Genomic DNA, 55,462 nt, shown 5'->3' with positions numbered 1-55,462 from the left:
TACTTTCAATGATAAGACTTTTGTCATACCTTTTTTAATTTCGAATGATACTGGCTCTGTTAATTTTTTGTAGCCTGATAAGCTTTCTTTCTCTACTAATTTGTATTTTCCTACAGATAAATCTGCAACATTTGCTTTTCCTTCTTTGTCTGTTGTTACTGTCGTTACTACTTTTCCTTGCTCATCTTGTACTTCGAAGACTACGCCTGCTAATGCTTTTTGACTATCTTTATCTACTTTCGTAATTTCTACTGAGCCTTTGTCTAACTGTTCATTCTCTACTTTCAATGATAAGACTTTTGTCATACCTTTTTTAATTTCGAATGATACTGGCTCTGTTAATTTTTTGTAGCCTGGTAAATTCTCTACTTCTACTAGTTTGTAACTTCCTACAGATAGATCTGAAATTTTCGCTTTTCCTTCTTTATCTGTTTTTACTTTCGTTACTACTTTGCCTTGCTCATCTTGCACTTCGAATGTTACGCCTTCTAATAACGTGCCACTTTCTTTGTCCACTTTTGTAATTTCTACTGAACCTTTATCTACTAATTCGTTCTCTACTTTTAGTGATAAAACTTCTGTCATACCTTTTTTAATTTCAAACGATACTGGTTTCGCTAGTTTTTTATATCCTGGTAAGCTTTCTACCTCTACTAGCTTATATTTCCCTACTGATAGATCTGAAACGTTTGCTTTTCCTTCTTTATCTGTCGTTACTTTTGTTACTACTTTATCTTTTTCATCTTGCACTTCGAATATTACGCCCGCTAATACTGCGCCACTTTCTTTGTCCACTTTTGTAATCTCTACTGAACCTTTATCTAACAGTTCGTTCTCTACTTTCAATGATAAAACTTTCGTCATACCTTTTTTGATTTCAAACGATACTGGTTCTGTTAATTGTTTGTAACCTGGTAAGCTTTCTTTTTCTACTAATTTGTACTTTCCTACAGATAAGTCTGAGATTTTTGCTTTTCCTTCTTTATCTGTCGTTATTTCGGTTACTACTTTGCCTTGCTCATCTTGTACTTCGAAGACTACGCCTGCTAATGCTTTTTGACTGTCTTTATCTACTTTTGTAATTTCTACGTTACCCTTGTCTAACATTTCATTCTCTACTGTTAAAGCAAGAGATTTTGTCATGCCTTTTTCAATTTGGAAAATGATCGGATCTACTAATTGTTTATATCCCTTTGGTGCTTTTACTTCCACTAACTTGTATGTGCCAACTGATAAATTAGTAACTTGTGCTTGTCCTTTTTTATCTGTCGTTATTTTAGCGACTACTTGTCCTGCTTCATCTTGAATATCAAATACCGTATCAGCTAAAACATCTTTATTTTCTTTATCTACTTTTGTAATTTCTACATTTCCTGTATCCACTAATTCATTTTCGACAGTTAATTGTAGTGCTGTTATTCTACCCTTTTCAATTTCGAATGAAATTGGCTTTTCTAGTGGTTTATATCCTGCCGGTGTCTCTACTTCCATCAACTCATACTTCCCAATAGATAAATCTGAAACGTTTGCTTTTCCTTCTTTATCCGTCGTTACTTTTTTTACTACTTTTCCTTTTGAATCACGTACTTCAAATACAACATCTTTTAACGGTGCTTTACTATCTTTATCTATTTTTGTTATCTCTACATTCCCTGTATCCACCATTTCATTTTCTACTTTCAATGATAGAACCTCGGTCATGCCTTTTTTTATTTCAAATGATACTGGTTTTTCTAACTTTTTATAACCAGGTAAACTTTCTACCTCTACTAATTCATACTTTCCTACAGGTAAATCTGAAACATTTGCTTTTCCATCTTTATCTGTCGTTACTTTTTTAACTTCATTACCCTTTTCATCTTGGACGATGAATGTTACTCCCGCTAACGGTGCTTTATTATCTTTATCTACCTTTGTTATCTCTACATTTCCCGTATCTACCATTTCATTTTCTATTTTTAATGATAAAATCTCGGTCATGCCTTTTTTAATTTCAAACAATACTGAATCTGTTAGTTTCTTATAGCCTGGTAAACTTTCTTTCTCTACTAATTTGTACTTTCCTACTGATAGATCAGAGATTTTTGCTTTACCATCTTTATCTGTTTTTAATTCCTTCACTACTGTTCCAGCTTCATCTTGCACTTCAAAGACTACGCCTTTTAATACTTTCTGGCTGTCTTTATCTACTTTTGTAATTTCTACTGAACCTTTATCTAGCTGTTCATTCTCTACTTCCACTGATAGGACTTTCGTCATACCCTTTGTAATTTCAAATGATACTGGTTCTGTTAGTTTTTTGTAACCTGGTAAGCTTTCCGTTTCTACTAATTCGTATTTTCCGACTGATAGATCTGAAACTTTCGCTTTCCCTTCTTTATCTGTTGTTACTTTTTTCACTACTTTTCCTTTTGAATCACGTACCTCAAATACAACATCTTTTAATGGTGCTTTACTATCTTTATCTACTTTTGTAATTTCTACTGAGCCTTTGTCTAACTGCTCATTTTCTACTTTTATTGATAAAGCTTTTGTCATACCTTTTTTAATTTCAAATGGTACTGGTTCTGTTAGCTTTTTGTAACCTGGTAAGCTTTTCGTCTCTACTAATTTGTACTTTCCTACTGATAGATCTGAAACGTTTGCTTTTCCATCTTTATCGGTTACTACTTTTCTTACTACGCCATCTTTCTCATCTTGGACTTCAAATTCAACACCGGCTAATACTGCCCCGTTTTCTTTGTCTACTTTTGTAATTTCGATATTACCTTTGTCTACCATTGCATTTTCCACTTGTATTGGGAATATACCGGCCCCTGTTACATTTACTTCGAACTCAGTTTCTTTTAATTGATACCCTTCAGGCGCTTTCGTTTCTTTTAAAATATATTTTCCGGGTGCTAACGGTTTAGAGATTGCCTTACCATCTTGATCTGTAATAATATGTTCGACTACTACACTGTCTTTTACTATATCAAACTCTGCATTTGCTAATGGTTTTTCACCATTTTCCGGATCAATTTTCTTTACTTCAATTTGACCCTTTTGCATAGTGTTTTTAATTTCAATTGTTTTTGTTTCTCCAGCTTGAAGTGTAACCTCTACTGGGTTTGTTAATTTTTGATATCCTTCTGGCGCTACTGTTTCATAAACTTTATACGTCCCAGGAGCTAAAGTTTGAGGTACTGAAAAACCTTTTTCATCCGTTTTCAGTTTTGCAACAATTTCATTCGCACTATTCCGAACTTCAAATTCGGCACCTTTTAACCCTTTATTCGGATCCTCAGCATCTGTTTTATGAATCGATACTGTACCATCTTTTGGAGCTTCAGGCGGTGTAATGGTTACTTCTTTTGATGTTAATGTTTTATCATCAAAATGTAATTCCGCTTTATTAGGAATCTTCTTATCTACGTAAGAAGATAAGTCTGCATTATTTTTAATTTTCGCCTTGATACTGAGGTTAATTATCTGGTCTTCATATGACTTATAGTCAAAATTCTCACCAAATGTAAATGTTACTTCACTTCTTTGTTTATCTATATTTAACGTTCCTTTAGAAGTAATATCTTGGCCATTTTGATCATACACTTTTGCCTCTAATACTTCTAAAACATCTTCTAAATCATCACTAATTATCATTGACCTATAATTAGGCGGATCTTTCGGTATATGTGTACCAACTTGGTATTGAATAGCTTGATCCATTTGTGTTAACTGCTCATTCTCTACAAGCTTACCATTCTCATCAACTATATTTTTTTCAATGCTAGGTGGATTATCGTCACCTGAACCGGTTCCTCCCCCACCACTTACGAATACTTCTCCAACTTTTTCTTCAGTTACAATATTTTTACCTTCTAATTTCACAGTATTTTTATGAGGCTTTGCAGCAGGATTAGTAATCTTTGTTTTATATCTTAAAATATAACCTTTTGAACTGTCCGGAAATCCAATTGTAAATCCAGTTTTCGTTGCATTAATTTTAATTTTAGATAAATCTGCTGGCTTAATATTTGTTGCTGCATAGCCATCTTCAAAGACAGCCTCTTCTAATACTAAACTATCTGTAATTAATTCATGCCCAGGTCCCAATGTGTCTGTTAATTTAAGATCTTGCATTTCTGTTCCAGTTGCATTTACATATACCGTCCAGTCTGCAATTGAAGGGTCTTCCTGATTATAAGAACCCCATTTCAATAAATTCTCCGTATTGGGCTGCGGCTTCGGTCTCTCTGTCGTATTGTTTACACTTACTTCTTTATTTACGATTTGACCATCAACGTTAAATTCTAATGGAATTTTTTTAATACCATCATATGCTTCTAGACCAAAATAGAATTCTACGAATAAAGAACCTTTAATGTTATTCTTTCCTTCTACGTAATCACCCATAGTACATGTCAATACACCCTTTTTCATCTCACATGTACCAACTACTTTCCCTTCAGCATCTTTTAAAGGAAAAGTCATATTCATAAGATCTTTTCTAAATTCTTTTGGCATATCAATTGTGAATTGATCTCCACTTTTTATTTTTTCTTTAGCTGACCACTTCACTTCTACTTTCATGCCATCTGAGGCTTGATATGGTTCAGACGTTGTACCATCAGTACGGGAGATATTAATCTCATCCACTGGATTTTTTATCACAGCGGCTTGAATAACTGGAGCCCACACATTTAGCACTGAAAATAATACTAGAAAAACTAATGAAACCATTGAAATATGCCTTTTAGTACTTTTCATTTGCATAGTTCCCTCCTAAATTTTTATATTTATATAACAAAAAAGACCGTCCGGTTGCATCAAAAATGTGCAACCAGACGATCTTAGTAACCAATATGTATTACCGTAGACTCTAAGCTTTGCGGCCTATCCTTTCGAATAGTGTGCTAAAAATATCTTTTATTCTTTTTTTGTTTCATTTTCCTCTTAAACCAAATATTACTATACCGTCTGGACGGTTATAATTCAACACTTTGTATAATTGTTTTATTTTTCTAATAAAAAAAACAATTCACCACTACATTAAATAAGTAAGGTGAATTGTTTTTGCATTATATAGTTCGTATATTCTATTTATATGAATTACCAATAAGAGCTTGAATCACTTTTTCTCTTAACTCGGGGCTTAGTCTGCCAACCCCTAAATATTCCGAATACCATAATCCATCTGCTGCTAATCTAATAATTGTTGCACAAACTGAATCTATCTCATCGTTTTCTATATTCTTTTGCAGTTGCTGAAATGATTGTTGTAATGGCTCAAGTAATTCAGGTTTTAACATGAATGCTGCCATCATACTACTAGACAACTCTTCTGTTCTTCTCTCATTACTTAATCTTTCCTCTACAAAAGAGCGAACCCATCTCCCTTTCCTCTCTGAGTCTTCCGCTACTTTATTGTAAATAGCGCCCTCATAATCCTCTATCCCTCTGACTATCATACCTTCTATTAAAGCTTCTTTATTTGCAAAGTGATACAATAATCCACCTTTACTTACACCCGCCTCTTTTGCCACTGCTTCTAAGGTTAATTTAGCAACCCCTTTACATTGCACAATTTGAGAAGCGGCCGCCAAAATCTTTTGTCGCGTTATGCTGATACTCATTCCTTTTTAAAACCCCATTTCTACTAAATTTATATAAATACGAATCTTATTTTTAATATTGTTGATTACTACTAAGTATTTTCTTTATACAACAAAAGCTTCATTACCTTTGAATTTTTAGTTACTTATTCTATTAAAAATTTCCATATCATTCAATATGATAACATCAAATACACAACATTGACTATACATCTATACTTTTATATACATTGAAATTATATCCATAAACACGAAATATATAAACATTGATTATCCTTATATATCTAATCTATAATTTAAATAGATTGATATTTCCATAAAAATAAAGTGAATTTTTATAAGGATGATTCCATTGAAAAAATTTTCTATTAGTTATTTAATATGCTTACTGGTTTTTTCTATCATTGTGAATGTTTTACAGTATGCACGAGTTCCAAATTATGCGGATTCATGGGGACCGATTTGGGTATCTATTATTATGCTTTCAATTCTTGGAAGTATTCCTGTTCTTATCGGTTGTTTAATAGGTGAATTTTGTTATAGAAAAATAAAAGGAAGTCACGAATTAAAAATTGGTATTCCTTTATTTATATTGTTAGGTATTTCCTACAATCATTTCTTCTTTATGTGGTTTAACAACAGAGATTTTCTATCCTTTTATTTAGAAGCTTTTCTGGAAACCGGCCTTCCTATTACAGTATCATCTGTACTATTTTATCTTGTCAGACGGCGTTAATTCTTTATTCACTACATAAAAAAATAGCCCGCCTTCCGCAAAAGACGAGCCATTCTATTTAATTCTCACTTATTCTCTTCTTATACCAATCCTGCATTCTCTCCGCATCTTCTACTCTCGTATGCTCTAATTTATAATTCGATGATGCGTTAGAGAACTTATACGTACATAGATTTGCACGGCGCTGGAAATAGGATTGTGTCTTTTCCATTGATTGGACGTGTCTTCTTCTAACAAGTCCTGTATATTTGCCGACGCTGCGATATACAAGTGTAATTTGCTCTCCATCTACACTGTAACCATTTGTTTTAAATGTTGCGTATCCAAGTATAAAGATGAGGATCGCAAGTGGAATTAATGCCCACATGATGAAGTGCTTTTCAGAGTATATACTTATTCCAGTAAGCGGGATTGCTAGCATTGCGAAGAATATAAAACTATCAATAAGATAGCGGCGCAATGCTGCTTTTGGTAATGAAATAATGTTTGTATTCAGTTCGTATGGTAATTGTAAATGTGCGAGTAACTGTTGTACTCGATCTTTTCGAATGATAGGATGCAGTGTAACTTTCTCTTTTTCGTCATCCATTCCTTTACTTTGAATGACTTCTACTTGCACAGCGCAATAACCGAACGGCTGACGTAAAATACTTTCTTTTATCGTGATACCTTGAATACGATGCAATTTTAGTACGAGTTCTTTTTTCTCAAGTAATCCTTGTGAAATGCGGACCTCATCATTTCTTCGATTCACTGTGAAATCTCCATGTTTTAGCGCATAACCGATTGTCGATATAATCCATGAAAGGACGATCAAAATGGCTATCATGAAAATCAAGCCATATATATCGTGGTCCATTACATACGACTTTACGCCATTCTCTATCCATTTCGGAATGTACTCATCTACTTGATGATATACGAAAAAGATTAATGAGAATAATAGTCCAAACTGACCAGATGTAACAGAAGCTAATAAAATCTCTTTCCAAGTTAACTTGTATTCTGTCGATTGTTTTTCCTCTGTAACAATTTCTTTTTCTACTGCTTCGTCTAACGTTTCTTCTGCTTTCACTTCTGGAGTTGGCTCATTTAGCAAAGTAATAAGCTCTGTTGCTTCTTCTACTGTAATACCAGCTAAGCTAACTTCTGCATCGTCGCCCCCGCCAGCTGTTTCGATTTGAATTTTCTTTAACCCAAGCATTTGATATAACACGTTAGAACTTGTATTAATTGTTTGCACACGTTCTTTATTTAAGTAGCTCTCCTTCTTCACAAAGAGCCCTTGTTTCACATGTAATACGTTATTTTCAACCCAGTATGTTGTGTAATACCATTTTTCAAACGCTGAAAAAACGGTGAGTAAACCGAATCCAGCGGGAATTAAATACCAAAACGGGAACTTTCCATTTAAACTAAACATGAAAATAATGAGTGGTATAAAATCTGTTATTTTTAATTCTAATAACATCGTGATTGGATGCTGCCTCTTATACATCCTCATCACTCACTTTCGCCAATTCTGCGATTTTCGTTTTCAACATTTCTGCTTCATACATCGTTAAGCCTGGGATGCTGTGAGAAGTTGCCGCTGTTGAAATGTGTAATTCTGCTAAGCCATATTTTCTCATAATCGGCCCTTGTTCAATCGTCACGTGCTGTACACGAATCATCGGTACTAATACGCGCTTTACGACGAAAAGACCGTGCTGAATTTCAAGCTCTTCTTCATTTAATTGATAACTGTAATAACGTTGACGTAGTTTCGGGAATAAGAAGTACGAAAATGGTGCGAATGCAACTGTTAGCCCAATCATCACATACAAAATCCACGCCCACCAATCAAACTTTATCATGAGGAAAAGGTAAGCTAAAATAACGAGGATACCAATCCCTTCTTCAATGACAGCACGAATTTTCCACACCTTGACCATGTCAGGATGAATTTCATTTTTCAATGGATCCATGTAACCACTCCAAATCTAGTAATCTAATATATGAATACTCTCAAACTATATTTTACATAACTTTACAGAAAATTGTAATTTAATTATCTTTCTTCTCAGGGATAAAATATCCGAACCAAAGTAACCAAATGAAACCGATTAACTTCAGCCAACTTCCATCCGCTTGAAAAGCTTCAATCATACCTGGTATTTTATAAAGTGAAACTTTAATCAGTGGGGGGTTTTGTTCATCCCCCACTGATTATTAGTTGAACCAATCGGGCTTTTACGGGCAGTTGATCCCCACCTAACTTCTTTGCTTCCGCTGAATTTTGAGAGGTGGGGGTCTTACTGCCCGTTAATGCGGGATAAATCCCAATGAATCCAAGAAAACCGAGCCACCAATTTTTTTGCATTTTCACTTTTATTCCTCCTTCATTACGTTTTTCACATTTCGAATCCAAATTTCTTTATACTTTAACTGGAATCCCATGAGCATGTAATTACTCATATTATCAATCACAAGCGCTAACGTATGAGCATTCTCTTCTGTTGCATGTTGTGACACAACGTCAAGTCGCGCGCCTTTCTTCAATAAATCGTGGAAACCATTTAAGAAATCTTCTTGTATTTCAAATAAACGTTTCTGATACTTTTCATTTCGCGATGCAGTTACGATAAATTCATTTATAACGCGTAATATTCCTTCTTGTCCTTCATACTCAGAGAGCATATGTAAACCATCTGCGATTAACTTTTCTTCAAAGTTTTCTTTCGTATATTGCTCTTGATCGAAGTAGCTTGCAAAATGATACCCAGAAAAAATTTCTTCAAATAAAAAATCAACTAACGCTTCTTTAGAAGAAAAATGATAATAAATAGCCGGTTTTGAAATACCTACCTCTTTCGCAATCATGGAAAGACTCATCTTCTCAATGCCGTGCTCTGCCATAAGTTTAAATGATGCCTCTACAATGTTTTGCGATGTTTGTAAATTCTTTGTCATACTATACCTCACTTATTTTTACTTACCGGTCGGTAAGTGAATTATAAAATGAAACGAAATGATTTGCAAGTTAGTTAACGCTACAGAAGGTATTTATTGGTAAATACAGAAATGTAAAGTAAAAGCAACATATAACAATAAGGAGGATATTCCTATGGGACTTGGCGGTAGTGGTGGCACTGGCGGCGGTGAAGCTGGACAAAATGGTAAGGGCGTTAGTAGCGGTTATATCGTACTCATCGTGCTCTTTATCATATTAATTGTAGCTGGAATCAGCTATAGTGGACTTGGTTTTTAACTTTCATCAGTAAGAAAAGCACTGGCTATATAAACGGCCCGTGCTTTCTATTTTCATTATTGATCATCCACAATAATATACGCTGTTCGGATTGGCCCATGTACACCTACGACAAGGTTCATTTCAATATCTGCGCTATTTGATGGACCAGAAACGAAATTTACACAAGCGGGTAGTTTTTTCCCTGATGTATTTTGATCATGGATCAGTTTTGTAGCTTGAGTTAATCTTGGTACGATCGTACTTTTAGGAACGATTGCAATGTACGACTCCGGAAGAAGGCTAACGTGTCTTCCTTTTAACCCGTCATTAAATAGTACAACGGTTCCTGATTCTGCCAGAGTCATATCACTGAACGTAATGCCAAGGTCAGCAGCTTTCGCAAATGCTATGTCCTCTTCTTTATGATCCGATCCCCACATACGAAAATGTGTTGCACCTTCATTTTTGAAAAGTGGCGTAAGACCGTATTCATGAAAACGCTCATCGTTCGCATACATAGCGGATGTAATATTCCATTCTTTTAGTAAGGACCCCAATGTTTCAACAAGATTTTCTTTCGTTGTTCGCTTTACTTCTGTATGAATGACTTCGCAGTGCTCTATTAGTTGTAATACAAGTTCTTCTTGCGCGAGTCCGTCAAAAACAGTCCACTGCGGGGCAAAAGACCATTTCGGTTTTTTCACTGCTTCAGGACGTTTTCTACCAAGCTTTTCTGATAATTGGAGTAAAAATTCTTCACGATTTTGGATGGCCATCATCGTTCTCCTTTACATGTTTTTCAAACCACTTTCGAAACGGTTGTTTTTTCGGAACTGGGAAATCTCTCGCATCCGTCCACGCTTTTAACGGCCCAATGCCGCGCTCGATTTTATCGCCTTTCGCAAGAGGTTTTAATGCATACGGAGCACTCTTCGCAGCAAAAGAAAATAAGCTAGGACTCTTCACTACTTTTTCGAAACCTTTCATAGCTGCGTTCCAAGCTACAGGTGATCGTTTTTCTTCTACAATGCGGCTACGATGTTTAATTAATAAGTCGTGTAACGGGATTTTTACCGGACACGCTTCTGTACAAGCACCACAAAGGCTAGATGCATACGGTAAATCTTTATATTCATCATATCCACCTAAAAGCGGTGTTAACACAGCTCCAATTGGTCCTGGATAAATAGATCCATATGCGTGTCCGCCTATATGCCTGTATACAGGACAAACATTAATGCATGCTGCGCAGCGAATACACTGCAGAACACTTTGAAATTCTGTTCCTACAATATCAGAACGGCCATTATCCACGATGACTAAATGAAATTCCTCAGGTCCATCTGTCCCGCCAGGCTCCGTTAATCCTGTAATATAACTCGTTAACTTTTGTCCTACAGAACTTCGGCATAGAAGTGTGACTAACACATCAAGCTCTTCCCATGTTGGAACAATACGCTCCATCCCCATAACTGTAATTAGCGTTTTCGGAAGTGTCGTAGTAAGCCTTGCATTTCCTTCGTTTGCTACGATGGAAATTGACCCAGACTCTGCAACCGCAAAGTTACATCCAGTCACTCCTATATCTGCCGCAAAGAAATCATCACGTAAATAGCTTCTTACAAACCTCGCCATTTCCGTAGGGTCAGATGTTCCCGTGTAATGTAACTTTGTTTTAAATATTTCACAAATATGTTCTTTATCTTTGTGAAGGCACGGAACAACAATATGTGACGGCGGATCGTGGTCGTTCACTTGTAGAATAAATTCAGCAAGATCTGTTTCTAACACTTCTGCTCCAGCTTCTTCAATTGCCTCATTTAAACTAATCTCTTCCGTTACCATCGATTTTGATTTCACAATTTTTTTCGCGTTTTTCTTTTTTACAATTTCTTTTACATATTCTCTTGCGTCTTCTGCCGTCTTTGCAAAATAAACAAATCCACCGTTTTTCTCAATATTTTCACTTAGCTCATATAAATAATAATCAAGATTTTCTAATGTATGCTTTCGAATTTCTTCTCCTAAAGCTCGCCATTCTTCCCAATTCCCAAGACTCTCAGTCGCTTTTAATTTCTTGCCCCTAAGACCATCTTGTGCTTTCCTAACAGCCTGTCGCATAAATTGATCACCAATGCCCGTTGCAGTACGCTTATGAAAGGGATCATTCCCAATTCTCATTCCCATCTGTATATCCCCCTCTTATTTTCGGTCCTCATTTAATACTTGAGCAATATGTTTTACATCAATTGGATAACCATTGCGTGTTAAACGTCCTTTTATATTCATTAAGCAGCTACAATCCATCCCAATTAATAAGTCCGCACCGGTTTCCATAATATGCTTTACTTTTTCATCGACCATTTGTTCAGAGATTTCTGGCATCTTCACTGAAAATGTCCCTCCAAATCCGCAGCAATCATAATTGTGCGGCAGCGAAACCACTTCCAGCCCCTTGACACATTTTAATAATTTTTGCGGTGGTTCTTTAATTCCCATTAATCGGCTCATATGACAAGATGTATGAACCGTTGCTTTTTTATGAAGCTCTGCACCTAAGTCTTCTTTCCCTAATACTTCAACGAGAAATTGTGTAAATTCATACGTTTTATTCGCAAGCTCATCCGCTTTTTTCTTCCACTCCACTTCACTGTCAGAAAATAAGGTAGAAAACTCGTGAACCATCATCGCGCACGAACCCGATGGTGCCACAACATATTCTGAACTAGCAAAGGTTTCAATCATATGTTTTGCAGCTGTTTTCGTTTCTTTCACGTACCCGCTATTATAAGCAGGTTGTCCGCAGCAAGTTTGACTTTTAGGAAAATCAACTTCACACCCTAAATCTTCAAGAATTTCGACGACATCTCTTCCGACCTCTGGATAAAAAACATCTGCCACACAAGTGATAAAAATTGATACTTTCATATTTGCACCCCTAAATACAGTAAAGTAAACGCAAGTGACTTTATAACCAAATCTTCCTTTGTTGTATATTATTGGTAACCACTAAAAAAATATGAATAAAAATATAAAAAAAGTGATTGAGAACTATCTTAATCACTAAATATTAAAGTCGGAAGAAGCCACACTCGTTACCATTCCGTCTAAACAGCGAGAGTTATTAGGCGATATAAATAGACTCGTGGACGAACCATCAGGTAAGGTCGTAGGAAGTTCGATGAGAAAATAGGAACGAAGAGGGGGAAAGCCCCTCTTCGTTTTTGCATCAAAAGCAACAACATCTACGAAAACAGCCAAAATAATAAATAGAAAAGCCTCCTACATTACACATGTAGGAGGCTTTCTTTTTTGATAAAACAAATCAATCTCTATTCAGCAATCGCATACGATAACAATTCATCGTCACTTCTCCGAGTCTTTGCAGTAATTGATAGTTCGCATATGCGCCAACTGGGGCACCGATTATTGGTACGAGCTGAAGCATTTTTGCTAAATCGATATAGTCTCGGTACTCTGTTTGGAACTTTTCCCAGTCCATATGAGTTTCTTCTTCTGTATCCCACGTTTCGATTGCTTTCCATATTTCTTTTCGGTGGTCGTCACTGGAAAAGGCAAGTTGGAAAACGTGGAGGATAAAAAGGCGCTCTTCTTTGTTGCTCGTATCAAATCCGTACAACGTTGCTGCATCGAATAAAAATTTAATTTTAATGCCGAGTAAAAGCGGAAAATCAGCAAGACCAAGGAGAATACCGCCAGCTCCCGTCCCTGCTCCTTCTGCCGCTGCTATTTTTTTGTACTCATCCATTTTTTTACGTACTTCGTCGTCTCGTCTTTGCAATGACCAGTTCGTCTCTTTTAATTTCGGCTTTATAAAGTTTGATCCGGCACTAATCGTTTGCACCATCATCCGAATCGTTTCTGTTAATACTTTTTGCACTTTCGCCGGAATAAGCTGTTGTACTTTCGTCTGCACTTTCTTAGAGAAGCGTGTCATCATAGAAGAATCTTTCATGAATGTAGCTTTCCACTGCTCCAATTCTTTTATAACCTTCTCTTCATATGTAATCATAGGTTCATTCCCTTCAATTTAAACGCTCAATACGTTTCGCCCCGTATTGATAAACGAAACCGATACTAAATACTATGCTTACGACTAATAAAATTCCCGTCATCATGAAATCTTTCGTCGCAAGGGCGAATATAACTGTAAATATCACGCTGCCGATAATAAGGATTGCATTTAATAAGACAAGAAAATCTTTCTTCTTCTCTTCTCCCCCGACCGGATACAAATCAAGCCAAATCTTCATGCGGTGATGCTTCCATAAAGTTAATAGCTGATAACCGATTAAGTATAGGAAGATAAAGCTTACGATAAATCGTCCGTATAAAAACGGAATGAAGTAAAGAATAACCCCGCCAAGAGCGAGCAGGCGCACATATAAGCCGAAATAGTTACCAGATCGTAAAAACGTTCTCGTATATAAGTATAAATATGTACGCTTTTCGCCAATCATCGAAAGAATGAAATCAAGCCATTTTCTACGTGCTACTCTTTCTTTTAATGCTGGTACATCAACGAACATGTTCGCGATGCGGTATAGTAGCATCATCTTCTTACCTTCTTCAGAAATTAAATACTCCCAGTTTAGCGGCTTTCCCTTCACCATTTGATGCATGATAGCGAGGTATAACGCCATGAGAAGGACGATTCCGCCAATAAACATAACGGAAGTACGCTCTACAAGGAAGTACACAAATAAACCGTTTAAAATAAAACGAATGAACCAATCAGCTCTTTGTATATTTTGGTCTGTTAAAAATGATTTTTCCCACGCGACGAATAAGTTCCACGCTTTTACTATGACAAACGCGAGTACAATCCATATGTAAGCTGCTCCTGTTTGCTTCATTTGCTGGAAGTATAACGGGGCAAGCGCTGCCGCTACGATTGCGATTATGTATAACTGGATCATAAACGTAAAGAGAAATGCCTTTGTAAAGTACGGTTTTAACTTTTCTTCAACTGGCAGCAAGTAAACGAGATCAGCTTCTTTTAATAACGTTTGAATGGATCCGGCCGTTAATACGAGTCCAATCAACACTGCCATAACGAGGGCCGCCTGAAACGAAGGTGTTAACGTTTGTAACCATTGCTGGTAATAATACGCTCCTGCGCCGATGATAAATACGAAAATAAATTTCAAATGATCATTAAATACGTATTTACTATATGTACGAACTTCTTTTAGAAAGTGACGAAATCGTTCTTTCCATAATGCTGTGCTATTCATAATCTTCTTCCTTCGTTAATGCAATATAAATATCATCTAGCGTTGCACCTGGCATATTAAAATCGGATTGCAGCTCAGATAATGTTCCCTTCGCTCTTACTTCGCCTTGATGCAGAATAATGAATGAGTCACAATAACGCTCTGCCGTCGCTAAAATATGTGTACTCATTAAGATTCCTGCACCACTCTTTTTCATTTGATCCATCATTTGAAGTAGGGATTGAATCGCTAACGGATCAAGCCCAACGAAAGGTTCATCCACAATGTACAGAGATGGTTCCACTAAAAATGCACTCATAATCATTACTTTTTGTTTCATCCCTTTTGAGAAATGAGATGGAAACCATTTTAAACGATTTTTCATGCGAAATTCTTGTAATAGTTGTCCTACACGTTCTTCATATTGTTTTTCATCAACACCGTACGCCATCGCTGTTAATTTCAAATGCTCTTCTAGCGTTAGCTCATCATATAATACTGGTGTTTCTGGGATGAACGAAAAACTAGAACGGTACGCTGTCATATCATCACGAATTGTTTTCCCATTAATTGTGACAGTTCCTTTTTTCGGTTCCATTAAACCGATAATATGTTTAATCGTCGTACTTTTACCCGCTCCATTTAAACCGATTAAGCCGACAAGTTCACCTTTATTCACAGAGAACGAAACATCTTTTAGTACAGGTCGTTTCGTATATCCTCCTGTAACATTTTCTACACGCAATAATTCGCTCATACGACACCACTTTCTTCATTAGTATTCATTCTATATTCATCTTACCAAAAATGGCGCTGTACTACATAGTATCGATGCCCTCAAAAAAAATTTAAATTTGTTAGCATATATTTTTACGAAAGCGGACATCATAATTAGTGAAGAAGGAACACATTGAAAAAGCAACCACCAATTGATGAGTAGAACAACATAGTGAAGTCATCATGAAATGGGGTGTCCATGTTGGACAAAGAAATTTACACATAACCAGATTATTTGTTTCATTTTAGAAACGGGGTGTCTCCGAAAGAGCATATACTGTTTTAAAAAATAAACAATTTCCTTTTATAAAGATTGCAATTCATTTCACTTGAAAATGGGGTGTCTACGGCAGAAACTTTAGCCGATTTACCGTGCATTTCTTAAATAAATGAGGTGTCTGCGAAACGTAAATTACGATAATGCTTTTTCAATCCCTCTTCAGAAAACAGGAAGCTGAGTCAGCTTCCTGTTTTTCGTGTTTGTTCTCTTATATAATTATGGTAAAATACGGCTAAGGCTACTTGAAAGGATGAGATCAATGAACCATACAGCGGACAATTGTATTTTTTGTAAAATTATTGACGAGCAAATCCCTTGCTCAAAAGTATACGAAGATGAACATGTGCTTGCATTTTTAGATATTAGTCAAGTAACAAAAGGACATACTCTTGTTATTCCAAAAGTTCACAAACAAGACATTTTTGCGTTAACGCCAGAAATCGCATCACACATTTTTTCTGTCGTTCCGAAAATCGCAAATGCGATTAAAGCAGAGTTTAATCCAGTTGGCTTTAACCTACTTAACAATAACGGTGAAAAAGCTGGACAAACTGTGTTCCACTTCCACCTTCATTTAATTCCACGCTACGGTGAAAACGATGGTTTCGGTGCTGTTTGGAAATCACATCAAAATGAATACACAATGGAAAATTTACAAAACATCGCAAGTACAATTGCAAATAGTGTGAAATAATGACACTATAATAAGAAGTAATACATAACAAGCCACTTTCCTAAAGTGATTACATATTGCACGGCTTGTTTCTCCACTCAAGATGCCGGGGACTGTGCACTTTTCTTTCCCTTGTCTTACAGATATGCATATTTTTTCACATCATGAATACGAACAAAAAATAAGGAGGTTTCCTTTTATGTCAAAAGCTAAATCCTTTATTACAGGTGTCATTTGCGGCGGAGCAGTTGCTGGATTAGCCGTTCTTTTCTCTACTCCTTCTTCTGGTAAAGCTATGCGCGGTAAGCTGAAAGAAAAAGGAAATGATATGAAAAAGACTTTAGCTGATATTACAGCTGATACAAAATTATTAAAACGGCAAATCGTTGAAACTGCTTCAGAAGGTAAAGAAGTGTTTCAAGAATTAAAAGACGATATGCACGATACGCTTTCTAACTGGAAGCAAGATATTTCTCAAAACAAGCGCCATATTGAGAAAGAGATTTTGGACATTCAAAAATCAATTGAGAAACTACAAGAAGCTGTTCCAGAAAAAGCGTAAACAAATTCCTGCTTAGTTTTTTGCATATAACAAATATTTTTTATATAAATTTACCTTAACACGGCATATCACACAGATATGCCGTGTTTTTATGCATTTACAATATATGTTATCACTTAACATGTAAGGACAACACATGTATTCACGACCCATAAAACGCTTCCATAGTTATGCATGATTTGTATAGAATGTCATTTTATTAAAAAATTTTCACAATTCTCACAAAAAGACTTTATTAATTTTTATTTTACTGGCATAATAGATAGTAATGAAAAAGAATGTTAAAGTGGGTGAGTAAATGAAAAGTGGAGAAAAAGATTACTCGGTAAAAGAAGCGATGATTTTCAGCCAACGCATTGCTCAATTATCGAAAGCGTTATGGAAATGTGTAGAGAAAGATTGGCAGATGTGGATTAAGCCTTACGATTTAAACATTAATGAGCATCATATTTTAACAATCGCTTATCATTTAAAAGGGGCTTCTATTTCTGAGATTGCTAAGTTTGGAGTTATGCACGTATCAACGGCGTTTAACTTCTCGAAAAAGCTGGAAGAACGCGGCTATCTTGTATTCTCGAAAAAAGAAGATGATAAACGAAATACGTACATTGAAATTACAGACAAAGGGGAAGAATTACTACTTCGCTTAATGGAGGAGTATGATCCTGAAAATAATTCAGTGTTTAATGGGGCTCTTGCACTTCGTAATTTTTATGGGAAGTTCCCAGAAAATATCGAACTTATCGCTATCTTGCGTAACATTTACGGACAAGACTTCATCGATATTTTTGAGAAATCATTAGAAGATATTGAAGAGAACTTTACAGAATCCGATCAGAAGTTAGTTAAGAAATAATCTATTTATTTTTTCGCAATCATGCTTAAGAATTCATTCATAAGCGGCTTAAATAAACCTTGTTTTGCTAGCGCTTCCGCAGTTTCGTGTACTTCGAGCTGATGTGGAAGCGCTTTTTCAAATTGATCTAACAGCGCATCGAACAAAAGAAGCCCTTCTGCTTTCTCCACTACATATTGCTCGTTCAGTATTTCACAAAGATGTAGTATACGTTCAATATCTTTTTTGCGAGCTTTTTTCTTTATGATTAAAGAATAAAATGGACACTTTTCTTCATCAATCATTTTAAATAGTAGATCTACGTAGTATTCAGCTTGTTCTAATCTTCTAACAACGTCCATTTTCTCCCTCTCTTTCTAACACAAAGTCTTCTATTTCTGAATTTTATAACACGAACAAAATATCGTATGATACAATATATAAAGTATATGTATTTTAGCCAAAAGGAGGTCTCGCCTCATGACACTTATAACAGTTGTTTTTGTCGCATTCGCACTTCTTGTTATATTTTACACGAATTTCATGACACATACACTGTGTGAACGAAAACAAATAGCTGCGAGCCGCCAACCCGGTGTCTTTCGGGTTATTAATGTATGTATAACAATTTTATTAATTTCTAGTTATATAGAAATTATATTTCATGGAAAGTGAGGAAGGAAGCCCCTTCCTCACTTTTTTCCTCTATAAGCAAATTATACCTACTATAACCAATAAAATAAACAGTACAAGTAATAAAATAAGTTGAGAATTCATCCCCATCCCCTCCTCTTTTCTGTATATGCGACATACGCCCAATATGGTACACTTTCAAAATCTGACACGATATGGTTAATTTTTCTTTATCAATATGAAATCGAGTCGAAATATGATATATTAAATTCTGTACATATTGCTTATACTATGAAATAAATGACACGCATCTTAACTTTATCCTCAGCCTCGGTAAGCCCTGTTAAGCGCGCTTTACGAGTATAAAAAGCAAAAGTATCAGTGAGACTTAATCGGGCTCTTATGAACCAAAATTCATTGGTGTAGGATAAATTAAAAATACATAATAGTAGGAGTGTTTATCGAATGAAGAAAGCTATGCTTGCCTTAGCCGCAACAAGTGTAATCGCATTATCAGCATGTGGAACAGGATCATCATCAGACAAAATTGTTACATCTAAAGCTGGTGACATTACAAAAGACGAGTTCTACAATCAAATGAAGACACAAGCTGGTAAACAAGTACTAAACAACATGGTTATGGAAAAAGTACTTATTAAAAACTACAAAGTTGAAGACAAAGAAGTAGACAAAAAGTTCGATGAAATGAAAAAACAATACGGTGATCAATTCGATACACTATTAAAACAACAAGGTATTAAAGAAGAAACTTTAAAAACTGGTGTGCGCGCTCAATTAGCTCAAGAAAAAGCTATCGAGAAAACAATCACTGATAAAGAACTAAAAGATAACTACAAGCCTGAAATTAAAGCAAGCCACATTCTTGTAAAAGATGAAGCGACTGCGAAAAAAGTGAAAGAAGAACTTGGACAAGGTAAATCTTTCGAAGAGTTAGCAAAACAATACTCTGAAGATACTGGTTCAAAAGAAAAAGGTGGCGACTTAGGATTCTTCGGCGCTGGTAAAATGGTTAAAGAATTCGAAGATGCTGCTTATAAACTGAAAAAAGATGAAGTAAGCGAGCCTGTGAAATCACAATTCGGTTACCACATCATTAAAGTAACAGACATTAAAGAACCAGAAAAATCATTCGAACAATCTAAAGATGACATCAAAAAAGAAATCGTTCAGAAGAAAGCACAAGACGGCGAATTCATGAACGATCTTATGATGAAAGAAATCAAAAAAGCTGACGTAAAAGTTGACGACAAAGATTTAAAAGATCTTTTCAAAGAGCAAAAAGCTGACGCTAAGAAAGACGAAAAGAAATAATGAATTGAAAAAAAGCTTGGGCTTAGGCCCGAGCTTTTTTATTTTGCAATTTTTATCCTGCTATTTGCGAGCAACGGGATAAATGAAAGCTGCTGGTTTTCATGTAACAACCGGAGAATATATTCCACCGCAAAATTGATTTTTTGCTCTCCCCTTTTAACTAATTGATGCTAGAAATCGAACTGAAACGAGCTATAATCTACAGCAAAAAACCTTGATTCCATCACACACGGAACCAAGGTTTATCTTATTATCATTGATTAAATTCAAAAACTATGTTAAATTAGTACAGAAACACGTTTTCAAAAATACAAAGAACGTATTTATCCGTATCTTAATTGTACACCAAAACATATATTCAGTCAACCTCTATTTTTCACTTTTAAAGGAGTGCTTACGTATGAACAAAAAACTTGATCAAGAGCAAAAACGATTGGATACCGTAATAGAAACGATTACGGAGCAAATTGATAAACTGGAAAACGAAACTGGCAGACGCCGGGCAGAAGTAATCAATATTCGTAAACACTTTTGGGATGACGTGAAAGTGAATACTGATACTTTTGATGATTATCTTGAAACAGTTATCAACTTAAGACAACAAGCCCAGTCACTAGCTGTCACACAAATTACCCATAAGCACACCTTTAATCGACTTGCCGCATTAAGACGCATGCATAAAGCACCTTACTTCGGACGAATTGATTTCAAAGAAGAAGGAGAATCTGCTGCGGAGCAAATTTATATCGGCGTAGCTACACTTACTGATGCAAGCGGAGAAAATTTTCTTATATATGACTGGCGCGCACCCATTTCGAGTGTGTACTACGATTATCCACCAGGGCCAGCTGAATACAGTACACCAGGAGGCGTAATCCACGGTAATGTGGAGAAAAAATTACAATACATTATTCAAAATGGCGAGATTGATTCTATGTTCGATACGAGCCTGACCATTGGCGATGAAATTCTGCAACAAGCGCTCGGAAAAGGTACGAACAAACATATGCAGAGCATCGTCGCTACGATTCAGCGCGAGCAAAATGAAATTATCCGTCACGATGAAGGCCGACTCCTTATCGTGCAAGGAGCTGCTGGTAGTGGTAAAACGTCAGCTGCCCTGCAACGAATCGCCTACTTACTATATAAATATCGCGAATGGCTAAAAGCGGATCAAATTATTCTCTTCTCCCCTAACTCTATGTTCAACAGCTACGTATCTAACGTATTACCTGAACTCGGTGAAGAAAATATGCAGCAAGTGACATTCCAAGAATATTTAAACCATAGACTAAGTAAGGCATTTGACGTTGAAGACCCTTATGAGCAATTAGAATATATGCTAACTGAAGCGAATAGCCCTACCTATAAAACGAGAAATGCGAGCATTCGATTTAAAGCATCTACCCAATTTTTCGAGATGATTCGAGCGTACAGACAATCTCTTGAATCTTCAGGCATGCTATTTAGAGGAATGAAATTTAGAGGCAAGCTAATTGTTTCTGCTAAAGAAATTACAGAACAATTTTACAACACTGACTCCTCCCTCCGCTTCCATAATCGAATTGAAAAGTTAACGGATTGGCTAAATAAACAAATAGATGCAATCGAAAAAGCAGAACTGAAAAAGCCTTGGGTAGAAGAAGAAATTGAATTACTTAGTAAAGATGAATACCAAAAGGCTTATAAATATTTACAGAAAAAAGGGGAGTTTGACGACAACTCCTTTCATGATTTTGAGAAAGAAACGAAAGTACTCGGACGTATGATTGTCCGTAAAAAATTGAAACCGCTTCGTAAAGGTGTTCAAACATTGCGCTTTATCAATTTCACAGGCATATATAAACAACTTTTCACAGATGCATCATTGGTTACTGGAGAAAAACCGAAAGACTGGGATGATATTTGCTCATTAACAGTGAACATGTTAGGTGAAGGAAAACTATATTACGAGGATGCGACTCCATTTTTACTTTTAAAAGAGTTAATTGAAGGCTTCCAAACGAACAGATCGATTAAACACGTACTCGTAGACGAAGCGCAAGATTATTCGCCGTTTCAGTTCGAGTTTTTAAAACGTCTCTTCCCTGCTGCAAGAATGACTGTACTCGGGGACTTTAACCAAGCGATATTTGCCCATGCGAGTGAAGCAGTGAATTTCAATACACTTACTAGCTTATACGGACCAGATGAAACGAACGGCATCAACTTAACTCGTAGCTATCGCTCAACAAAACCGATCATTGAATTTACACGTGCTCTCGTACCGGAAGGCAATAACATTCATGCCTTTGAACGTGATGGTGAGAAACCTACAGCGACTAAGGTATCAAATCACAACGAACTGCACGAGCATATTACTTCCAAAATTGCTGAATTAAAAAAACAAAATCACAATACGATCGCAATTATATGTAAATCTGCAGCTGAAAGCGCCACTGCCTACGAAGCACTTAGTCATATCGAGAATATCAAACTCGTGAAAAGTAACTCGGCCGAGTACGAACAAGGCATTGTCGTGATCCCTGCTTACTTAGCGAAGGGTATCGAATTTGACGCTGTTATTATTTACGACGCTTCTAAAGATGTATATAGCGACGAGAGCGTTCGTAGATTGTTCTACACTGCTTGTACGCGCGCAATGCATGAACTGCAACTTTATAGCGTTGGCGAGGTTAGTCCGTTTATACTTGGGGCTAATTCGGAGAGTTTTGAGCTTATTACACCTTGATACTAATCAAGGTGTTTCTTTTTTATGAAGGATTTACACCTTAAAAGTAGAATATATCAGTTTAGAAAAAGCTAAGGAGTGAAAAGATGAACCATTATTTTATTGCTATTTATGACGGCGTGTTTCCTACCGAAAAATTACATAACATTTTACAATCTAACCCTACTTTTACCGACCTAAACGTCCGTCCTCTCGAAATCTCATCACCAAGACCTTTCACATTATTAGTTGGAGAAGAAAATGATGCACTCACAACTGGACTTACAGACAAATACCACTTATTAACGAAAGAGTTGCAAGCACTTGAGCAGCAAGAAAAGTACTACTATGTATACGATTATAAAATTAGAAAAACCATCGAGAATCCTACCCAAAAATGCTTTCCATTCGCAACAATCCATATAAGTGTTATGAAATTCCATGAGATGATTCAAAAAGTAAAAGACTTAAAACGACCTGTATTTGCAGGTTATAACATCGTCTCTCATGATGCAGGCATACTTACGATTGATGTACTTCTTTCTTCACCTTTATTGGATCCCAACACTCCCGAAAAAGATGAGGAAGAATGCTCCTATTTACAGCAGCTAGCTGAATCAATTTCTCGTTCTGAATTATGTACTTCTATTAAAGTGAGCGCACTTATTTAAACACGAAAAGAGGGTTATTTATCATAACCCTCTTCTGCTATCTATTTACGTTTGTACTTGATCATAATAATGAATACTTTTATATACAACTTATAATAAGTATCAAGGTGTTTTTCTCATTCTAAACGACATATCTTTACGTCGATATACACTTAGTACGATCCCCATTATAAGCGCATGAAATACAGTTGGTGTTAATCCATAACTAATAAAAGGTAATGATATAGCAGTAATCGGTAATAAACCTAAAATCATACCAACGTTATAAAGGAATTGAACTACGAAAAGAGTCATTCCTCCAATGAGAAGCAATTTACCATACCGGTCATTTATTGTATAAGATATGAACATTAACCGTGCTACAAAAAGAGAAAGAATTAAGACAAGGACCAGTGCAAGTACATATCCATAATAATAAGTCAAACTTGCAAATACAAAATCAGTATCTGGATTAGGGATGAGCTTTACATCTCCATATGTACCAAACCAACCTGCTGACGACATTACCTCTTTTAAACGTATATACATAAATCCTGCGCCCTGTGCATCACGCTCTGGATTCAAATACCCTAAAAATCTATCCAAATAAACTCCTTTTACTGTGGGCCAGGAAAAAGAGGCCCCTATAATCAATAAACAGATTGGTACAATTGTAATAATTAATGCCGTTTTCTTTCCTAATTTACTCCACCAAAGCATAACAAAGATCATTGCGATATAAATAAACATTGTTGAAAAAGCGGATCCAATTAAGAATAAATAGAGAGAAAATAAATACAAAGCGACAAGATACCTAACTTTTAATCTACTATTATTGAAAAAAGAAGCCCAAGCTAGAAAAAAGAACGGCACTGCCATTAAACGATCAATTGCAATAGGACCAACTTTTATTATCGGTTCTCCAAGTATCGAAGCGTTCGGAAAACAGTATATCATTAACAAGATAAGTACCCCAATTGTGTAAAACAGCCACCCTAATCTCTCTAACTTCCGATAATCAATTAGCATCACCCCTAAAACTGTGGCAACACCGAGAATAATAAATATCACCTTATTCATGAATAAGTCAGCATGTCCAAAAGCTATAATTGGCAAAAATCCTAGCCCCATCGCAGCCACTAATAAAATAAGTAAGAACCAATCAACCTTTGGCTTATGCAGTTTGTTAAGTTCTTGTCCCAGTTTAATCGGACTTCCCATTTGTTCAACAGCCTTATCTTCAGCAACTTCCTCACTTAACCCTTTATCCATCCACATATTCTTCGTCTGTTTTAAGTGAAAATCTAGTTCCGTTGCTACCAAGTCCTTCGCTTCTTTTGATTTAATATGGTTCGTAACTTCTTTTAAAAAACGCTCCCCTTTTTTGTTCAATTTTTTCTCACTCCTGTACTAATCCTTTTAATATAAATCGTGCCTTCGTAGCATTCTTCTCTGCCTTTCGCAGCATCTTATTTCCTTTATCATTTAATTGATAATATTTAGCTCCTTCGTGATCCCAGCTAGATTGGATAAAGCGATTCTGCTCTAGACGATGTAATACAGTGTATAGAGACCCTTCATCACCTTCGAATTTTTGAATCCCTCTCCCACGCAATAACTGCATTAATTCATAACCTGTTTTTTCATTCATAAGAAGTTGCAACACTGCTAAAAGGACATCTTCTTCCTTTTCAGACGATTGATTGATTTTTTCACGCACCCGCTTCTGGTGCTGATCAGAAAAACTCAAATGTTTAAAAGTTGTGTTCTCCATTGATTTTCGCAAGCCTTTTAATCGATCTTCCATTTGACTATCCCTCCAATCCTTTCTTCAAAAGCTCCTTCGCTTTTTTCAGCCTCGTTTTTATCGTGTTTTCCTTCACTTCTATTACAATAGCGATCTCTTTAATTGATAACTCTTCATAATAAAATAGATAAATCACTTCTCGATATTTGATCGGTAAATTCATTACTGCAGAAGCAAGCTCACGGTCCTCCGTATTTTGAATGACAGTTTGTTCAGCGCTCTCTTTTTGACTCCCAACATACGTAAATTCATCCTCTGTCACGATCACCTTTTTGTTATACCAACTTTTTATATAGTCCTTACATTGATTAATCGCAATTCTCCATAACCACGTTTTTAAGTTCGAATTTCCTTTATATGTATGAAGAGATTTATAGCATTTCACAAATATATCTTGCGTTACATCCTCCGCAACTTCTTTATTATTCACATATGAATACACAAGCTGCAGGACTTCTTGTCCATACTTGTTCATTATTTCGTCGATAAGGTCCTCCTTATCTTCTATTTCAAACGCTTCTATCGTTAATTCATCCACAGCATTTCCTCCTTCCCATATATTAGACGACGCACTGGATGAAAAAGTTTTATAAATTCATAAAAAAATACGGTCGGCAATAACTTTTTATAAAACACTTCCTCAGCAAAATACATATAATAAACCGAATAGTCGTTACAATACATTCACCTACAGAGCGTCTTTCTCCCAAGGCGCTCTGTAATTTTGAAATCCTCCTTCAAGAACCGCTAAATAAAAAAGAACCCATTTAACCTGGGTCCCCCTTCTGCCTAATACTCACTTAAAGAGTTCAATATGTCATAACCATACAAAGATGGCTTCATAATATCAAAACCAATAAATTCTTCATACTGATTATCTGCAAAATAAAATACAACATGATGAAATGCTACTTTTTGCAAATGATTATCTTGAGAAAGTCTAAATGAGTATATGCATTTATTATCATTTGAAGTTTTCTTTATATATATTTTACTCTTATTTGTTAATTCTTTTAATTTACTTGCATTTTCTCCAAAAAACCCAATTCCCACAATACGATCAAATTGATCTATATCTACATTCAGTTTTGGATTTTCTTCCAACTCTTCAGTCGATTCAATCCCAATTTCTGAAGTGAATGGAATTACATACAGATATGCCATCTGGATTTCAGGGTCGTAAGTAATTAATTTTTTCATGATACACCTCATATTGGTATCTTATTTTTTGTATGAAACTTCTCTCAATAAGCTAAATATTAGGTTTTTCGGTTATAAAATACAAGTATAGTATTTGAAGTTCTATACATAACACAGCTGCTTTTTCTAGTTCTGCTGTGTATTTCATTTGAACGCTGTTATCAGTATCCCTATTTGTTAATTATGTTTGTTTATTTAACAAGAAACAAAGTGGAACAAATTGTAAGGAGAATTATAAGTTACTTTTTAATCATTTTTGAAAATGGCATTCCGAAAGTTGAATTAACAAAATCTGATGCTACATTCTTGATGGAACAACTTAATGAAATTAAAGAAAAGAAACGTAACTCAAATGAAAACCTTGACTTATAGGAGGCTCACAAACAAGTTATATATGATAAACCATAATTCACACACTAACCACCCATTTAAAACTAGGGCTTTTTATCCATATGTCTTGTTCCCTATTTTAAAACATAATACAATTAATACGTGACTTAATAAGCTATAACTAGTAGGTGTGGTAATCATCTCTTCCATTTTGAAAAAAGGGGGAGGTGATAGAATGATCGCGATGTTTGTAATTAAATTAGTGTATGGTATCCTAACCGGAGCTGGCGTTGTCATCGGTAGAAGATACGTCGGTCCATGGCTAATTTCTGTATACAAAAAAGCGAGAACCACCCTGCTTCGTGGAAAAGGTAAGGGCGGTTCTCGGCTAAAACGTTAATGTAATTGTCTTATAACCGCACCTACTACCACCACAATAGCAAGTTAGGTTACACAAGGCAGAAGTTTCTCAGGCTTCTGTCTTCTTTATTTTATGCAAAATTCATACTATATACTCTATCATCATTGTAACACATTCTATTTATTTTTAGTCAAGATAAAAAACACCTGAAGGGCTCTCCTTCAGGTGTTTCTCTATTTTATGCTAATGCAGCTGCCTGCTCTTGTTAATCCAGACTTTTTCTAGTTCAGCTGTGACGCTGTCATCCTTTATAGCACCAATAAAGACGGATTATGCACCCGTTTCATAACAGTATAAATAAACAATGAACATCACCTATTACAAATATAAAAAAATCCTCTCACTATATAGTACCTATGTTTTCAGTGATACTCTATTATCATCAAGCTAAATTTATATAATTTTAACCACACGATAGCAAGTTAATTTTCAAATATCTTCTTGCGCATAACCCGAATTTTATTATCCGTTTGTATCATGCTTATAAATAAAAGATATCCTATCGATGCACCGATCATATTTATAGCAATCCGCCACACATCAAAAACATCAGATAAAGTTAGTAAATGTAATAACTCCCAAGCAAGAAAGGCCATAACATACCACTTACAAGCTTTCTTATAGTTCGTCACTTTACTGATCAACACTGGAACGAAAAATCCAAATGGAACTACCAATATTATATGTTGCAAAACAGTTAGCCAATACGTTGAGTTCCCCCAAGGACCTGGATGCGCAATAAAATCTTTAACTTGCCAAAGTGTTATTCCAAAAAGCTGCAATAACGTTTCTAAATCAGATATATGTAAAAATTGCTGCCAAAATTCAATCGGATGATAAACAGTTCCACCTGTCAAACTACGAATAGAGTCAAATGTAGAAGTTGAAATAACTGTTCCTAAAAAAACGATAAAACAAATCATTATATAAGGAATACATAAAATTTTCGATAATACCTTTAATGGCCTAGGAACTTCGTATACCGATTGATTAATCCCTAAACCAATAACTTTTGATTCTCCAAAACTTTGAATCGCTTTATACACCGCTTCTTTTTCATTCATACCTTGTTCCATATATTCTTCTCTCAAGCTGTTCAAGTGATCATATATTTCTAGAAATAACTCATCCTGTTCAATATTACTAAGTTCTGAATAAGCTAAAATGGACTTAATATACTCATCAAATTCACTCATAAATAACTCCTTTCTGACAAGTTTGAATTAATGATGTTACACGCTCCCAAGAGTTCACTTTCTTCTGCAATTCTTTTTTCCCTTTACTTGTAATAGTATAAAACTTCCTTTTCATCCCATTCTCAGATTGACTCCAATAAGATTCAAGAAATTCCTTTTTTTCTAATCGCTTTAAAGCTGGATACAAAGTTCCCTGCCCCATACTATACAAATCTTCACTTGCATCCTTTAAACTTTGAGCTATTTCATATCCATATGTATCACGTTTTGCAATGATAGAAAGCAATAAAATATCTATACTTCCCTTCAAAATTTCTTTGTCCAACAATACCACCTCCTCATATACATCGTATAACAACATATGTCGTTATGCAATGTATTTAGAATAATATCCCATAAAAAAAACCACCTAAAGGCTCCCCTTCAGGTGGTTCTCTATTTTACGCTAACGCAGCTGCCTGTTCTTGTTGATCTACAGGAATAACAGCGTCCCTTAACGCTTTTTCTAATTCAGCTGTGTATTTCATTTGCTCTTCTTTGCTCCAGCCTAGTTTCGTAGCCATGTAGTTGATTACTGCTTCTTTCCACTCGTATACCCAGTGAATGTTGAAGAATACAGCGCCTCTGCGGCGTACGAAGAAGTCAACTGGTTTTGCTGTCATTTCGTAATCCATTGCGTATACAAGTGGGATTAGAACGTCTAGCGGCATGTCGTATTCTTTCGCTTCGTCTTTATGTTTTTTCGCTAAGTCGAATAGTACGTCAACGTTAGAGCCGTAGAATTTCGCGAATTCTTCTGCTTGCGCTTTCGTTAAACCAGATTTCGTACCTTCGTCTGCTTTTTTCGCAACGAATGCTGGGAATCCGTGTGAACCATCTACATGTCCACCAGAGATTGGCATATGTTTCGTGTCGCTCTTCGGATATGCACTATGACCTTCTTTTTGTAGTAAGTTCGTTACGTAGTCTACTACCATTTCAGCCATTTTGCGGTATCCTGTTAATTTTCCGCCCGCGATTGTAATTAAACCAGATTCAGAAGTCCAAATTTCATCTTTACGAGAAATTTCAGATGCATTCTTACCTTCTTCGTAAATTAACGGACGTACACCAGCCCAGCTTGACTCCACATCTTTTTCTGTAATTTTCACGCTTGGGAACATGTAGTTAATCGCATTAATGATGTATGTGCGATCTTCTGTTGTCATGTGCGGTACAGCTGCATCTTTATCATAGAACGTATCTGTTGTACCTACGTATGTTTTTCCACCGCGAGGAATCGCGAACACCATACGTTTATCTGGTGTATCGAAGTAAATCGCTTGCCCTAATGGGAAACGTTTTTGATCAATTACTAAGTGAACACCTTTTGATAACTGAAGTACTTTTCCTTTTTTCGAGTTATCTTTCTCACGAAGTGTATCTACCCAAGGACCAGCTGCGTTTACAATTTTCTTACCGTAAACTTCGTATACTTCTCCGTCTAGTAAATCGATTACACGTACACCGCATACTTTTCCATCTTTATATAAGAAACTGTCTACTTTTGCGTAGTTAACAGCTTTTGCACCATGCTCAATTGCTTCTTTCATTACTTCAATTGTAAGACGCGCATCGTCTGTACGATATTCTACGTAGTAACCGCCGCCTTTTAATCCTTCTTTTTTCACAAGAGGCTCTTTATTTAGCGTTTCTTCACGGTTAAACATTTTTCTGCGCTCGCTTCGTTTTACACCTGCTAAGAAGTCGTATACACGAAGACCAATTGATGTACTGAACGATCCGAACGTACCGCCTGTATGGAATGGAAGTAACATCCACTCTGGTGTTGTTACATGGGGACCGTTCTCATATACGATCGCACGCTCTTTCCCCACCTCTGCTACCATTTTCACTTCAAGTTGTTTTAAATAACGTAGACCACCGTGTACAAGCTTCGTTGAACGACTTGATGTACCTGCTGCAAAGTCCTGCATTTCAAACACAATTGTTGATAACCCGCGTGTTGCTCCATCTAATGCAATACCAGAACCAGTAATACCTCCACCAATTACGATCACATCTAACTCTTGTTTATTTACTCCGTTTAATACGTCTTTACGTTGTTTACTTGAAAATTTCATGGTAATTCCTCCCTTTGATAACGAAAAAAGAGACCACGAACTCCGCTATAGATTTCGCCTCTATAGCGTGTTGTGGTCTCTCCAAATCTCCTACCGAATTATTAACTTGTCACCATTATAACACTGTTTATGATTATTTGAAAGCTTTTGTTGCTTCAATCGCTTTTTTCCATCCAGCATATAGCTCTTCGCTTGTTTCCGCTTCCATCGTTGGTTCAAAGCGTTTGTCCATATGCCACTGTGATTTAATTTCATCTTGGTTTTTCCAATATCCAACCGCAAGACCAGCTAAGTACGCTGCACCTAAAGCTGTCGTTTCATTGATCACTGGACGCTCTACAGGAACATCTAAAATATCACTTTGGAACTTCATTAAGAAGTTATTTTTAACCGCTCCGCCATCAACGCGTAATGTTTTTAATTCAATACCTGAATCTGCTTCCATTGCACATAATACATCTTTCGTTTGGTAAGCTAAAGATTCTAGCGTTGCACGAATGAAATGCTCTTTCGTCGTACCGCGTGTTACACCAAACATAGCGCCGCGTACTTCACTATCCCAGTACGGTGTTCCTAATCCAACGAATGCTGGTACAACGTATACACCTTCAGTTGATTCAACGCGAGAAGCATACACTTCACTCTCACTTGCATCTTTAAACATGCGCATTCCGTCACGTAACCACTGAATTGCAGAACCTGCTACGAAAATACTTCCTTCTAATGCGTAGTTTACTTTACCATCTATTCCCCATGCAATTGTTGTTAATAGGCCATGCTCAGAAGCTACTGCTTTTTCACCTGTGTTCATTAACATGAAGCAACCAGTTCCGTAAGTGTTCTTCGCCATACCTTCACCGAAACAAGCTTGTCCAAATAATGCTGCTTGTTGGTCACCAGCTACACCTGCGATCGGTACATTTTGACCGAAGAAATGATAATCAATTGTTTCGCCATATATTTCAGATGATGGACGTACTTCTGGAAGCATGCTCTTTGGTACTGTTAACATATCTAGAAGCTCATCATCCCACTGTAAGTCGTGAATGTTAAACATTAATGTACGTGATGCATTTGAGTAATCCGTTACGTGCGCTTTACCACCAGACAATTTCCATACAAGCCACGTATCAATTGTTCCGAATAATAACTCGCCGTTTTCTGCTTTTTCTCTTGCACCTTCAACGTTATCTAAAATCCATTTTACTTTCGTACCAGAGAAGTATGCGTCAATTAAAAGACCTGTTTTTTCGCGAACCATCTCGCTATAACCTTTTTCTTTTAACTCATCACAAATCTCCATTGTTTGACGAGATTGCCATACGATTGCGTTATAAATTGGTTTACCAGTCGTTTTATCCCATACAACCGCTGTTTCACGTTGGTTCGTAATACCGATACCAGCGATTTGTTCCGGTTTTACATCCGCTTCGCTTAAGCAAGTTGCGATAACTGCTAAAATAGATCCCCAAATTTCTTGTGCATTATGCTCTACCCAGCCTGGCTTTGGAAAATGTTGTGTAAACTCTTTTTGAGCTGAATGAACAATTTCACCTTTTTTATTGAATAGAATTGCGCGTGAGCTAGTTGTTCCTTGGTCTAAAGAAAGAATATATTTTTTCATATCGGTTTCCCCCTATGCTACTTTTCTACTATTTGTATTGCTTTCACTTTTTTTACTTGTCATATAAGAGATTGCTAGTACAATCACAGTTGCAATAATCACATAAATAAGTGCTGCATTTTGTTTTCCTTCAAATACAACTTGATGGAATAATCCTGCAAGTGATCCACCTAAAATCGGACCAACTACTGGAATCCATGCATACTTCCAGTTTGAACCGCCTTTTCCTGCAATCGGAAGGAAGAAGTGTGCGATACGCGGACCTAAATCACGAGCCGGGTTAATCGCGTATCCTGTTGTTCCACCTAATGATAAACCAATACTTACAATTAAGAAACCTACGATAAATGGATTTAAACCATCTGCAAATTTATTTGCTCCAATTGCTAATATACCAAATACTAAAACGAATGTTCCAATCATTTCACTTAAAAGGTTTGTAAATGTGTTCGGAATTGCTGGGCCTGTTGCAAATACACCTAATTTTGTTCCTGGATCTTCTGTTTCTTTCCAGTGTGGTAAGTAATGTAAATATACAAGAACTGCCCCGATAATTGCCCCAATCATTTGTGCTGCGATATAACCTGGTACGTCACTCCATGGGAACGCTCCCTTAAATGCTAATCCTATCGTTAAAGCCGGATTCAAATGTGCCCCACTAATTGATCCAACCGCATACGCTGCCATAGCAACCGCTAAGCCCCAGCCCATTGTAATAACAATCCAACCAGAATCCTTCGCAAACGATTTCTTTAAACTTACACCAGCGCAAACGCCGCCACCAAGTAAGATTAATAACGCAGTCCCTACTAACTCTCCTAAAAATGCTGACATAGTATCCCTCCACAATCAATTTAAACGCTTCCAAATGTGATAGAGGTAAAATGAATGGCCATTCGTTTTTGTCAAAAGAAAAAGACCCACAGCTTTGCACGCTTCTATATAAATTTATATAGAAACAATGAAATGTGGATCTCTTCTTTTCTCCGTCACGTTTATTAACTTGTCTATAATGTTAACCTTTCGTGAAAGCGGTGTCAACAGAATTTTTTCACATTTTCGTCACTTTTTTTGGTAATGTTTCCATAGTTCTTTTTTTGATGTCGTAATTGCTGTCGCACCAGCATTTAACGCTTTCTCCACATCATCAACTGTACGAATGAAACCACCCGCCAAAATCGGGACACCAGTACGCTCCTTCACTTCAGCGATAATGTCCGTCATTGCTCCTGGAAGCACCTCAATATAATCCGGCTTCGTCTTTTCCAAAAGGTTGCAACTCTTTTCCATTGCGCTAGAATCGATTAAAAAGATACGCTGAATTGCTACAACACCCTTTTGCTTCGCCTTCATAATGACGCCCGCCTTTGTCGAAAGTAACCCGTACGGTCTAAACTCTTGGCATAAATACTCCGTCGCATGCCCATCACTCTGCAAGCCATGAATTAAATCCACATGTAAAAATACCTTCTTACAATATTGCTTCGCAAGTGACACGACGCTCTTCAATTGACCAACATGAATATCTAAAATAACGATATACTCATACGAACTATGTAATAGCTTCTCCAAATCTTTAATTTGCCTCACTGCCGGCAAAATCTTCTGTTCATGAAATTCCATTCTAAATGTCCCCTTCTTTATGTCATCCTATCCTTTATAGTACACAATTTGAGTGGAAAGAACAGCTAGTGTAGGGGATTTCTTTCAAATCTTTCCTCTATTTATATATTTTCTTCAACTTATCAGATCCCATACCACCTATAACCATTAATATGAGAGGTAAAAAATTCATTACGTATGGTGCATCCGCTACAATTGTAATGCTTGCTCCTGCAAATTTATTTAACGTCCATACAACGATTTTTGTAAGAAACAAAAACACACCCATCATAAAGAGACTATCAAAAAACACCTTCCATTTTGGATGTGCTAATTGTTTACTATCTTCAATTACTTTTTGCGTCAACTCTTCATCACTCCTTAGTAGTTCATCAATCGTAATACCGAACAGATCGCTTAAATGAATAATAATTTCAATGCTCGGATAGTTCTTTCCCGTCTCCCATTTCGAAACAGATTGCCTACTCACATGAATTTTTTCAGCCAAATCATTTTGCGACCAATTTCGTTTTTCTCGTTCTTGTTTTAAGCGTTCACTAAAAATCATACTGTGTTTATCACCTCTCTACGTCTAGTATGGGCAAATAACTGATGAAGAGTAAAGCGAGTTGTTGTTGCGTAGATTGTGCAACTTGTGCGTTACAGCTTAAAATGGCGCTATGTAGTATGTATATTTCATATACTTTTCTTGTATAATAATTTCCCGAACAATAATACAAAGAACGGATACTAGTAAAGACTAAATTAGGCATAAAAAATACGCCATCCCTTCTTATCAGTCTCCAGAAAGAATAACGTACATATTCATTTTTACCCATCGTTTTTCGGGCCATATGAAAACCCCGGATATTTCACAACAGGCCATTTCTCTTTACGCAGGGAATCCATTACTTGCGGCCCAACATGTATATTACTTTCTACTATTTCTTTAGGAGTCAATGCCATCCATTGATTTAACGATACATCTTCAAAACGATTGCTTTTGAACATCTCTAAAAACCATAATGTTTCGTCACCTGTATTTTGAATATAATGCCCCGTCGCAAACGGTACATATCCGACATCGCCAGCTCTATAATCAAATGTACGAGCGGTGCCATTTCCTAGAAACACAGTCATTCTTGCTTGCCCGGTAAGATAATATTGCCACTCATCATTGTTCGGATGCCAATGGAGTTCTCTCATTCCTCCAGGCTCAACCTCAACAAGTGCTGCTGCGATTGTTTTTGAAATAGGAAAATTTGTAGAGTCTACTATTCGGACGCTACCACCAGGAGTCTTAATCGGATTTTGTTTTAATAGTTCATGTTTAAACGTTAAAGGAACTTCACCTTCTGGCGACTGCACTACCTGATTCTCAAGTGAACCAGGTACCTCTCCTTGATAAATATAAACTTGATCTGAAGGGATAGAACGAAAAGCACTCTCTGGCACGCCAAAGTTAGCCGACAATACCTCTTTTGGCGTATGCGCGAACCAGTCAGAAATAGCTAAAGTAGATAGATCAGAAAAATGACCATCATCGAAAACGAGTAGAAATTCGCAATGTTCCAACCCTTGAATAGAATGCGGAATACCAGGTGGAAAATACCAAAGATCACCCGGGCCAACATCAGCAATAAAATTCCGTCCGTTTTGATCAACAGCCGTTATGCGTGCCCGTCCTAAAAGCATATACGCCCATTCTGCTTCCTTATGCCAATGAAGTTCACGCACTCCTCCGGCCGTTAAACTCATATTCACCCCAGCAATCGTCGTCGAAACCGGAAGTTCCCTCACCGTAATCTCCCGAGACCACCCGCCTTGTTTCAGAATCATAGAAGTGTCCGAGAACGAAAATTTCAAATTAGGAACTAGCCCCGCATCCGTTATAGGTGGAACGAGCATATTCGGATTTTGAATATCCCTCATAACATTACGCGGCCCTGAATCAATCGCACCTGCTCCGTCGCTACGGATTGGTTGTGGCACATTCCCTCCCGCTTCATTAACAGTACGTTTCTTCATGATTACACTCCTTTTTCATCCGGTTATGAAGTAAAAAGCCTCCATCATAGTGTATGAGTTGGGCTTTGGATGGTTACAGTTACTATGGAGTTACATCATATGCCTATCATTATCGTTTTGTGTTGATAAAGTGAAACTTTAATCAGCCCTCACCAATCGGGCTTTTACGGGATAAATTGATATCTCATTTCGAATCGTTGATATACTTCGGAAAATAAAAAAATAGATAACAACATGTTATCCTAATTACACCTTTTTTTAGAGTAGCAATAGTAACACTCTCTTTTTAAAATTCCATATCAAAATCCCTTATATTATTAACAGCGATAAAAAGGAATACCATTCTATCCAAATAGAACAGCATTCCTTTTTATAAACAGTATTTAAAAATTATTATTTAAGATATTTCCCCAAATCATCTAAGTTTCTCGTATGATTTAGAATGATTACATACTCAACTTCAACTTCTGTTACTACCATTTCTAGTACTTGATGGACTTCAATATAATCATTTTCATATTCTTTTGCCGAAGCTACAATCTCTTCTAAGGTTCTTACAAATGTTTCAGCACTCCAGTCTTTTGTTGACAACGCCACATAGGTTTGAAATTTTTTTGTATTCATGTTAGTTCTTTAAGTACAATGGGAATTGTGTACTTCTTGATGAGTCAGAATGATTGATTATAACCCTATGATGACTTGTTGATGAATCAGAAGTGCTTACATTACCATCAAATTGTTTAGCATAAGTTGTTGTTCTGTTACCCTTGTTATCCGTTTGACTCCACTTATTTTCATAATTATGCATTGTTTCCTCCCTTAACTTCTTCACGTCAACATCTCGACCATACTGAGTTTTGCTAGAAGTAGATTTTTCTTTTGGATTATATTTATGTCTATTATAAGCGTGTTCGTTAATAAAGTTAGATTTATTTGTTCCACCATTTAATTTATATGGTACCTTTGGACTCGAACCTTTCCCTGGTTTCCCTGGTTTTTTCTTTTTAACTAGAGAATCAACTAGGTTGTCATGTGTAGTGACTTCGTTTACGGAAGTTATATTTCCTCTAGCATCTGTTCGAACAGATAGATCAATTGATTCCTCTATACCTTGTGTATTTTTCCAATAAAAAGTTACCTGATTTTCAGTGTTTTTTGTAAATGTATCTTGAATTTGATTTAGTTGATACATATCAATTTTTTCAGATGTAACTTTATCTAAACCAATTTGTTTTGGACTGAAATTTTCTTCAGTAGCGGCGGATACAGCTCCTGTGAATAAAAGGCTTAAACTTAGTGTGGCGGCCGTTGTTAAATTAAGAAATTTACTTTTTTTCATAATACATCCCTCCTATCAATGTTAAAACTGTATATTACATAATTTAAATATATGTTACTCTCTAGTAAAAATCAATTACATTTTCATTTTTACGTTAATCTATTTGATTATCTAAAAATACATATACTCAAGAAAACCAAAGTACATATAAAAACAGGCCATAATATAGATTTTTTCTATACTATGGCCTGTCTTTATTTCAATTCGCATATGCACATTGGCTTTTTGTGATAGCTAACAGCATCCATTTGGTTCTTCCTCTACTAAATGAAATGCTTTTAAAACGATCTCATAATTCTTCAATATTACTACTTCGTAATTGATCTAAATTCACTATAAAAAATGAAGTTAGGGTTTCTTTTCTATATGTAGTAAAAATATATTAAGTAGCAGGTGAGTTTGAAATAAAGTCACGATATTAACAATGTAACTGAAACTGCAGCAGCTATTAGTTTCTTCACTTTCATACCTCATACCCCTTTAAGTAATTTATTCTTAGTTGGTTTTACTACCGATACTCTTCGCTGCTTCTTCAAACAGTTTTGAACCTTCTTGTGCTTTATTTACTGCTTGATGCATTTTACTCTCGTCTTCTTGATCCAATGCATCAAAGAGAAGTTGAAAACAATCCGCATACAGTTCCATCGATTGCTTTATCTTCGCCTGTTCTCCCTGTAACTCAGGAGGCGCTTGTAGATTCTTCAGCTTCGTTGCTGTTGCCTTTGCTCCACCTAAGCTCAGTTGTACTTCACTTTTCTTTTGTTTGTATGATTTTACGTCTGAATCTGCTATTCCTTCAATTAATTTCATTGTACCTTCAATTTGAGTAGCACTGTTTATGATATCTGCCTTGTACCTTTCAACATCAGAACCAGTTACCTTACCAGTTGAAGAATTAGAAGAGGAACTTTGTTGACTACTTGATGAACTACTGTTTGTACCTTCATCTTTCGCTACAGATAAGCTGTCCTCTTTCTTGCTATCAGTTGACTTACTCTCTTTGTCAGCAGCCTTACTCTCTTTCTCTACCTTTTGCATTTCTTCTTTCTTTGGTTCAGCTTTCTTACCATCAGTTTCAATTGTAATACAACCGCTCAATAACATAACTGGTAATGCTAAACTTACTAATTTCTTTGCCTTCATGATTACTAATACCCCTTTATTTGTAAAATTTAGTGCAAATAAGTTAATATACTTAACTAATAAATTTCCCTCGAATAATTTATCAGAATTCACTATCCATATGTTTCCTTTATTTTCATAATCTTTCCATATATATCATTTTACAGAGAATTGCATATTTGGTCAAAGGGATTTATGTAGTCTTTAAAGGGAACTTTACTAAACGAAAAGAAATTTTATTCACAAAGAAAAGAAGCTAACACTAAATTGTTAACTTCTCAGCTGAAAGTAAAATATTATCTTTCCTTATCTTCTAATATCTAGATTGTGATTGAATATTTGTAAGATGAGTATCAAACATATCAATGATTTCAAGAAATCTATCAGCTTCACGGAAAACATGGTCTGCCAATAATGGATGAATAATGCTCTTTATTTTGCATTGCTCAATTAAATCACGTGCTGTTTTCTTAAAATCCCGAAGAGATGTAACTGACACACGATTTTGATATAAAAATTGATCTAAAAGAGGGACTGTTTGGGATTGTGGTTTCATAGATTCTAAGTCAATTGCTTGATACATCAATTCATCAAAATCATTGCTAAAATTCCGTGCTGTATCTACAAGCTTTCTTTCTGATGGATCGAGAAGATGACCAATAAATTTGGCATGGTCTGCCATAATCCTTAGAAAGAAAACATTTTCTTTAATAATAGCATCAGGAAGAGCATCTAATTTCCCTTCATTTAATTCCATTAAACGTTTTCTAAAATAATCAGCTTCCCTACTTGTATGATCAACTAACAGCGGAAAGTTATTTTGTCCTGGCAATTTACATGTGAGAATCAATCCTAAAATTTTTCGTTTAAATCCCCAAATATTAGTTGCAGCTTGTTGTACTTCTGCATTAAATCTTTTTATTTGTTCAGGATCTGTTTCATTTGTATAGGAATGCGCTATTTGTTCAATATGTTCAAATAATCGATAAAATTGATTAGCCTCTTCGATTAGTTGAGTATCCTCGCATCTAAATCCCAATCGTAGAAAAAAAGAATGCTCCTTCATGATTCTAGACCAAAAACGAATTTCATTTAATGAACGTTCAACAAACATTACAGACGTAACACCCGTATCAGGATGTAATGTAGTTTCATCCCTATGCATTGTTAATCCCCCCCAGTAATTACTACGCTAGTTCCATTCTTATGAGGAAACATATATATAAATACCCTCAATAAAGGTTCATGATGAATTTCGTATACATGCTTCAAAAAAAGAAAAAGGCTACCACCTAGATGTAAACTTCTACTAGTTGGTAGCCTTTCAAAACTTTTATTAAAGCAATACCGAATCTTTATCACTATCCTGATTCCGTTTCTCGCGCTCTTCTTCTAAACGCTTCATATACACTTCGCCTTCTTTTTCGATAAACTCATTATCCATCTCTTGCTCTTTTTTCGAAGTATATAAAACCATGTAGCCACTTAATACAATCCCGACGATTACAAGATACACCCACCATGGTAAAGTTTCCACTGTACTTCATTCCTTTCCTTAGACAAGCCTTATTAGTTTCACTGTATGAGGAAAGAAGTGGATTTATGCTTAAAATTTTATTGTGGATGCTCCGCAAAGAACGCTTGTACATATTCCATAAACTCTATTGGCTGCTGGCGAAACGGTGCGTGGTATCCTTTTTCAATGATATGGAACGTACTATTTGCAAATAACTGATGATACAGTTCACCATTTTTCCAAGAAACGCTCTTATCGTGTCGTCCCCATATAATTAAAGTCGGTACCTTAATTTTATCAGCTTCCATCGCAATGCGGCGCTCTCTCATTTTCGTGAGCTGATCATAATGCTCTTTATCGTCGCGACTATTTTTCACTTCATTTTTATTATAATCCGTAATTTCTGTTACAGTTTGTAAGTCTGTCGATAATGGCGGAACTTCATAACTATCTTTTTGCTGGAAAGACTCTATCCCTGTAGAATCCGCTAAAATGAGATGCGTTACTGCATCCGGATATAAGTACGCTAAATTAAGGGACATCTCTCCGCCCATTGAATGACCAAGTACTGCGAATTGATCGTATCCGAGTTTCTTCATTAATTTATAATATAAATTCACTTGCGCAGGAAACGAATATTGAAAATCAACCGGCTTAGAAGAACGTCCAAATCCTAAAATATCAACCGCAATAATCGTATGATCTCGCGCAAGTTCCGGATAAATATCACTAAACCCATCTGCAGAACCACCAAACCCGTGAAGCATAAGTAAAGGCGGTTTCCCCTCACCAATTTGCTTAAAATAAATCGTCTGCCCATCAATTTGCGCCATACTCTCTTTCGTATTCAGCTTCAACATAACAGTATCTTTCACTTCTCCAACCTTCGCAATCGGCTTATCAACGAAGTTACAAACAATTAACAAAACGAGTACAATACCGCTAATCAAATAAAACTTAAACCGTTTCAACATTCCCGTCTCCTTTCTCTTGTTGCTATTTAAAGTTTTTACATTATTTGGTTGTTTTATGATTTATTTTTAATTGTAACCATTGTAGTTACAATTATACTAAAAAAATATTACTCACCGCCATTAGTGGTGGTTGCTTTGTAACTATTATAGTTACACATTTAAAGTAAGTCAATTCTTTTCTCTACATTTCCTAATAACAAAGAAAGGAACCTCGTTATGAGGTCCCTTCACTTTATTATTTAATTTAAAAATGGTCAGCGTGTGAGTCTTGTTTGCTAATCCCGCCACCGTCGCCTTTATTGAAGTTGGCTGGTGCTCCTCCATCGCCTCTATTATTTGCTGGTGCTCCGCCTGTTTCACCAATGTTAATGTAATCTGGTCTTGCTGGTGCTCCACCCGTGTCTCCTCTATTGAAACTAGCATAGTCTTGTTTTGCTGGCGCTCCACCAGTATCTCCTTTATTAAAGCTAACATAGTCTGGTCTTGCTGGTGCTCCGCCTGTGTCTCCTCTATTTAACGATTGCTCTTGAAACCCAGCCAAAGAATTCAGTCCAATTGACAGTGTAGCTACTAAACCGGTAATGAATAAACTAGCTTTTTTCATTTATTTTAACGCTCCCTTTTTGAGAATTCTTTTTTGAGCTTGACTACTAATAAAGAAGTACTTACTAGCTTTTTCATGATTTTCTTCCTGATAAAACTTATAAGCTAATATTTCCATATATTCTTTAACACACTCTAAAAGAGAATGTTCTTCAAAATATAAAATCCCTTCTAAAGTTACTTTCTCTAATTGACTAGCACTGGATTTAATATTCAGCTCTTTTAAAATTATAAATCGATATTGGAATTCTTTATTTTGTAATTCGTTACAAATTCTTAAGCCTAATTCTATTAACTCATTAGCAGTTTCTACCCTACCTAATTTATAGTTTTCCTCCGCTTCAGTAAAAATTGCTTTAAAATTTTCAGGCATTTTTTGAGTAACTTCACTTAAATGTCTAATCGCTAAATCAGATAAATCTTGACTGCCGTATAGCCATCCTAAATTATTTCTAACCATTAAAATATACTTTTCATGATTAGCTTGTTGGAAAACATTTAATGCATCATTAAAATTTTCCTCCGCCAATTCAAATTGTCTTAAATCTATACAACATAACCCTAAAATATTCTCACATAAAGCAAAATTAATCTCATATCCTTGTTGCTTCGTAAAATCTTCTTTTGCTTTTTTCAAATAATCAATCGCATTGATTTGTTGATAGGAATGATAATAGAAATTCCCCATCCGATAATTAAACTCCGCATGTTCTATCGGATCTGCAATATATTTCAATAACTTCTCAGCTTGTTCGTACTGCTGTTTCGCTTCGTTATAATTTGAAATTAATGTACAATGAAATCCTTTGAAAAAGTGATAGTAATACGCTAGAAAGCCTTCTTCCGGAATTTCGAAAGATTCCACTTTATCAAAACTATCTTCTCTAACCCCAATCCAATCAACTAATGCATCATATCTAAAGTTCAATAACGCACGATAAAGCAATACATCCTGATCCACATCCAGCCCACTAATCTTACTATCAATCTCCTCTTTCATTTCCGTGGCTTTCTCTATGTTTTGCTGCAACATTACACGATACCAATCATCTAAAGAATGTTTCATTTGCTCCCCTGTTACTACATCTACTCCCATACACCCGCATCTCCTTTTCTTAAACTTACAAAATTAGGATGTTTATACAATTATCAAAATTGTATATTATCACCTCTTTTCTATATATTGAAAAATAATTGTCAGAAAATTTATAATTTAAATGAATTATACCAAATATTTCTATTTAGAAAACTTGAGAAACATTTTTCAGAAAATTTTATAGCCCAAATAAAAAAGCAAGCAATTCTAGCGATTAACTAAAACTACTTGCTCTCCTACTTATTATCTCTACTTTTACTCTTTAATAAATTCTCTCGTGCTTCTCACTGTATCAATTGGACGAACTAATTTTTCGATTTCTTCACGTTTTGGCTCTAGGAACGGAGGTAACGATAATTTTTCTCCAAGTGTTTCATATGGCTCATCTCCCATAAACCCTGGGCCATCTGTAGCAAATTCAAATAAAATTTGCGGTGCAACTCTTGCGTATAATGACTCGAAGAAGTGACGATTTACATAGCCAGATGATGGAAGCCCTACGCTACCGATTCTCTCAATCCACTCTTCTAATACAGCGCGATCTTCTACGCGGAATGCTGCATGGTGCACTGTACCAAATCCTTGTTGCGCTTCTGGAAGAACCGTATTATGTTCTACAATGACTGATGCCCCGTTTCCACCTTCGTTTACTTCAAATAAATAGAATTCTCCTTCTTGCGCAATCTCTTTAAATAATAGAACTTTTTCTAATACTTCTTTAAAGAAACTAAAGTTTGAAATGCGGATAAATACAGGTCCTAATCCAGTAATTGCATATTCTAATGGAACTGGCCCGTTTTGCCACGGTGTACCTGATTCAATCCCTTTATCAAGTTCATCTGAAATTAATTGATAGTGTTGATCATCGAAATCAACGAAAGAAAGAGTTTTCTTACCAAATTGCTCTTTAATTCCTGTATGCTCCACTTCAAGACGGTCAAAACGGTTCACCCAATATGCTAATGCTGCATCAGTTGGAACGCGGAATGAAGTTTTTGAAATTTCATTTGTACCGTGTACCCCTTTTGGAACACCTGGGAAGTCAAAGAATGTCATATCTGTTCCTGCACTACCTTTATCATCTGCAAAGAATAAATGGTACGTTTGAATATCATCTTGGTTTACTGTTTTTTTAACTAAACGCATTCCTAAAACGTGAGTGAAAAACTCATAGTTCTTTTCTGCACTACTTGTAATTGCTGTAACGTGGTGAATTCCTTTTAATTGGTTCATTTTATATTCCTCCATTGGTTTTTAAATTTATATTTTCTCTTCTATTATTTCTCTTCAATAGGTGCTAATTTCGCTTCAATCTCTGCTCGCTTTTCCTCTAAGAACGGCGGCAAATCAAGTCTTTCTCCTAAATGTTCCACATCTCCATCCACTGTAAATCCTGGTCCATCTGTCGCAATTTCAAATAGGATTCCGTTTGATTCACGGAAGTATAAGCTTTTAAAATAGAAACGATCGATAATGCCTGAAGAATGGAAACCTTTTTGTATTACCTGTTCTTCCCAGTAAGCAAGCTCTGCATCATTTTTTACACGAATTGCTAAATGGTGAATGCTACCGCGTCCTGGCTTTTCAGTAGGACCATCTAAATATTTCACAACGATTTCTCCGAAGGCTTCTCCTTTAATAGACTGGAAAATCGCTTCTTCTTCGCTTCGGCTAACCTCTGTATAACCAAATATGTCTGTTAATGTACTCGCCAGTTTATCAAGTCTACGCACTGTCATTTCCACTGAACCCATTCCTTGAATTTGATGTTCAGCCGGAACTTCGGATTTCTCCCACGTTTCCCAGTGCTCCACTTTTTCCCCATTTGAAACGAGTAGCACGAGGCGAAGACCTTCAGCATCCTCAAATTGCAAAGCAGGACGATTTGCATATGTTGTTATTTCACTATGTTTTACATCAAATTTCTCAAATCGTTCTTTCCAGTAATGTAAACTTTCCTCTGAAGGAACGAGTAATCCGATTCGAGTAATTGCATTCGTACCACGGTACGTTTTTCCTACTAAAGGCATTTCAAAAAATGATAATTCTGTACCTGGACTTCCTGTTTTATCTCCGTAAAACAAGTGATACATGGACGGATCATCTTGGTTTACCGTCATTTTCACACGGCGTAAACCAAGTACGTTTTTATAAAAATGGTTATTCTCACTTCCGTTTTTTGTAACCATTGAAATGTGATGATGCCCTTTAATTTCATACATTGTTTATTCCTCCGCTTCGTTTTACTAGTCAAGTGATAACTAAAAAATTAACATTTCCCACAACTAATATGGTTTTTAGCTTTTCAATTTATTCTCATTATGTTTTTGTAAATTCATCTTAGTTTTTACTAAATAAGTTACTTTATTTTTTTAATCGAAAGCAAGTGAGTGTATGTTTTTCATATGACTCAATCGCTTTCGTTACTATCACTTTACACCTCAAGTGATTGAAAAGCAAGTGGAATATCTCAAATTCGAGACATTTTTTATTGCATACCATTTTGGACTGGAGAATTTCTATATGGGATAGCGTCATAAAAATGTGGATTTACAAGGCTAAGTCCATTTTTATAAACTTTTCCTTATGTTTTCATGTATCGATTTCCGCATCATCTGTAACTCCTCATTTGAGGCAGTCTCTTCTCCATATCTAATTTTCTCATAAATGGGAATCATATCATCGTTCTTATGAATACGAGAAAACCATTATTGCACAGCCTCTTGTAACCTTCTCTTTTCAAGCTTTGAAAAATACCTAAAGGTGCCTTCCTCCAACTTAAGTCATAAGCCTTTTTGTTTATACGCAATGCTTAGTAAGACAGTAGTTTCCTAATTTAAAGATACCGTAAATATGCAATACTCTTACTTATAACATCTCAGCCATTAATGGTTCTATACAGAATATATGTAATTATTCATGTATAAATTTTCAGAATTATACATCTGATGTAATATCATCGTTTGTCTATAGTAATTATATAAAATAATCATATAGATAACTAGTCTTGTTATTAATTTCTATTTATTTTAATATTCAGTTGTAAAGTTTTATTATAGAAAAAAAGGAGCGATTTACTATGAAATTAAAGAAAATTATTCCAACAAGTATCGTTTTTGCAGCATTGTTAACAATTGTACCACTAAAATCTTCAGCTGAAGAGAATATCAATATCAGGAATTTTGAAGGGCAAACAACAATTAACGGTGAAACGGTTGAGTTTGATGGGGTTGAGGGTAGTTCAGTAATGGTTACACCAGAAGGGATTGCTTTTGCTTCAGGAGGAAATAGAAACTGGAGTGTCACTAACTATAAACCACTAGGTTTGACTTGGTATACTGTAGCTAAAGCTGATACCCAAAAGGTACATAATAAATTAGGAGCTAGAGCAAGGTTATTTAAAAAGTCTGGTTCACTTTGGAAAAGTAATAACAGTACTGTAAAGAATACTAAAATAGTTTCAGCTACAGCAAAACCAGATGGTTATATAAATAATTTTAATGGTGCATATTCTGTTGGTAACTTTACATTTGAAAAAAGTGGTTATGTAAATACATATCCTGAATTAAGGAAAAATTGGTAATATGAAAAAAGTTTTAATTCTAGCAGTGTGTACTTTAGTACTCGCTGCCCTTCTTGTATTTGTAGGCTATAATAAATTTATCAATGTTAAGGATGAGTCTTCTAAAATCAATGAAATTTCAACTTCTACTGATGATAGTGGGGCTGTTACAGAAATCGCATCATATGATGAAAATCTAAATCCATTAAGTACTGAAAATAAGTTAAAAATAGAGGGCGATCAGAGAAAGACGATTTATTTTGAGATTTTTAATGGAATTAACTATGATAGAGATTTTAAGATTATTGTTTTACAAAATTTTATTCAAACGAATTTTCATGTTGATGATAGTGAAACATCTATTTCTAGTCATGATATAAATATTGGAGAAAATAAAAAAGAGAGAATTAAAGTTTCTGTTGATGTCGATAGTAAAACCGCAGATTTAACAGTTTTGTTTATTAAAGAACCTAATGAAATAGTTAAAAGAATGGATTTCGATAAATTAACGTATTATGAGCCAGTTTATGCGAAAAGGTTTACTACTGATAATGATGATGAAAAAGTAGACGTAAATATAAAAAATCCAGATTTTTCATATAAGAGTGAGGTTGATGATACTCCTATATTTTTGAGTAAATCTTCAAAAGATAGAAAGATATTACCCTCAGCTCAAGAAAAAACTAAAGCTTATTTACATATAGGTAATCCGAATCCAACGGAAAATATGCGAGCCGCTATTATTGCTTTAAAAGATTGGGATCAGGTGAAATTAAACGGTGACATGGTTTGGCTCGTAGAATCAAAAAATACAGGGACATTAGGATATAAAGTTGATTTGCCCGAAATTGAAAATATAGAAGAAAATTTACAATTTATATTGTTCCCATATCCTTATGAAGATTGGGGAAAATATACAATGAACCCGATTGAATATACTTTTAGAACCGCCTTATTAAAATAGATGCTATATCAATAGCATCTATTTTAGCTTGTTGGTTTTAAATGGATTTTGATTTAAGGTATCTCATATGAGAATCAAATACGATAAATAAAAAGTATCCATTTTGGAATAAAGAGAGTATGCTTTAGTATTTTGTAATGAAAATTAAGCCCGCTTACGGAAATAGGTGGGTCTTTTTAATTTAAAGAGAAAAGACACCCTAAGGTGCCTTCCTCCGACTTGAACCACTTTAATTTTAATACAAGAACAGCCTCATCAAGTATCTTAACACTTAATGAGACCATTCGATTCACACTATTAATTATGGAACGTCGGTTTATAGAACGAACGATTATCAAGAGCAAAGACACGCTCTGTGTATTCGCCTGGTTTTGTGCGTCCTAATGCGCGGTCCATCATGTTCATTTTTGCATCTAAGTTATCGATGTAGTGCAGAATTTCTGCTTCTTTTACTAATGGTGGTTTTGGGCTACCCCACTCTGCTTTTCCGTGGTGAGAAAGGACGATGTGTTGAAGAATTAATACTTCTTCTGCATCGATTTGCAGCTCGTCTGCTGCTTTACCAATTTCGTTCACCATAATTGAAATGTGGCCAAGTAAATTCCCCTCTAACGTATAAGTTGTAGAGATTGGGCCAGATAGCTCAATTACTTTACCAAGGTCGTGTAAAATAACGCCTGCGTATAGTAAGTCTTTATCTAAAGATGGGTATAGATTTGAAATAGCTTTCGCTAAATCAAGCATCGATACGACGTGATAAGCTAGTCCAGATACGAACTCGTGATGATTTTTCGTCGCTGCTGGATATTCTAAAAATTCATTTTGATGCTTATTTAATAAATGTCTTGTTAGACGTTGAATGTTTGGATTTCTCATTTCAAATATGTATTGCGTAATTTTTTCAACCATATCTTCTTTTTTCACTGGCGCTTTTTCTACGAAATCTGAGATGTCCGTTACTTCATTTTCATTCGCAACTCGGATTTGTTTCACGCGTAATTGAATACGGCCTTTGTAATTTAGGATATCTCCAGCTACTTTAACGATCGTTTCTGCCACATATTGTTTCTCAACTTCTGGTGATACGTCCCATAGCTTCGCTTCAATATCTCCACTTGGGTCTTGTAAGATTACTGTTAAAAACGGCTTTCCATTGCTTGCTAGACCTTTTGTCGCTGTTTTAATTAACAAGAAAACATCGACTTGTTCACCAACTTCATATTCTGCAATTTTCTTTTTCATTCGAATTCCTCCACCAAATCAGTTACTTTTAGTATAGCATATTACAACTCATTTTCTTTACGCATATGCGTTAATTTTATAATCTGTTTTTCTGTGAAGAACGATAGTAAATGCGCATGACATGTAAAGAAGATTACTTGTCTATCTTTCGCAATTTCTTTGATAAGTTCAATCGTTCGATTCGTCCGTACCGCATCGAAGTGTACGAAACTATCATCAATAATAAATGGATAATCATGTTCAAATGTTTTCGCTAACGCAAATCTCAGCGATAAATATAACTGCTCTGCTGTCGCTTGGCTTAGTTCATGACTGTAAAAACGCATGCCATCGTTACGTTCAACAATGAAAGGTTCCGCCTCTGACGGTGAAAAGATTTTACTATATCGTCCGCCTGTTAAATAGACGAAATACTCTTCTGATTTTTGTAAAATACGTGGCAAATGTACTTCATGATAATATTGCTTCGTTTTCGTTAATACTGTCTTTGCGGCCGCATACGCAGCCCACTTCTTCACTTGTTCACGCACTTGTGCTTTTTTCATTTCCCATTCGTGTAGTAAGTCACCGTACGTACTTCCTTCTTCTAAATTCGCAATTTCCATACGATGCTTTGCAATACGCTCTGTCAGTTCTTTCTCTTTTGCAAGACAGTTTTGCACGACTGTAATTTCTTGCTTTAATTTTTCCTCATAACCGTCAGCTTCATAATGTTCAGCTAATGATAAACTCGTTAAACGCTGTTCTAACAGATCAATTTGTGGTAATAAACGCCCCACTTGCTTATCCGCATCTTCACGTTTTTCTGCCAGTTTACCTGCTTCTAAAAACATCTCTTCATCTGTAGCCTCTGCAATATGCCATAAACTATCTCGTTCTACTAACAGTTGTTTCAGTTGCTCTTGCATGAACTCATATTCTTCTTGCCATTCAGCTATCTTCCCTTTCAGCTGCTTACAAGTTTGACGCTTTTCTTTCTCATTTTGCATACGGCTCTGCGCCTCGTGTAGCTTACTATACTCCGCACTACCGATAACAGTTTCTAGTTTATGTTCAAATTGCGAAATCATTTCATATAATGAAGATTTCCGCGTGCCTTGTTTCTCTAATTCACGATATAATTGCTGCATTTTTTCCGTGCGCTCAAATGCCGGCAATATGTGCGCATACGTATAAAATTCTGGGAACATATAGCGCGTTTTATATGCATCTACTTGTTCGCTAATACGGAACGTTTCTCGCTCCCATTCCTCATACGATGAAACGACTTTATCATACGCTCGCTCCATTTGTTGTAACTTATACGACTCGCGCTCAAATAGCTTACGAACCTCTTCATCTTTTTCTAACTCATAGCGCACAGACATCGCTTCTTCACTTTGCCTCCCGCCAGCACTTTGCTGAAGAGTAAGAAGTTCTTCTTCTAATCCACTTGACGGATCTTTATATAAAACGAGGGCAAGAACAATCCCTACAAAAATAATGACACTAATAAATAAGAGTAAGCGGTTATCTATAAATAAACTCGTGAATAAAACAAGCGTGTTAATAATAAGTAACAGAAGACAAACTCTTTGCCACTGCTTTTTCTTTTGCACTGCCGCTCCTGCTTTTTCCTCATACTTACGCTTCATTCTCTCTGCACCCATACCGATAAACGCCGCATCTTGGAACGACTTCTCTTTCTCTGCTAACGCATTTCGCTCTTCATCCGCTAACATTTGTTGCTTAATCTGTCTTATGTTTTCTTCTTGTTCTTCTAATTGCTCCTGCGCTACTTTAAAACGATCATCCAGCTGTACTTTTTGCGTTTCTAATTCACGCGCCTTTTGCACTGTTTGTGTAATTAACTCTTTCGTTGCCAGACTCATATCAAACGAAAGAACTGTTTCTTTTTCAAAAGTAGCACCAATTTGTTGCTCTAGTTCTGTCAGTTCTTCTTTTATATTCGCAACATTCCCGCTCATATCACGCATTTCTTGGCGTGCATTTTCGTAAGACATATGCTGCATACGAAGTTCTTCTACATAACTTTCTTTTCGTAAAAACGCTTCATCTATTTGAATCGATTCAATTTCCGATTGCACTGTCTCTATTTTTTTATGGAGCGAATCAACTTGTAATTGAAGCGGCTCCATCTTCGCCTTAATCGCTTCATAACGTGCCATTCCGTTTACAGGAAACTGACCGCTCCCGTTTTCTAACATTTTCTCATGCGCACGCTTTTCAATAACGAGAGGCTCAAGCGCTGCTAATATTTCATAATCTTGCTTTCGCTTTTCTGCATTCTCTTTTTCCACGCGAACAAAAGCTAGCTTCTCTTCACTTTCTTTTAACTGCTCCACTTGCTTTTCATACGTGCCAATTTTCCCTTGCCACTCTTTCATCTTCTCTTCAAGCTTCTTCATCTCTTGCAGTGACACATTAATTTCTGGCTTACGACCACTCGGCTTAAAGCGCTGATCCATTTCTTTTTCTAACTTTTTATCTAGCTGCAATAACGCATCACTTCCGACTGCACTTGCTGAAAATAAATAATTTCCGATATCCGATTCGCCAAGCTGATGAATATTTTGCAGGCCATGCATATCAAAAGAAAAGACCGATTCAAATAAACTTTCATTCATCCCGCTTAATATATCGTTTAAAATTTCTTCGCCGCCCGTTTTCCCATCTTCAAAATAAACGGTTACCTCACCAGCTGCCGTCTTTGGCAATCGTTCAATTTTCAAACGGCCGTACTTCTCTGTTTGTACAGTCATCGCACCGCCATACTTGCCGCCTTCTTTCGGCTCATATCGACGCTGTCCTCTCGTCGGAAAACCGAATAAAATACTTTTCATAAACGAGCGAATTGTCGATTTTCCCGCTTCATTTTCACCGTATAACACCGTCAGCATTGACAGATCCATTTCCACATTTTCTAACTTTCCGTACCCATAAATATGGAGTTTTTCCATTCTCATTTTTTATCCCTCTCTTGCTGGAATAATTGCTCTAAAATAATATTTTCTGCTTCCTTTTGGATCTCTTTCTTCTCTTCCTCTGTAAAAGATTCAATACTATTACGTGCTACAGGGGATGTCCAAATCGTGCGCAACACGCCGTCCATATTGGTGAAAGCATCTAACTCCTTTAGCACACTACCGACGAAATGATTTTCTTCTTTCAAACGTTCAATTTCTGCAAAAGAAACCGTCTCATTTTTCCACTTCATCGCATATACAAAATCTTTTCGCTCTTCTCCAGCTGCTAAAATATGAAAAATCTCTTCTACACGTTTTTCATCACGTAAATAAGGAGAAAGTGGGCCTTGTCCTGTAAATACGACAGTTAGTAGCGTACCTTCCTCTCCTCTTCGGCACTCATTCATCGCAGTAGATATGCTCGTCATAATTTCATCAACGGTTTCAAGTCCATCAATATTCACTTCAATCTCATCCCATACAACATCAGCCGTATGGAAAAATGAACATTGCGACCCTTGTTTCGTAAGTTCAATCAGGTACGCACCCTTTTCCCCTGTTTCCTTACGATGACGTCCTTGTATGTTCCCTGGATAAATAATGCACGGCTCTTCTGATAAAATTTCACGTTTATGTATATGGCCAAGAGCCCAATAATCAAACTGCTTTTCTTTCAGCTCACGAATTTGAAACGGTGCATAGCGATTATGCTCTGCATCCCCTTCCACACTTCCGTGAAGCATCCCAATATGAAAAGGCGCATCACTCATTTTCATATATTGCGCTGTCATATTATCCGTTACCGCTTGCTGCAAATAACTGAACCCGTAAATAGAAGCTACTAGCTCACCATTTTTATAAAATGATTTCTCTTCTACATAAGGCTCTGTAAACACATGAACATTTTCGGGAAACTCAATAGCTGCCCAGCTTCCCCCTAAATGATCGTGGTTGCCGTGAATAATAAAAACAGGGATATCGTACTGCGAAAGTCTCTTCATTTGCTCGCGCACAAACACTTGCGCCCTCAAACTTCTCGTCTCCGCATCATACAAATCCCCGGCTAGTAATACGAAATCAACGCGCTCTTGAATCGCTTTATCAACAATACGTTCGAACGATTCAAACGTACTTTGCTTCATTCTCTCCCAAACAGACTGTGCAACATTCATCTCCATCCCTTTAAATGGACTATCCAAATGCAAATCAGCCGCATGTATAAACTTTACTTGTTTCACAAATAACGATCCTTTCTATGTTTCAAAAGTTTCATTTTATCAAAATTAAAATTGCTGAAAACTAATAATCATCGGGAATGAATAACTCCCCGATGATTAAAGTTTCACTTTATTGTAACACGCAATGTCATATATTTCTTTGCATATTCTAGTGATTTATGCCAAAATAGTTATAAGATTCTGATTTTTATTATTGGAGGGAATTTTCATGGGAGTATACGTTCTAACAGTCTTTGAAAAAGATGGTTCAAAAGCATTAGATGAATCATTCGAGGCGGCAACTGAAAAAGAAGCGAAAGCAAAAGGTGAATCTATTTTACAAGAAAAAGGATTGCACGAAAAAACACATCGCTGCACATCTTCTGCAGGTAAGCTCGTTTTATTCCAGCGCTAAAAAAAAGAAGCGTCATCCGCTTCTTTTTCACTCTACTATATCTTCATCACACCACGTAAACGCCACATCTAGAATGCGATTACCGATACGTACGCGCTTATTCCATTTTCCTGTTTGGATCTGATGTTGCAATTCTGCTTTCATCTTTTCCGTCCAGTCGTGAATCGTTTCACTACCGTTGTACGGATATACGCTTGGAAACTCTTCCTGCAGTAGATGCAAGCTCTCTGCATCAAAATGAAAATGGAAGAAGTAGTTTGCTGTAAGTGATGGTTCTTGTAATCGTAAAAAATGATCATCAATTTGCTTTCTATTTCTATAGAAAGTAAAGATATTCACTTTACCGCTCGTAATTTGGTCAATTTGAATTTCGTGCTTCTCTATAATCACGTCTTGCCCACCTCGTTATATACTATCCTTAGTATATATGTCTTTTGCAACAAAGTTAACCATTTTCGCGCGAAATTCATTTCCTTCATTATATTACCTGTACCTCCAAGTACAATCAGAACAAACAAAAACAAAGTTGAAGGGGAGCGATCACATGTATTTCGGAAGCAAAGGTTGGTATGTAAAAGAACTTAAAAAATTAGGTATTCGTACTTACGAAGGTAAAAAACTAGAATCATATCGTACGCATGTGTTATCTAGTTTACTTGAGAGAATGAAGAGAGCTTCGGCTTAATAAAAAATAGAAGAAGCTACTTTTCAAGTGGCTTCTTGCTTTTGAAAAATTTACTATCCCTTGTACCAATCATAGCCTAAATGAATAACATTCGCCTCCATATAAGACAATGAATTCTTCTCAAGAAACGTCTCATAGTCCACAAAATTATCCATTCCAAATCTATCATTCTGAAACCACGTTGCGTCACATTCATCACAAACATATACAACTTTATTTATATCTTTAATTTCTGCTTTATAAATGAGACCATTTCCATCACACCTTGGACAAACAACTTTTCCTTTAAATAGCTCCATTTAAAAATCCTCCACCACAAACTTTTAGAGTCTTAACTATATAATAGAATAAAATAACCCCCCAAACCAAAAATGCTATAATAAACCCAATCAAACTAAGGGGGAACATGTATCGTGCACGGAAAACACATTAAATTTCACAAGTTTGGCAACCCAAAAGATGTATTACAAGTTGAATATAAAAATATAGAACCATTAAAAGAGAATGAAGTTCTCGTTCGTATGTTAGTTAGGCCGATTAATCCATCTGACTTAATTCCCATTACCGGAGCGTACGCTCATAGAATTCCTTTACCTAACATACCTGGTTATGAAGGTGTTGGTATTGTAGAAGATGTAGGTTCGGGCGTTTCTAGAGACCTTATCGGTAAACGTGTTTTACCGTTACGCGGAGAAGGTACTTGGCAAGAATATGTGAAGACGTCAGCTGATTTTGTAGTCCCTATTCCTGATTCTATTGATGATTTTACAGCGGCACAAATGTATATTAATCCTCTTACTGCGTGGGTTACATGTACAGAAACGCTAAACTTACAACGTAATGATGTTTTATTAGTGAATGCTTGCGGATCCGCTATTGGTCATCTTTTTGCGCAGTTATCACAAATTTTAAACTTCCGATTAATTGCCGTTACACGAAATAATAAGCATACAGAAGAGTTGCTGCGCCTTGGTGCTGCATATGTAATTAATACTTCCACTACCCCGCTTTATGAAACCGTTATGGAATTAACAAACGGGCTTGGTGCAGATGCTGCGATTGATTCTATCGGAGGACCGGATGGAAATGAACTAGCTTTCTCCTTACGTCCAAACGGGCACTTTTTAACGATCGGTCTTCTATCAGGTGTACAAGTAAACTGGGCAGAGATTGTCACGAAAGCAAAGGTGCACGCGAACATATTTCATTTACGTCATTGGAATAAAGACGTGTCACCACACAAATGGCAAGAAACGTTTCGTCACTTAATTCGCTTAGTTGAAAATAAGCAATTACGTTTTATGAAAGTCCATTCTACATATGATTTAGCGGATGTGAAAACAGCGGTTGATGTTGTGCAGTCTGCTGAGAAAACGAAAGGGTAACTAACTGTTACGATTTATTTAACCAATTATAACGAAAGTTAATTAAATATATCAGTAAGCCCTGCTAGTCAAGTGATTGGCTAGTAGTGAGGGTTAACTGCGGGCAATCCCTAAAGCTGATTGAACTACAACGTGGCTAGAAATAGCGAGCGTGAATGTCGCGAAAGCAGAAAAAATCAATCAGATCGTGCAAGGTTAAATCCTAAACACTAGAACAATGGGTCTTCCGCCTCGAATCATCTAAGTCAAAATGGATAAGATGAACGTTCAACGACTATCTCGTATAACTGACGAGAGTACATCACAAGCCTATGGTGGTGGAAAAATCCTCTATCTTTAAGTAGATAAACATATAGTCTGCGCTCATGTGAAAACAGGAGAAGTTCATAAGAGAACTGGCTAAGGAATTGCGCCCTTAGTTGAACAAGATAAATTTTATTGAATCTATCAAACTTCCTTGAAAATACAGAACATACGTGCTATGTTGAATTCAATGAGGTAAGAATAATAATGAAATTTTTACGAGTTAGTCAAGTATCAGAATTAACAGGTTTGCATCCGAGTAGTCTCAGGAGAATGCTGGTGGAACACGCTACGATTCAGAAGAATAAATCTTTCATTATCTGAAAGGTGAGTGCCCGAATAATCGCACAGTAAAGGAGTTAAATTCTGATGATATTGGCGAAGAAAGTCAGACTGATTCCAACGCCTGAACAAGAAAAAGTGCTTAGAAACCATGCTGGTGCTGCAAGATTCGCTTATAACTATTGTAAAAGAATGAGTGATAGATACTA

57 protein-coding genes and 1 riboswitch (1 of these 58 cut by a window edge) are annotated in these 55,462 nt (G+C 36.1%); of the genes, 16 read left to right on the top strand and 41 right to left on the bottom strand.

Features of this window, described 5'->3' with window-relative positions; translation table 11 throughout:
- Together KVT31_RS10595 and KVT31_RS10590 are read right to left on the bottom strand one after the other, a co-directional pair.
- Positions 1 to 4,755 (bottom strand): SpaA isopeptide-forming pilin-related protein (locus KVT31_RS10595; RefSeq protein WP_253631343.1); only part of this gene is annotated, 4,755 nt, incomplete at its 3' end.
- A gap of 59 nt (positions 4,756 to 4,814) precedes the next feature.
- A riboswitch (cyclic di-GMP riboswitch) is annotated at positions 4,815 to 4,907 on the bottom strand.
- 171 nt (positions 4,908 to 5,078) lie between these two features.
- Positions 5,079 to 5,615 (bottom strand): TetR/AcrR family transcriptional regulator, encoded by a 537-nt coding sequence (locus tag KVT31_RS10590; protein ID WP_043935323.1) that lies wholly within the window; start codon positions 5,613 to 5,615, stop codon positions 5,079 to 5,081.
- A gap of 331 nt (positions 5,616 to 5,946) precedes the next feature.
- Between KVT31_RS10590 and KVT31_RS10585 the strand changes: the two genes are divergently transcribed.
- Positions 5,947 to 6,330, top strand: a complete 384-nt coding sequence (locus KVT31_RS10585; protein WP_088095431.1) for a hypothetical protein — start codon at positions 5,947 to 5,949, stop codon at positions 6,328 to 6,330.
- Between the two features lie 58 nt (positions 6,331 to 6,388).
- Here KVT31_RS10585 and KVT31_RS10580 read toward each other — a convergent pair whose 3' ends face one another.
- The 4 genes from KVT31_RS10580 to KVT31_RS10565 all read right to left on the bottom strand — a co-directional run bounded on the left by KVT31_RS10580 (position 6,389) and on the right by KVT31_RS10565 (position 9,282).
- Complete coding sequence (locus KVT31_RS10580; RefSeq protein ID WP_088095430.1) at positions 6,389 to 7,828, bottom strand: PH domain-containing protein; 1,440 nt, start codon at positions 7,826 to 7,828, stop codon at positions 6,389 to 6,391.
- Positions 7,821 to 8,297 carry a PH domain-containing protein gene (locus KVT31_RS10575; RefSeq protein ID WP_088095429.1) on the bottom strand — a complete coding sequence of 159 codons (477 nt, stop codon included), beginning with the start codon at positions 8,295 to 8,297 and terminating at the stop codon, positions 7,821 to 7,823. Before KVT31_RS10575 ends, KVT31_RS10580 begins: the two co-directional genes overlap by 8 nt.
- A 227-nt stretch (positions 8,298 to 8,524) precedes the next feature.
- Entirely contained in the window at positions 8,525 to 8,698 is a 174-nt protein-coding gene (locus KVT31_RS10570; RefSeq protein ID WP_249276698.1) for a hypothetical protein, read from the bottom strand.
- 2 nt (positions 8,699 to 8,700) lie between these two features.
- The gene (locus tag KVT31_RS10565; protein ID WP_088095428.1) at positions 8,701 to 9,282 is read right to left on the bottom strand and encodes a TetR/AcrR family transcriptional regulator; all 582 of its coding nucleotides are present in this window, start codon (positions 9,280 to 9,282) and stop codon (positions 8,701 to 8,703) included.
- A 154-nt stretch (positions 9,283 to 9,436) separates the two neighbouring features.
- On the opposite strand from KVT31_RS10565, the gene KVT31_RS10560 reads away from it, so the two are divergent.
- Entirely contained in the window at positions 9,437 to 9,580 is a 144-nt protein-coding gene (locus KVT31_RS10560) for a sporulation protein YjcZ (protein WP_088095427.1), read from the top strand.
- Positions 9,581 to 9,636: 56 nt separating this feature from the next.
- On the opposite strand, the gene KVT31_RS10555 is transcribed toward KVT31_RS10560, so the two are convergent.
- From KVT31_RS10555 to ecsA, 6 genes are all read right to left on the bottom strand, one after another.
- Entirely contained in the window at positions 9,637 to 10,338 is a 702-nt protein-coding gene (locus KVT31_RS10555; RefSeq protein ID WP_088095426.1) for a LutC/YkgG family protein, read from the bottom strand.
- The gene (locus KVT31_RS10550; protein ID WP_088095425.1) at positions 10,319 to 11,749 is read right to left on the bottom strand and encodes a LutB/LldF family L-lactate oxidation iron-sulfur protein; all 1,431 of its coding nucleotides are present in this window, start codon (positions 11,747 to 11,749) and stop codon (positions 10,319 to 10,321) included. The genes KVT31_RS10555 and KVT31_RS10550 overlap by 20 nt, the downstream gene beginning before the upstream one ends.
- A 15-nt stretch (positions 11,750 to 11,764) precedes the next feature.
- Positions 11,765 to 12,490 (bottom strand): (Fe-S)-binding protein, encoded by a 726-nt coding sequence (locus tag KVT31_RS10545; RefSeq protein WP_088095424.1) that lies wholly within the window; start codon positions 12,488 to 12,490, stop codon positions 11,765 to 11,767.
- 397 nt (positions 12,491 to 12,887) lie between these two features.
- On the bottom strand, positions 12,888 to 13,595 hold the full coding sequence (ecsC, locus tag KVT31_RS10540) for an ecs operon protein EcsC (protein WP_088095423.1): 708 nt from the start codon (positions 13,593 to 13,595) through the stop codon (positions 12,888 to 12,890).
- A gap of 13 nt (positions 13,596 to 13,608) precedes the next feature.
- Positions 13,609 to 14,820: an ABC transporter permease EcsB gene (ecsB, locus tag KVT31_RS10535; protein ID WP_088095422.1), complete on the bottom strand. Its 1,212-nt coding sequence runs from the start codon at positions 14,818 to 14,820 to the stop codon at positions 13,609 to 13,611.
- Positions 14,813 to 15,556: an ABC transporter ATP-binding protein EcsA gene (gene ecsA / locus KVT31_RS10530; protein WP_071711167.1), complete on the bottom strand. Its 744-nt coding sequence runs from the start codon at positions 15,554 to 15,556 to the stop codon at positions 14,813 to 14,815. Before ecsA ends, ecsB begins: the two co-directional genes overlap by 8 nt.
- A gap of 559 nt (positions 15,557 to 16,115) precedes the next feature.
- Here ecsA and KVT31_RS10525 point away from each other — a divergent pair.
- From KVT31_RS10525 to KVT31_RS10515, 3 genes are all read left to right on the top strand, one after another.
- On the top strand, positions 16,116 to 16,550 hold the full coding sequence (locus KVT31_RS10525; protein WP_073525431.1) for an HIT family protein: 435 nt from the start codon (positions 16,116 to 16,118) through the stop codon (positions 16,548 to 16,550).
- A 178-nt stretch (positions 16,551 to 16,728) separates the two neighbouring features.
- Positions 16,729 to 17,091, top strand: a complete 363-nt coding sequence (locus KVT31_RS10520; RefSeq protein ID WP_088095421.1) for a YtxH domain-containing protein — start codon at positions 16,729 to 16,731, stop codon at positions 17,089 to 17,091.
- Between the two features lie 298 nt (positions 17,092 to 17,389).
- Complete coding sequence (locus KVT31_RS10515) at positions 17,390 to 17,947, top strand: HTH-type transcriptional regulator Hpr (RefSeq protein ID WP_000834918.1); 558 nt, start codon at positions 17,390 to 17,392, stop codon at positions 17,945 to 17,947.
- A 5-nt stretch (positions 17,948 to 17,952) separates the two neighbouring features.
- Here KVT31_RS10515 and KVT31_RS10510 read toward each other — a convergent pair whose 3' ends face one another.
- A complete protein-coding gene (locus tag KVT31_RS10510) occupies positions 17,953 to 18,288 on the bottom strand; it encodes a DUF1878 family protein (RefSeq protein WP_000383646.1) in 336 nt (111 codons plus the stop codon).
- Positions 18,289 to 18,406: 118 nt separating this feature from the next.
- Here KVT31_RS10510 and KVT31_RS10505 point away from each other — a divergent pair, with 118 nt between their 5' ends.
- A complete protein-coding gene (locus KVT31_RS10505) occupies positions 18,407 to 18,601 on the top strand; it encodes a hypothetical protein (protein WP_000172690.1) in 195 nt (64 codons plus the stop codon).
- A gap of 30 nt (positions 18,602 to 18,631) precedes the next feature.
- On the opposite strand, the gene KVT31_RS30695 is transcribed toward KVT31_RS10505, so the two are convergent.
- Positions 18,632 to 18,745 (bottom strand): YjcZ family sporulation protein, encoded by a 114-nt coding sequence (locus tag KVT31_RS30695; RefSeq protein ID WP_306447429.1) that lies wholly within the window; start codon positions 18,743 to 18,745, stop codon positions 18,632 to 18,634.
- A 279-nt stretch (positions 18,746 to 19,024) separates the two neighbouring features.
- Between KVT31_RS30695 and prsA the strand changes: the two genes are divergently transcribed.
- From prsA to KVT31_RS10490, 3 genes are all read left to right on the top strand, one after another.
- Complete coding sequence (prsA, locus tag KVT31_RS10500) at positions 19,025 to 19,891, top strand: peptidylprolyl isomerase PrsA (protein WP_088095420.1); 867 nt, start codon at positions 19,025 to 19,027, stop codon at positions 19,889 to 19,891.
- Between the two features lie 400 nt (positions 19,892 to 20,291).
- On the top strand, positions 20,292 to 22,622 hold the full coding sequence (helD, locus tag KVT31_RS10495) for an RNA polymerase recycling motor HelD (RefSeq protein WP_088095419.1): 2,331 nt from the start codon (positions 20,292 to 20,294) through the stop codon (positions 22,620 to 22,622).
- A gap of 86 nt (positions 22,623 to 22,708) precedes the next feature.
- Positions 22,709 to 23,272: a hypothetical protein gene (locus KVT31_RS10490; RefSeq protein WP_088095418.1), complete on the top strand. Its 564-nt coding sequence runs from the start codon at positions 22,709 to 22,711 to the stop codon at positions 23,270 to 23,272.
- Between the two features lie 102 nt (positions 23,273 to 23,374).
- Here KVT31_RS10490 and KVT31_RS10485 read toward each other — a convergent pair whose 3' ends face one another.
- The 4 genes from KVT31_RS10485 to KVT31_RS10470 form a co-directional block, all read right to left on the bottom strand.
- Positions 23,375 to 24,643, bottom strand: a complete 1,269-nt coding sequence (locus KVT31_RS10485) for an FtsW/RodA/SpoVE family cell cycle protein (protein ID WP_088095417.1) — start codon at positions 24,641 to 24,643, stop codon at positions 23,375 to 23,377.
- A 7-nt stretch (positions 24,644 to 24,650) separates the two neighbouring features.
- Complete coding sequence (locus KVT31_RS10480; RefSeq protein ID WP_087979701.1) at positions 24,651 to 25,058, bottom strand: PadR family transcriptional regulator; 408 nt, start codon at positions 25,056 to 25,058, stop codon at positions 24,651 to 24,653.
- Between the two features lie 4 nt (positions 25,059 to 25,062).
- On the bottom strand, positions 25,063 to 25,596 hold the full coding sequence (locus KVT31_RS10475) for a sigma-70 family RNA polymerase sigma factor (protein ID WP_088095416.1): 534 nt from the start codon (positions 25,594 to 25,596) through the stop codon (positions 25,063 to 25,065).
- A 251-nt stretch (positions 25,597 to 25,847) separates the two neighbouring features.
- On the bottom strand, positions 25,848 to 26,258 hold the full coding sequence (locus KVT31_RS10470; protein ID WP_088095415.1) for a DUF2283 domain-containing protein: 411 nt from the start codon (positions 26,256 to 26,258) through the stop codon (positions 25,848 to 25,850).
- 565 nt (positions 26,259 to 26,823) lie between these two features.
- On the opposite strand from KVT31_RS10470, the gene KVT31_RS10465 reads away from it, so the two are divergent.
- Positions 26,824 to 26,988 (top strand): hypothetical protein, encoded by a 165-nt coding sequence (locus KVT31_RS10465; RefSeq protein ID WP_000561154.1) that lies wholly within the window; start codon positions 26,824 to 26,826, stop codon positions 26,986 to 26,988.
- 443 nt (positions 26,989 to 27,431) lie between these two features.
- On the opposite strand, the gene KVT31_RS10460 is transcribed toward KVT31_RS10465, so the two are convergent.
- The 18 genes from KVT31_RS10460 to KVT31_RS10375 form a co-directional block, all read right to left on the bottom strand.
- Positions 27,432 to 28,205: a VanZ family protein gene (locus tag KVT31_RS10460; protein WP_088095413.1), complete on the bottom strand. Its 774-nt coding sequence runs from the start codon at positions 28,203 to 28,205 to the stop codon at positions 27,432 to 27,434.
- Complete coding sequence (locus tag KVT31_RS10455) at positions 28,198 to 28,530, bottom strand: PadR family transcriptional regulator (protein ID WP_140392372.1); 333 nt, start codon at positions 28,528 to 28,530, stop codon at positions 28,198 to 28,200. The genes KVT31_RS10460 and KVT31_RS10455 overlap by 8 nt, the downstream gene beginning before the upstream one ends.
- 115 nt (positions 28,531 to 28,645) lie before the next feature.
- Positions 28,646 to 30,328 carry an aerobic glycerol-3-phosphate dehydrogenase gene (gene glpD, locus KVT31_RS10450; protein WP_088095412.1) on the bottom strand — a complete coding sequence of 561 codons (1,683 nt, stop codon included), beginning with the start codon at positions 30,326 to 30,328 and terminating at the stop codon, positions 28,646 to 28,648.
- A gap of 133 nt (positions 30,329 to 30,461) precedes the next feature.
- Complete coding sequence (gene glpK, locus KVT31_RS10445) at positions 30,462 to 31,952, bottom strand: glycerol kinase GlpK (protein WP_088095411.1); 1,491 nt, start codon at positions 31,950 to 31,952, stop codon at positions 30,462 to 30,464.
- Between the two features lie 12 nt (positions 31,953 to 31,964).
- Complete coding sequence (glpF, locus tag KVT31_RS10440) at positions 31,965 to 32,786, bottom strand: glycerol uptake facilitator protein GlpF (RefSeq protein WP_001272205.1); 822 nt, start codon at positions 32,784 to 32,786, stop codon at positions 31,965 to 31,967.
- 228 nt (positions 32,787 to 33,014) lie between these two features.
- Positions 33,015 to 33,575, bottom strand: coding sequence for a glycerol uptake operon antiterminator GlpP (glpP, locus tag KVT31_RS10435; RefSeq protein ID WP_076535888.1), 561 nt, complete (start codon positions 33,573 to 33,575; stop codon positions 33,015 to 33,017).
- Between the two features lie 97 nt (positions 33,576 to 33,672).
- Positions 33,673 to 34,122 (bottom strand): helix-turn-helix domain-containing protein, encoded by a 450-nt coding sequence (locus tag KVT31_RS10430; RefSeq protein WP_076535887.1) that lies wholly within the window; start codon positions 34,120 to 34,122, stop codon positions 33,673 to 33,675.
- 263 nt (positions 34,123 to 34,385) lie between these two features.
- Positions 34,386 to 35,582 carry an oxalate decarboxylase family bicupin gene (locus KVT31_RS10425; RefSeq protein WP_088095410.1) on the bottom strand — a complete coding sequence of 399 codons (1,197 nt, stop codon included), beginning with the start codon at positions 35,580 to 35,582 and terminating at the stop codon, positions 34,386 to 34,388.
- Between the two features lie 393 nt (positions 35,583 to 35,975).
- Positions 35,976 to 36,206 (bottom strand): hypothetical protein, encoded by a 231-nt coding sequence (locus tag KVT31_RS10420; RefSeq protein ID WP_001093030.1) that lies wholly within the window; start codon positions 36,204 to 36,206, stop codon positions 35,976 to 35,978.
- A 1-nt stretch (position 36,207) separates the two neighbouring features.
- Positions 36,208 to 36,921 carry a hypothetical protein gene (locus KVT31_RS10415; RefSeq protein WP_088095409.1) on the bottom strand — a complete coding sequence of 238 codons (714 nt, stop codon included), beginning with the start codon at positions 36,919 to 36,921 and terminating at the stop codon, positions 36,208 to 36,210.
- A 495-nt stretch (positions 36,922 to 37,416) separates the two neighbouring features.
- Entirely contained in the window at positions 37,417 to 38,064 is a 648-nt protein-coding gene (locus KVT31_RS10410) for a DUF7018 domain-containing (lipo)protein (RefSeq protein WP_088095408.1), read from the bottom strand.
- Between the two features lie 292 nt (positions 38,065 to 38,356).
- The gene (locus KVT31_RS10405; RefSeq protein WP_088095407.1) at positions 38,357 to 39,208 is read right to left on the bottom strand and encodes a DUF2935 domain-containing protein; all 852 of its coding nucleotides are present in this window, start codon (positions 39,206 to 39,208) and stop codon (positions 38,357 to 38,359) included.
- Between the two features lie 171 nt (positions 39,209 to 39,379).
- Positions 39,380 to 39,580, bottom strand: a complete 201-nt coding sequence (locus KVT31_RS10400) for a sporulation YhaL family protein (protein WP_000449229.1) — start codon at positions 39,578 to 39,580, stop codon at positions 39,380 to 39,382.
- A gap of 77 nt (positions 39,581 to 39,657) precedes the next feature.
- Positions 39,658 to 40,530 (bottom strand): alpha/beta fold hydrolase, encoded by an 873-nt coding sequence (locus KVT31_RS10395; protein ID WP_140392373.1) that lies wholly within the window; start codon positions 40,528 to 40,530, stop codon positions 39,658 to 39,660.
- A gap of 247 nt (positions 40,531 to 40,777) precedes the next feature.
- A complete protein-coding gene (locus KVT31_RS10390; protein WP_088095405.1) occupies positions 40,778 to 41,137 on the bottom strand; it encodes a hypothetical protein in 360 nt (119 codons plus the stop codon).
- Positions 41,138 to 42,232, bottom strand: coding sequence for a response regulator aspartate phosphatase (locus tag KVT31_RS10385; RefSeq protein ID WP_088095404.1), 1,095 nt, complete (start codon positions 42,230 to 42,232; stop codon positions 41,138 to 41,140).
- A gap of 255 nt (positions 42,233 to 42,487) precedes the next feature.
- On the bottom strand, positions 42,488 to 43,465 hold the full coding sequence (locus KVT31_RS10380; protein WP_088095403.1) for a ring-cleaving dioxygenase: 978 nt from the start codon (positions 43,463 to 43,465) through the stop codon (positions 42,488 to 42,490).
- A gap of 44 nt (positions 43,466 to 43,509) precedes the next feature.
- Positions 43,510 to 44,454, bottom strand: a complete 945-nt coding sequence (locus tag KVT31_RS10375) for a ring-cleaving dioxygenase (protein ID WP_088095402.1) — start codon at positions 44,452 to 44,454, stop codon at positions 43,510 to 43,512.
- An 857-nt stretch (positions 44,455 to 45,311) separates the two neighbouring features.
- Here KVT31_RS10375 and KVT31_RS10370 point away from each other — a divergent pair.
- Both KVT31_RS10370 and KVT31_RS10365 read left to right on the top strand, forming a co-directional pair.
- Positions 45,312 to 45,815 carry a hypothetical protein gene (locus tag KVT31_RS10370; protein ID WP_088095401.1) on the top strand — a complete coding sequence of 168 codons (504 nt, stop codon included), beginning with the start codon at positions 45,312 to 45,314 and terminating at the stop codon, positions 45,813 to 45,815.
- Between the two features lies 1 nt (position 45,816).
- Positions 45,817 to 46,758 (top strand): hypothetical protein, encoded by a 942-nt coding sequence (locus KVT31_RS10365; protein WP_088095400.1) that lies wholly within the window; start codon positions 45,817 to 45,819, stop codon positions 46,756 to 46,758.
- Positions 46,759 to 47,055: 297 nt separating this feature from the next.
- On the opposite strand, the gene yhaM is transcribed toward KVT31_RS10365, so the two are convergent.
- Genes yhaM through KVT31_RS10350 form a run of 3 tightly spaced genes read right to left on the bottom strand, consistent with a single transcriptional unit; the run spans position 47,056 to position 52,204 of the window.
- On the bottom strand, positions 47,056 to 48,000 hold the full coding sequence (gene yhaM / locus KVT31_RS10360; protein WP_000726652.1) for a 3'-5' exoribonuclease YhaM: 945 nt from the start codon (positions 47,998 to 48,000) through the stop codon (positions 47,056 to 47,058).
- Between the two features lie 41 nt (positions 48,001 to 48,041).
- Entirely contained in the window at positions 48,042 to 50,966 is a 2,925-nt protein-coding gene (locus KVT31_RS10355) for an ATP-binding protein (protein ID WP_088095399.1), read from the bottom strand.
- Positions 50,963 to 52,204 carry a metallophosphoesterase family protein gene (locus KVT31_RS10350; protein ID WP_088095398.1) on the bottom strand — a complete coding sequence of 414 codons (1,242 nt, stop codon included), beginning with the start codon at positions 52,202 to 52,204 and terminating at the stop codon, positions 50,963 to 50,965. The genes KVT31_RS10355 and KVT31_RS10350 overlap by 4 nt, the downstream gene beginning before the upstream one ends.
- A 208-nt stretch (positions 52,205 to 52,412) precedes the next feature.
- On the opposite strand from KVT31_RS10350, the gene KVT31_RS10345 reads away from it, so the two are divergent.
- Positions 52,413 to 52,598, top strand: coding sequence for a YhzD family protein (locus tag KVT31_RS10345; RefSeq protein ID WP_000539550.1), 186 nt, complete (start codon positions 52,413 to 52,415; stop codon positions 52,596 to 52,598).
- Between the two features lie 27 nt (positions 52,599 to 52,625).
- On the opposite strand, the gene KVT31_RS10340 is transcribed toward KVT31_RS10345, so the two are convergent.
- A complete protein-coding gene (locus tag KVT31_RS10340; RefSeq protein WP_088095397.1) occupies positions 52,626 to 52,988 on the bottom strand; it encodes a hypothetical protein in 363 nt (120 codons plus the stop codon).
- Positions 52,989 to 53,142: 154 nt separating this feature from the next.
- Between KVT31_RS10340 and KVT31_RS10335 the strand changes: the two genes are divergently transcribed.
- The gene (locus KVT31_RS10335) at positions 53,143 to 53,283 is read left to right on the top strand and encodes a YflJ family protein (protein WP_000273537.1); all 141 of its coding nucleotides are present in this window, start codon (positions 53,143 to 53,145) and stop codon (positions 53,281 to 53,283) included.
- A 53-nt stretch (positions 53,284 to 53,336) separates the two neighbouring features.
- Here the strand turns inward: KVT31_RS10335 and KVT31_RS10330 are convergent, their stop codons facing one another.
- Positions 53,337 to 53,582, bottom strand: coding sequence for a 3'-5' exonuclease (locus tag KVT31_RS10330; protein WP_088095396.1), 246 nt, complete (start codon positions 53,580 to 53,582; stop codon positions 53,337 to 53,339).
- 111 nt (positions 53,583 to 53,693) lie between these two features.
- Here KVT31_RS10330 and KVT31_RS10325 point away from each other — a divergent pair, with 111 nt between their 5' ends.
- Both KVT31_RS10325 and KVT31_RS10320 read left to right on the top strand, forming a co-directional pair.
- On the top strand, positions 53,694 to 54,668 hold the full coding sequence (locus tag KVT31_RS10325; RefSeq protein ID WP_088095395.1) for a zinc-dependent alcohol dehydrogenase family protein: 975 nt from the start codon (positions 53,694 to 53,696) through the stop codon (positions 54,666 to 54,668).
- A 672-nt stretch (positions 54,669 to 55,340) separates the two neighbouring features.
- Positions 55,341 to 55,462 carry the 5' portion of an RNA-guided endonuclease InsQ/TnpB family protein gene (locus tag KVT31_RS10320; protein WP_217613526.1) on the top strand. Its footprint extends 1,009 nt past the window's final position, so the window shows 122 of its 1,131 coding nt (coding positions 1–122); the start codon lies at positions 55,341 to 55,343; its stop codon lies off the right edge, out of view.

Source organism: Bacillus sp. GbtcB14 (assembly GCF_019091205.1).
Lineage (GTDB): Bacteria > Bacillota > Bacilli > Bacillales > Bacillaceae_G > Bacillus_A > Bacillus_A cereus_AG.
Note: the sequence above shows the minus strand (reverse complement) of the source record. Positions and strands in the feature narration are given on the sequence as shown.

Coding starts and splice junctions, on each gene's coding strand:
- KVT31_RS10355 (WP_088095399.1), bottom strand. CDS start 50,966: ATGAGAATGGAAAAACTCCATATTTATGGGTACGGAAAGTTAGAAAAT.
- KVT31_RS10405 (WP_088095407.1), bottom strand. CDS start 39,208: ATGCATAGGGATGAAACTACATTACATCCTGATACGGGTGTTACGTCT.
- KVT31_RS10425 (WP_088095410.1), bottom strand. CDS start 35,582: ATGAAGAAACGTACTGTTAATGAAGCGGGAGGGAATGTGCCACAACCA.
- ecsB (WP_088095422.1), bottom strand. CDS start 14,820: ATGAATAGCACAGCATTATGGAAAGAACGATTTCGTCACTTTCTAAAA.
- KVT31_RS10520 (WP_088095421.1), top strand. CDS start 16,729: ATGTCAAAAGCTAAATCCTTTATTACAGGTGTCATTTGCGGCGGAGCA.
- glpF (WP_001272205.1), bottom strand. CDS start 32,786: ATGTCAGCATTTTTAGGAGAGTTAGTAGGGACTGCGTTATTAATCTTA.
- ecsA (WP_071711167.1), bottom strand. CDS start 15,556: ATGAGCGAATTATTGCGTGTAGAAAATGTTACAGGAGGATATACGAAA.
- KVT31_RS10330 (WP_088095396.1), bottom strand. CDS start 53,582: ATGGAGCTATTTAAAGGAAAAGTTGTTTGTCCAAGGTGTGATGGAAAT.
- KVT31_RS10480 (WP_087979701.1), bottom strand. CDS start 25,058: ATGGAAGATCGATTAAAAGGCTTGCGAAAATCAATGGAGAACACAACT.
- KVT31_RS10345 (WP_000539550.1), top strand. CDS start 52,413: ATGGGAGTATACGTTCTAACAGTCTTTGAAAAAGATGGTTCAAAAGCA.
- helD (WP_088095419.1), top strand. CDS start 20,292: ATGAACAAAAAACTTGATCAAGAGCAAAAACGATTGGATACCGTAATA.
- KVT31_RS10470 (WP_088095415.1), bottom strand. CDS start 26,258: ATGAAAAAATTAATTACTTACGACCCTGAAATCCAGATGGCATATCTG.
- KVT31_RS10420 (WP_001093030.1), bottom strand. CDS start 36,206: ATGAATACAAAAAAATTTCAAACCTATGTGGCGTTGTCAACAAAAGAC.
- yhaM (WP_000726652.1), bottom strand. CDS start 48,000: ATGAAAAAGAAAATTGCAGAATATGAAGTTGGTGAACAAGTCGATGTT.
- KVT31_RS10490 (WP_088095418.1), top strand. CDS start 22,709: ATGAACCATTATTTTATTGCTATTTATGACGGCGTGTTTCCTACCGAA.
- prsA (WP_088095420.1), top strand. CDS start 19,025: ATGAAGAAAGCTATGCTTGCCTTAGCCGCAACAAGTGTAATCGCATTA.
- KVT31_RS10370 (WP_088095401.1), top strand. CDS start 45,312: ATGAAATTAAAGAAAATTATTCCAACAAGTATCGTTTTTGCAGCATTG.
- KVT31_RS10460 (WP_088095413.1), bottom strand. CDS start 28,205: ATGAGTGAATTTGATGAGTATATTAAGTCCATTTTAGCTTATTCAGAA.
- KVT31_RS10525 (WP_073525431.1), top strand. CDS start 16,116: ATGAACCATACAGCGGACAATTGTATTTTTTGTAAAATTATTGACGAG.
- KVT31_RS10575 (WP_088095429.1), bottom strand. CDS start 8,297: ATGGATCCATTGAAAAATGAAATTCATCCTGACATGGTCAAGGTGTGG.
- ecsC (WP_088095423.1), bottom strand. CDS start 13,595: ATGATTACATATGAAGAGAAGGTTATAAAAGAATTGGAGCAGTGGAAA.
- KVT31_RS10335 (WP_000273537.1), top strand. CDS start 53,143: ATGTATTTCGGAAGCAAAGGTTGGTATGTAAAAGAACTTAAAAAATTA.
- KVT31_RS10430 (WP_076535887.1), bottom strand. CDS start 34,122: ATGATTTTTAGTGAACGCTTAAAACAAGAACGAGAAAAACGAAATTGG.
- glpD (WP_088095412.1), bottom strand. CDS start 30,328: ATGAAATTTTCAAGTAAACAACGTAAAGACGTATTAAACGGAGTAAAT.
- KVT31_RS10390 (WP_088095405.1), bottom strand. CDS start 41,137: ATGAAAAAAGCTAGTTTATTCATTACCGGTTTAGTAGCTACACTGTCA.
- KVT31_RS10565 (WP_088095428.1), bottom strand. CDS start 9,282: ATGACAAAGAATTTACAAACATCGCAAAACATTGTAGAGGCATCATTT.
- KVT31_RS10545 (WP_088095424.1), bottom strand. CDS start 12,490: ATGAAAGTATCAATTTTTATCACTTGTGTGGCAGATGTTTTTTATCCA.
- KVT31_RS10580 (WP_088095430.1), bottom strand. CDS start 7,828: ATGTATAAGAGGCAGCATCCAATCACGATGTTATTAGAATTAAAAATA.
- KVT31_RS10590 (WP_043935323.1), bottom strand. CDS start 5,615: ATGAGTATCAGCATAACGCGACAAAAGATTTTGGCGGCCGCTTCTCAA.
- KVT31_RS10505 (WP_000172690.1), top strand. CDS start 18,407: ATGACACTTATAACAGTTGTTTTTGTCGCATTCGCACTTCTTGTTATA.
- KVT31_RS10365 (WP_088095400.1), top strand. CDS start 45,817: ATGAAAAAAGTTTTAATTCTAGCAGTGTGTACTTTAGTACTCGCTGCC.
- KVT31_RS10510 (WP_000383646.1), bottom strand. CDS start 18,288: ATGGACGTTGTTAGAAGATTAGAACAAGCTGAATACTACGTAGATCTA.
- KVT31_RS10410 (WP_088095408.1), bottom strand. CDS start 38,064: ATGAAGGCAAAGAAATTAGTAAGTTTAGCATTACCAGTTATGTTATTG.
- KVT31_RS10380 (WP_088095403.1), bottom strand. CDS start 43,465: ATGAACCAATTAAAAGGAATTCACCACGTTACAGCAATTACAAGTAGT.
- glpK (WP_088095411.1), bottom strand. CDS start 31,952: ATGAAAAAATATATTCTTTCTTTAGACCAAGGAACAACTAGCTCACGC.
- KVT31_RS10560 (WP_088095427.1), top strand. CDS start 9,437: ATGGGACTTGGCGGTAGTGGTGGCACTGGCGGCGGTGAAGCTGGACAA.
- KVT31_RS10555 (WP_088095426.1), bottom strand. CDS start 10,338: ATGGCCATCCAAAATCGTGAAGAATTTTTACTCCAATTATCAGAAAAG.
- KVT31_RS10415 (WP_088095409.1), bottom strand. CDS start 36,921: ATGAAAAAAAGTAAATTTCTTAATTTAACAACGGCCGCCACACTAAGT.
- KVT31_RS10465 (WP_000561154.1), top strand. CDS start 26,824: ATGATCGCGATGTTTGTAATTAAATTAGTGTATGGTATCCTAACCGGA.
- KVT31_RS10375 (WP_088095402.1), bottom strand. CDS start 44,454: ATGTATGAAATTAAAGGGCATCATCACATTTCAATGGTTACAAAAAAC.
- KVT31_RS10515 (WP_000834918.1), top strand. CDS start 17,390: ATGAAAAGTGGAGAAAAAGATTACTCGGTAAAAGAAGCGATGATTTTC.
- KVT31_RS10550 (WP_088095425.1), bottom strand. CDS start 11,749: ATGGGAATGAGAATTGGGAATGATCCCTTTCATAAGCGTACTGCAACG.
- glpP (WP_076535888.1), bottom strand. CDS start 33,575: ATGGAATTTCATGAACAGAAGATTTTGCCGGCAGTGAGGCAAATTAAA.
- KVT31_RS10385 (WP_088095404.1), bottom strand. CDS start 42,232: ATGGGAGTAGATGTAGTAACAGGGGAGCAAATGAAACATTCTTTAGAT.